A 56,702-nucleotide genomic window follows, 5' to 3' on the forward strand; every position below is an offset into this window, starting at 1 on the left:
CCTTAGCCGGTTGCACGGGCACCCGAAGAGATGTTAGAACCGTCTTAGCCGGTTCACGGAAGCTCGTAGCCGGTTCCCCGACGGCCTGGAGGTCTCATGCCCCGTCCAACCAGCGACGTGCACGCATTCGAAACCCACGCAACCGACGCTGACCTCGATGATCTGCGCGCGCGACTAGCCGCGGCGCGACTACCGGAGAAAGAGACGGTCTATCGCCCCGCGCCCGACCCTCGCCGATGGGACCAGGGCGTCCCGCTCGCCGACCTCACCGAGGTCGTGAACTACTGGCGCACCGAATACAACTGGCGGCCGTTCGAAGAGCGCCTCAACCGCATCGGCCAATTCCGCACGACCATTGACGATCTGGGAATCCACTTCCTGCACCGCCGATCCGCGCGCGCAGACGCCACTCCGCTGATCGTGACGCACGGCTGGCCGGACAGCATTGTTCGATTCCTCGATGTAGTAGACGAGCTGGCAAATCCGAAAAACGCAGGCGCGCCGGCGTTCCACGTCGTGGTCCCGTCGCTGCCGGGCTTCGGTTACAGCGACAAGCCGGCCACCACCGGGTGGGGAACCGAAAAGATCGCGGCCGCCTGGGTGGAACTTATGGGAAGGCTCGGCTACCGCGAGTTCGTCGCCCACGGCGGTGACTGGGGCGGCAATATCACCACAGTTCTCGGCGGCAGGTTCCCGGCGCACGTTCTCGGCATCCACTCGACGTTCGCCGAGGCGCCGCCTGGACTGACAACGGATGAGCTGACAGCGGCCGAGCGCACCTGGGCCGAGGAAACCCGCGACTTCTGGCGCCACCGCGCGGCGTACGCGAAACAGCAGGCCACCCGTCCGCAGACCATCGGCTACTCGCTCGTCGACTCACCGGTCGGGCTGCTCGCCTGGATCCTCGACAAGTTCGCCGAGTGGACAGATACCGAAGACAGCCCGTTCGACACGATTTCCATCGACCGCGTCCTCGACAACGTCACCCTGTACTGGCTGACCCGAACCGGCGCGTCCGCGGCCCGCATCTACTACGAAAGCCACAACTCGCTCGACCCCGACCTTCGGGTCGACGTCCCATCAGCGCTCACCATGTATCCCCGCGACATCGAGAAGTGCCCGCGCCCTTGGGCACAGGAGCGATACCGGCAGATCGTCCGATGGAGGACGCCCGAAACCGGCGGACATTTCCCATCGCTGGAGGTACCCGATTATTTCGTCGAGGACCTGCAAGAAGGTCTCGCGGCAGTGCTGGCCGCCGCTCGGTGAACGCCGCTGGGTACCGGGACGCGGAATCAGTCCGAAGCCGCACGGCAAATCTTCATCATCGGCGTGGCCGGATAGCTTGGTCGAATGGGTGTCGACCAACACGACCAGCCCCGCACCGCCGCAGCGCTGCGCGCACGACTACGACATGTGTATTGGATCGGCGGTGGCAGCGGTGCAGGCTAATCGACAGTCGCCCGTAATCTTGCGGCCCGGCACGGCTTGGCGGTGTATTCCACCGATGACGCGATGCGCGACCACGCCGCGCGCATCGATGACTTGCTCTGTTCCTCCGCCGAAACCCCGGTCATCGCTGAGGGATTCCGCTTGTTGCCACAACTGGTCGCCCCTCTGCTCACCGAGCACAACCGCGGCGTGTGGTTGCTTCCGACACCGGCGTTCCGCCGAGCAGCGTTCGACAGCCGCGGCTGGGAGATCCCGGGCAAGACCAGTAATCCGGACCGTGCCGCCCGAAACCTGCTCGAACGCGATCGGTTGTTCACCAACCGCCTTCGGGAAGAGAACACACGCTTGGGACTTCCCGTGATCGACGTCGACACCATGACCGAGCACGATCTGACCAACCGAGTGGGCCGGGCACTCGGACTCTGAGTTGCGGAACGCACCTGCACCAGGGCCGCACCGCATGACCCGCTACGGGCATTTTCGAAAGTCGGGCAACTGTCCAGTTCAGCTTGTGTGAGACCGGCGCTTTCTACAGCGGAATTGCTGTGAACAGCCGGAACGTTTATCCATACCACCGAGACGCGATACTCTTTGCCCCTCTTCGACTTCCGCGAGCAAATGCGTGGATCGATCTGTGCCCCGCGCGAATTGCGGTGTACAGTTCAACTACTTTTCCTGAGTCCCGAAGCGCGGCTCACTGCCTCTGGGTGCCGTCTCTGGAGTGATATATGCCGTTGAGTAGCGATAAGTCCGATGTGCGTTCGGCGCGAAAGCGTTCTGATTACGGGCCGAATGCCGCCGCGCCGAGCCTCGGTGGCAGCTCGGGCAAGCCGCCGGATCTGATGGGTCAGTGGGTGAAGTCGGTGACGTCCGGTCGGGCGACCGCCCAGCGGTTGGGCGGCGAATTCCCGACCGTGTCCGCGGAAGTGATCGACGCCGCTGTCGCTCGGGCGCGCGCCGAACTGCATCCGCTCCTGGCCGACTCGCTGACCGAAATGACCGAACTTCTTGCGCGCGAACGCATCCGGCGCATCGAACGGACCACGAACAGCCGGCCGAGATGAAAAAGCCGCGCCCGAAAAATGGCGCGGCGAATTCGACGGGCGGGCTCGGCAGGGAGGAACCAGTCCCCCACGGCCGAGCCCGACTCGGCGATTCCGGTGGACTTACATGCTCGCCTTCTTGTAGGCGTCCACCACCTCGGCCGAAATCCGCCCGCGGCTCGACACGTCAATACCCTTCTGGCGTGCCCATTCACGGATGACACCCGTCTGCTCCCGGCCGGCCGTCGGCCGCGACCCGTTGCTCGTGCCTCGCGGCGCACGTCCGACCTTGCGGGCGGTCGACGTCCACTCCGCGAACAGACCGCGGAGTTGCTTGGCGTTGACTGCCGACAGATCCATCTCGTACGCCACGCCATCCAAGGTGAAGTGCACTGTTTCTTCGGCCTGGGACTTGCCGTCGTAGTCGTCGACCAGTGTCACAACGACCTTGCGTGCCATGGAGTTTCCCCTTCGTAGAATGCTGGAATGTGTAGAAGCGACAATCGTAGACCCACGCAACAACATGTGGTCGCTGCGGTTCCGCGTCGTCGCTGTACAGATCGGCACAACCGAACCCGATGGGAAATATCTGTGGCTGACACCGACGCCGTTCGCAGGCATGATCCCGCCGTACGCGGCTTCGCCAGCGACAACCACGCCGGGATTCACCCCGAGGTACTCGCGGCGCTGACCCTGGCCAACGGCGGCCATCAAATCGCCTACGGCGGCGACGAGTACACCGCCCACCTTCAGGAAATTTTCGCCGGGCACTTCGGTGAGCGAGCCACGGCCTACCCGGTATTCAACGGCTCCGGCGCCAACGTCGTTGCGCTGCAAGCGCTGCTGCCGCGCTGGGGTGCGGTGATCGCGGCGGAGTCCGCGCACATCAACGTGGACGAGTGCGGCGCGCCGGAGAAGCTTGCCGGAATCAAGATCCACACCGTCGCCACCCCCGACGGCAAGCTGACACCCGAACTGATCGACCGGCAGGCCCACGGGTGGGGCGACGAGCATCGAGCCCAGCCGTCGGCCGTGTCCGTCACCCAGAGCACCGAGTCCGGCACCGTGTACACCGCCGATGAACTTCGCGCGATCTGCGAACACGCCCACGAACGGGACATGCTGGTCCATGTCGACGGTGCCCGGCTGGCCAACGCGGCCGCCTCGCTCGGCGTGCCGTTGCGCGCGATCACCACGGATGTGGGGGTAGACGTGCTGTCGTTCGGCGGTACGAAAAATGGTCTGCTGCTCGGTGAGTGCGTCGTGGTGCTCAACTCGGAGGCCGTCCGGGATATCCGCTATCTGCGCAAGATGTCGCTGCAATTGGCGTCGAAGATGCGTTTCGTCTCGGTGCAGTTCGAGGCGTTGCTCGGCGGCGATCTCTGGCTGCGCAGTGCCGCGCACGCCAATGCGATGGCCGAGCGCCTCGCGGCCGCGGTCGACGGTATCGACGGTGTGCGGATCGTGCGCCCGGTGCAAGCCAACGCGGTCTTCGCGATTCTTCCTCGCGAAGTGACCGAGCGACTGCAGAAGCGTTATCGCTTCTATCTGTGGGACGAACGCACCGGCGAGGTCCGTTGGATGTGCGCCTTCGACACCACCCCCGACGATGTCGATAATTTCGCCGAGGCGATCGCCGACGAGATGAGCCGGGTGTGAGTTAACCGCGAACATCCGCGGGGGTTGCGCGGCGCATCGAGCGGCCTGTTCGCCGCAGCAGCAACGTATCCCCCGCGAACGCGCCGGGACCGATCATCGCGATGAGGAAGAACGACCAGCAGAACAGCACAGCGGTTTCGCCGCCGTTCTGAATCGGCAGAATCGCGCTCTCCTTCAGATGCACGAGCAGAAATGCGTAAGCCATCGCGCCCGAACAGAGCAACGCGGCGATGCGGGTGCCGATACCCAGCGCCACCAGCCCACCCGCCCCGACCTCGATCACCGCGGCCCACCAACTCGGCCAGCTCCCGACCGTCGCGAGATGACCGCCGTGCGGCGCCACCGGCCACGCATACAGCTTGGAGAGCCCGTGCGCGACGAACGAAAGCCCCACGAGAATCCGAAACAAACCCAGCACAATCGCACCGCGACTACCGGGGCCGGCCCCAGCATTCGCATCGGTAGCCAACAGATGCATGACACAACCTCGAATCCGGAACGCGGATGATCGCCAAGTGCCACCCGTATCTGTCACTACGATCCGCAGCGATGAATCGTTCAGCAACTGGGATCCGTCGCACCGCTATCCCCAGTTCGTGCGCTAGCGGTCGATGAGCTGACATCAGATGCCGAGTGTTTCCGCGGATCGACCGAAAAGCGGTTGTCGCGGTCCCACGCGGACCGCGACAACCGCCGCGAAGTCAGCCTCGCTGGGGAACAGCTTGGTACACGAGCACGGTATTTCCGTCCCCCACCATGACTCCCATGACGCCCCGCGACTGTGCGGTATCGGCGACGAAGCCGGAGAAACCGCCCGGCAGCGGGCCGCGACGGACCGATGCGTCGGACTCCTCCGACTCGAGGTCGACGTCGAGCGTGACGTAAATGGCGTTGCCCAGCAACGGATCCAGCAGCTGCGGGAGCGGGCTGTTGGACAAGGCTGCGGTGTCGGATTGGTTGAGATCCACGCCCATGATGCCCAATTCCGGATCATAGAACGGTTCGAGTGCCGCTGCCGGCCCGGCAGCGGCACCGATCCCGAGCACGGCTAAGCCGAGTGTTGCGACAGCGGTACGAATACGCATCGTCAAGAACTCCAGTTGCTTTCTGCGCCAACCGAAATGGTGCTGGCCCCAGTCGCGTCACAGATCGACGCAACGGATAGAACATAGCAACGCGTACGGCCGAATCGGGTTCCTACACAACACCTCCACAACAGCTACACATTCGCCGACCGACCGCCTGCTCAGCGACCCGAGGGGGTAGGTGTCAACCGCACAGCACGAGTTGGGTAAAGGCGTGCAGGGCTTCGTCGATGGGGTGCGGCTGGGGCTGCTGCGAGGCGTCGATTCGGTTCCAGCGCTGCATGTTTACCACGAGGGACAGCTGCCGTTTGCCGTCGGCACTGGTCATGGACAACGCGCCACCGCCCCAGACTGAGCCGTCGTGACCCCAGTAGATGCCGCGACCGGGCACTGTCGTCTTGTGCAGGCCGAGACCGTAGTCGATTGTCTTCCCCTCGAACGAGATGACCGGGACGGTGCGTTGCATCTGCGCCAGCGACGCGGGGCTGACGATTTCACCGGCCAGCAGTAGTCCGAAGAAGCGGTTCAGGTCCGCGACGGTAGAGATCAGCGAAGCCGACGGGCCCACCCAGGACATGTCGAAGACGCTGTAATCGACTGGTGGGTCGATCATTCCGAACCACGCCTCGTAGTGCAGCGAATGCGGTCCGCTGACATATGGTCCGGTCGGCAGTTCGGTGTCCCGCAGCCCGGCGCGGTCGATGACGTTGGCGGTGATGCATTTCTCGGCCGAGGTGCCGGTGATCAACTCCAGAAGTTGGCATAGGAGAAGGTAATTGGTGTTCGAGTACACGCCCGGCGTGCCACCGGGAGTTCCGACAGCAGGTGCCGAGACGCCCAGCTGGATCAGGTCGGTCGGGTGAAACTTGGTGAACCGGTTGTCATCCAGGCTCTTCGGTGTCGTCTTCGCCACAACAGGGAAGCCTGCGAGGGATGGGTAGGCATATGGGAGGTATTCGGCGAGACCGCTGGTGTGGTTGATCAACATCCGGACCGTGATCGCCGCACCGCGTTCGCCGGGAACCAACTGCGGCAGGTAGTGGCTGATCGGTGTGTCGAGCGCTATTTCGCCGTTGTCGACCTGCTGCAGCACAGCAGCGGCGGTGAACGTCTTGGTGACGCTGCCGACGCGGTGCCGCATGTCGGCCGTGACGGGGCGGCCGGTGGTGATATCCGCGACTCCGGCTGCGCCACGCCAGATTTCGCTGTCGTCGCGCACCTCGGCGAAGAGTCCGGGCATGCCCGCACGATGCACTGCCGTCAAGGCGGCCTGTAGCTGTGCGGGATCTAGGGTGTCGGTCACGATAGGTGTCCTCTCGCTGTCGATAGGGTGACGGCTCGAGTCGCGGCTTGCTCGCCGGCGCACCCGAGGTGAACACCACTATCGACCGGCAGGTCACCCGCGGTATTGGAAAAATTTTCCCCAGGCTTGGTACCGGTGCTGGGCGATGGTGGGCAGATAGTGCGTCTTCAGCACCCCCGGTGTGCGGTCGGCGAATATCGATATGTCTCGGCACAGATGGGCCTGATCGGCGTATCCGCAGTCCGCCGCGACGTCGCCCGCCGGTCGGCCCGCCAGCAGACCGTCGACCGCGTGCCGGAATCGAACCAGCATCGCCGCCCGCTTGGGTGTCAGGCCGATCTGCGACTCGAACCGCGCCCACAGCCGCTTATTGCTCCAGCCGACGGATTCGGCGAGCGCACCGATCTTCACCTGGCCATGCGCGGAGAGTATGCGGTGCCAACCGGTGAGCACCTCGGGATCTGGCGCTCGCGTCGGCCTATCACACTGTGCCAGAAACGATTTCGTCAACGCGAACCGCTCGTCCCAGGCGCGGGCGGACGCGAGTTGCTCGCGCAGTCGCCAGGCCCGCGGCCCCCACAGATCCTCCAGGGCGACAGCGCCCCGACCCAGATCAGTTGGGGCAATACCCAACAGCGAGTACGCCTGGATCGGCGACAAGCGAACCTCGATGCATTGCGCCTTCTGGCTACGGATGTGCATGGGTTCGATGGGAAGCCCGGCAACGAAACCGTCGAGTGACCGCCGCCCGTGAGCGTCGTCGACGAGCAGCTCGTGGTCCCCGAATCCGATCACCACCGTGACCGCCGCCGTCCCGGCAACCCGAAGATCCAACCCGGTGCCCGCCGCGTCGCGATAGCCGATCATCGCGGCACCCCGCGGCACAGCCTCGGCGGGACCGGCGAAGTCCCAGCTCAGTTCAGGCTCACGGCCGAAGTCCACAGCTCTCACCCGTCCAGGCTACGGCTTCTGCCCTTCGTCCTGGCTGCGGTCACGCCTGGCCCGAACAGCCGATGACGCCGCCGGCAAATAAGTGGGAACGCTGCACTATCCCGGATAGCTTGTGGTTCATGTTGGTTCGCGAATATACACCCGACGACTGGCCACAGGTCTGGCCCATCATTCGGGAAATCGTCAGGGCCGGTGAGACGTTCGCCTACGACCCAGCGATGACCGAGGAGCAGGCGCGCGAAATCTGGACAGTGGGTCCGCCCGCAATCTGCGTCGTTGCCGTGACCGATGCGGGCGTGGTGGGTACTGCCAACGCGTATGCCAATCGGCCGGGCCCGGGTGCACATGTGTCATCCGCCAGCTTCATGGTCGCCCACGATGCCCGCGGCAAGGGCGCCGGAACGGCGTTGTGCCGGTACGTTATGGACTGGGCGAAAGAGCGCGGCTTCGCCGGCATGCAGTTCAACGCCGTAGCGGAATCCAATCACCGGGCCGTCGATCTCTACCAGCGTCTCGGGTTCGACATCGTGGGCACCGTACCCGGAGCGTTTCGCCATCCGACCCTCGGCCGGGTCGGTCTCCATGTCATGTACTGCGAGTTCTGACTCCGCGATTGCCGCGCACCCCGGCCGACCACACGTTCAGAAGACGAACCCGCGCAACACCAGGAAACGCATACCGCCGACTGCCGCCATGACGACGATCACCGCGCCTGACTGTGCGACCTCGCCGAGGCCGGGGGCCCAGAACTCCAGACCCGCCAAGGCCGCCGTGCTGATCAGCAGGCCGATCAGGGCCAACCCGCCGCCTTCCCACTGCGCGCTGAACCAGTCGACCCGGCCGGCCGCATGGAAGGTGAGTCGGCGATGCAGTTCGTTCGCAATCACCGTGCTGACCATCGAGCCAGCGACATTGGCGACCAGCGGGCCGAACCCGTTCATAGCCAGGAACAGCAGAACGTACGCGATGTTGCTGGCGCCGCCGACCAAGGCGAAGCGGATCAGCTGAGCGAAGACATGGTCACTGCGCAGCACGCGGGAGAATCGGTCGAGCCATTCCCTGCGAAGCACCGAGTAGGAACCCGCGCCGATGCCGTCGAGGATCGCAGTGTTCTCGTATGCATTCCGAAACCCGGAAGCCGCAATAGCTGTGCTGTTCACTCGACCACTGTCGCCAGCCCGGCTGACACTGACCTGACGCCGGACTGACATACCGTCTGACACGGCATAAGGCCTGGTCGAACCAGGCAAGGGCCGTCGAACAACCAGCCCTCTGACAGCTATTCGGGCGCGGGCCTACCCATCGACCGCGCTGACACCCTGGGTCCAGCTAGCCACAAAATAACCTGCCCCACCAGGCTCCGGACCAGCCAGCAGCTCTGCCTGGAATCGCCGTCCAGCAGCCGCGCCGGGCAGGACCGGCCAGGGCCGTCACGTTCAGCTCATTCGACTACCGGCGGGGGTTGGCCTGAAGCGCCTGGTCGAACAGGTAGGGGTCGTGGGCGTTGACGAGGATCAGGTCAGGTTCCGCGGCGGTCCAGAGTTGGGTCAGGTGTTGGTGGTTGGAGCGGACTTTGGGCCAATCGAATGCCATCATTCGCTCCATCGCGGTCAGGGCTTTGGGTGCGGAGTTGGTGCCGTCGAGTTGGCCGCGGTGGTAGAAGGCGTCTCCGGCGTGCAGCACCCAGCGGTCGCCGGCGTCGACGGCGATCGCGGCGTGGCCGCGGCTGTGGCCGGGGAGGCTGATCAGCACGATGCCGGCGGCGATGCCGGTGAGTTCTTTGGCGGCGTCGAATCCGCGCCACGATTCGCTTGCGGCGGGGTCGTGTTCGACTAGCCGGGGTCCGTAGGTGCGGTGTGGGGCGAGATAGCGCTGTTTTTCGATCAGGGTCGCGGGGTGCTGGGATACGAGCGCTTCGGCTCGTGTCAGATGCACTTGGGCCCAGGGGAAGTCGGCCAGGCCGCCGACGTGGTCAGCGTCGAAGTGGGTGAGCACGATGTGGCGAACGTCGTGCGGGTCGAACCCCATGCGCTGGATCTGGTTGATCGCGGCCTCATTCGGGTCGAAGATCGGCCGGACGAAGAAGCGGGCAGGACCGAAGCGCAGGCCCGGCGCTTGGGCGTCGTGCAGGCCGAGGCCCGAATCCACCAGGACGAGACCGTGTTCGGTTTCGACGAGCAGGACATGGCAGACGAGTCCGCCGGGGGTGGCGACAGGTCGCATGGTGCCGCAGTTGAGGTGATGGACTTTCATCGCGATCAGTCCGACAGGGCGGCGCGTGCTGTGTTGACCAGCAACGGGTTCGGATTGCTCGACATCGCGAGCAACCCACGCAGCGCGCGCACGACCAACGGCCAGTTGCGGGGGTCGCGCAGGTTCACTCCGCCGATGAGTTGTTTGAGCATCGACAGCGCGTCGAAGTAGATGCGCTCGACGATCAGGTTCTCGTTCTCGTCGAAGATGAAGTAGGCCGTCATCCTGGTGCGGTGGGTGGCGCCGGTGGGTGGGATGCCACCTAGCGGGCCGGAATGGGTTCCGAGAAGCCAGAATTCGACGATCACGGCGTCGGCGCTGTGCCGTAGCGCAATGATCTCGTGGTCCTGATCAGGGAAGGCGACGCGGGTGTCGTGGTAGTAGCCGCGCACCTCGGCGTCGCCGTCGTGCACGGTGAGCGTGGGAATGATCTCGTAGTGCGGGTGCGGGAAGGTGGCCAGCACGTCGTCCCACTGCTGGCGCACCTCGTCGTGGAAGTGGTCGAGGACGAGCTTTTCGCGGGCGCGCAGCACCTCGCGCGACGGGACGGCGAAACGGTCGATCATGGCGAACTCCTGAGCGATCAGTGATGCGTGCGGTGGCTGCGATTCCCCCGCCCCGACGCACCATTCCCACGCCGTGGGAATATCAGGTAGATTAAACCCACAGCGTGGAAATAATCAAGAGGTGGTGAGCAATGACCGGTACGGTCCCGACCCGCACGGATCCGCCGCGCCGAGGGCGTCCGCCGAAAGCACAGGCACAGTTGTCGCGCGCCGCGATCCGAGACGCGGCGCTCGAAGTGATCGACACCGAGGGCATCGGCGCGTTGGCAATGCGCTCGGTCAGTCGCGTCCTCGGCGTGGACGCCAAAAGCCTCTACCACCATGTAGCGGGCAAGGACGATCTACTCGACGCCGTCGCCGAGCATGTACTGCAGCAACTCCGGATTCCCCCGCCGACAGGCTCTATCGACACGGACCTACGGACACTGGCTCACGAATTCCGCCGCGTCACCCTCGCCCACCCGGAGGCCGCGACCCTCGTCCTGACCCGCCAACTCTCATCGATGGCCGGACTGGCACCGATCGAAGCGCTGCTCACGGTATTACGCAGCGCCGGAAGCACTCCCGAGGAAGCCGTCCACCTGCTACGCACGCTACTGGCCACCTTGATCGGCACGTTGCTGCGCGAGGTGTCCGCCGGACCGCTCTTCGGCACCAGCGACCCCGACGAAATCGCCCGACGCCAGCACACCCTCGAAAACTCCGGACTGCCCCAAGTCGCCTCCGCCGCACCACATCTGGCGCGATACGACCGCGATCGCGAGTTCGACTACACGCTCGATCTCATCATCGACCTCGTCAACGCTCGGCTAGGTCCCGGAAAGTAGCCCAGGGCTGGCGCCTCCATCCCACAAGCGAGACCCTGGCCGCGCAGGAAGCGGCACCGGATCAATCAGGGAGGTGCTCGCAACCTTCGCGTGTGCAGTAGAGGCTACTGACCGGGTGTTCCTGCCCGTCTGCGAACAGTGAGACATCGACACGGTGGACGCCACCTTCGGTCTTGACGAAGAAGCGGTACGCGATGGGCTCGGTGCGGCCGGGTTTCACGGTGGTGCAGCCTCCGCCGGCGCCGAGTTCGCCTGCACTGCCCGAGTAGCAGATCTTGCTGACGTTGCCGGCTGCCTTGAACCGGCCTGAGGCGTAGGCGGAATAGCCTGAGCCCCAGTAGATGTCGCCTTCGGCGTGAGCGCCGCCATGGGACAGCTCCCAGTGGGTCACCCGGTTCGCCGATGAGGGCTCCGCCTGCGGTTCGGCTGTTGCCGTGATGCCGGCAGCAGCCACCGACATCATGGCCGCCGCGGCTAGGACTATCGACAACTTGTGCATGCTGAGTCCCTCATTCCATCGAACCTGAACCGCCAGGGTATGAGCTCTCAAATAGCCTGTCCCCCAATAGCACTGATGTCACGACAATATTGCCGACCGCCGATCACGCATCCCCGGTTACCAACTGGGGAACTGCACGGTGCGTGCCATCCGGTGGTGGCTGTCTGCGTGGGCGTCGACTGCGGCAGACTGTCCGCCATGGTTGATGATCAAGGCGGTTGGGGCGACGTCGGTTTGCGGTCTTGGACCGATCTGGAGCTGATACGAGCCCAGCTGGCAGCGGGCGCCGACCCCGACTTTCGACTGCGATTCCACGGCAGACCGCTGGATATGGCCGCCGAGTACGGTTCTGCGGAAGTAGTGACGGAGTTGGCGGCCCGAGTCAGCGACGTCGACGCCATGCTGGCCGGCCGAACTGCTTTGTGGCGGGCGGTTTTCGGCGACCGGCCCGATAATGCCCGCGCTTTGGTGGCGGCAGGCGCCGATCCGGCCCGACCGATGATGGCGGGCTGGTCCCCGGGAAGATTGAGCCTCGCCGGCCCAGATCCACTGATTGCCGACGCATTGTCCGCCTCGGAACAAGCGGCGGTCGATGAAGGTCGCCGCCTGACCACGGCACTCGGCGAACTCTGGCTCGAGGGATTGAGCCTCGCCTGCATCGCGGACATCGACGCAGCCGAGGCGATCCGTCGCTTGGATGCCGAGGTCGTGCCGGCGGACTCGGTGACCGAGGACGACATGTGGACCTATCCCCTGGCCAACCACACCGAGCTGACGCTGTGGGCGACCGACGTCCCCGGCGGCTGCGTGATCGTCCAGCCCTGGGCATACGGCGCCTCGATGCCCGGCGTCTCGACCCGCCTGACCCCGGGCACCAAGTGCTACGCGATGTACGCGAACCCCAAGAGCGGCAACCAAGGCAGTACCGCCCACAACGGGGAGATCATCGGCTGGGACCTGCACCCCGCAGGCGGCCCGGACGAGCACGACTCAGCCGAGGAAATCCTCGCCTCGTACCTGTATCAGCGCAATCCCATCGCGTACTGCTGCGCGTACGCCGGTCTACGCCCCACCGACTCCCGCGCGTTCGAGGGACCGCCCGACATTTGGCTGCGCCTCCCGGATGGCGACTACTGGCACTGACGGTCGCGGCTCGCACCGTCACCCGGCAACAGCGCCGCGACGCCGGAACAGCGAATCAGGCCCGACGCCCCTTCCCACGCCCGGGACCGCCCGCTCAATTACCGGCGACTGAAGCGTTCCACCAGCCGAGCGTAGCTATCGTGCCCGTGACCTGCCTCGAGCGCCTCGACGACGAGGTTTCGGGTGTAGGTCGGCAGGTCGATATCGATTCCGCGCGTTCGGCTTTCGGCGATCAAATCCTCGAGCGAGGGCAGATGATGCTGGAGTGCGCCGTAAGGCGTGGCGAACTCCGCGCGATCGATCTCGTTGGCGAGCATCGGGAACAGGGTTGGCAGCGCCGACAGAGACGGCTCCGCCAACTGGCTGAAGTCGCCGATCCGCAGACCTGCGTTGCCGAGAAGCGCTGCGGCGTGCAGGAATCCGTTGAGCAGACCCCACATGATGTCGTGGACAGCCATCCCGTAGAGCACGGCAACACCGGGGTCGGCGGAGACGTGGGTGGCGCGACCGCCGAGGACCTGGAGCAACGCTTCGTATCGGTCGAACACCGGACGAGGACCGCCGTAGAACACCACCGCATCCGGTGAGCCGATGGCCGGCGCGATGGTCATGATCTGGCCGTGCAGGTAATCCGCGCCGAGCTCGGTCACCAATTGCCCAGTGGCCCTGGACTCTTCAGACGTGCCGTCGGTCAGATCGACCACGGCTCGCCCCACCGACGCCGCCCCGGCCGCACGCAGCAGCTCCGCCGCCACCGCGCCACCCTTGACATTGACGATCACCACCTCGGCCGCGGCGACGGCCACCTCCGGCGTCGCGGCCCATCGCGCCCCCTTGGCCACCAGCGGATGAGCTTTGCTTTCCGACCGGTTCCAGACGGTGACCGAATGACCGGCCGCCATCAGGGCAGCGGCAAGCGCCGACCCCATCTCACCCAACCCCAGTACCGCGACCGACAGTGCTTCTGCGTTCTCATGTTCACTCACGAAACGGACACTAGAAGCTCAACCTCTCTTCAGGTCAAGCCCAGAAATCGTGTCGTCGGCCCGGTCGGTGTCGTGCAGGCCTTCGCCGAGGCCACCGGACGCGGGTTTGAGGTCGTTGAACAGCAACTTCTTTACCGGTTGCGGGAGCTGGTGGCGCCCCGCCCGACGGCCGGGCAAGCCCGGCTTGCTCAGGAGTCCGACCGGGCGGTGCTGGACGATTTCACCAAGGTGTTTGCGGACGAGGACACCTCGGCGCCGTTCGACGAGGTCGGTGAGCGGCTGTCCTACCAGGGCATCTGGTTGTGGGAGGTCGACGGACAGCCCGTGTCGGTCGCCTCCCTCTCGCGCAGCGTTGCCGGGATCGTGCGGGTCGGCCTGGTGGCCACCCCACCGGAGCATCGCGGGCACGGCTACGCGGCGGCGGTGACGCACCACGTGTCGCAGGTCGCGTTGGACACCGGAAATCACGAGATTCTGCTGTTCACCGACAAGTCGAATCCCACGAGCAACGGCATCTACCAGCGGTTGGGCTACGAGGTCGTCGAAGAGCAGATCCAAATGCGGCTCGGCGCAACCTATTAGGACGGTGTCGGCTGACAGGCGGTGAACCGCATCGGGCTGCGGTGGACATCCGATCTCACCCCACAGTCCGATCTCATGTCATACCAGGGGATTACGAGTAACGAGGCGCGAGCGGATAGTTTCGGGGTATCGAAAGCGGCGCTCTGCCATCGATCGGCCAGCAGGGTCGGCGAAAAAGGGGTGGCGTCGCCGAATCACCTCTCAGGAAGATCTATGACGACACCTGCCTTGGTCCCCGAGTCATCGTCCCGGTCAGCACACCGCGGTGACTACGCCCGTCTGTTGCGTCGGATCTCCGAAGCGGGGCTGATGGATCGACGACCCGTCTACTACGCCGTTCGGCTCAGTCTTGTGGGGGTCGCGTTCGTCGCCGGCTGGGTGGCGTTCGTCCAGATCGGCGATTCGTGGTGGACGCTGCTGGTGGCGGGGTTCATGGCGGTGGCGTTCGCACAGGTCGCGCTGGTCATGCATGATGTCGCGCACCGCCAGGTCTTTCGGCTGCGGAAGCCTACGGAGCTGGTGGGACGACTCGTCGGCAACGCGGGCATCGGTCTGGGTTACGGCTGGTGGCAGGACAAGCACACGCGCCATCACGCCAACCCGAACCACGAGGAGCTCGACCCCGATGTCGCGCCCGACATTCTGGTCTGGTCACAGAAGCAGGCGACAGCCAGCCGCGGTCTGCCGCGTCTCATCGGAAGGGCGCAGGCGTACCTGTTCTTTCCGCTCTTGTTGCTGGAGGGCCTGAACCTCCATGTGGCCGGTGTGCGTGCGCTCAAAGATCGTTCGGTCAAACACCGCGGCTGGGAGGGCGCGCTGCTGTTCGGCCACTTCGCCGTCTACCTGACCGCACTGTTCGCGGTGCTGCCCGCCGACAAAGCCCTGGCCTTCTTCGCGGTGCACCAAGGTCTTTTCGGCCTGTACATGGGCTGCATCTTCGCCCCGAACCACAAGGGCATGCCGACCCTGACCGGCGACGACCGCCCCGACTACCTCCGCCGCCAGGTGCTGACCTCCCGCAACGTGCGGGGTGGCGCGCTGACCGACTTCGCCTTGGGCGGGCTCAACTATCAGATCGAGCACCATCTGTTCCCGAGCATGCCGACCCCGAACCTGCGGCACGCCCGGTTGATCGTCCTCGACTACTGCAATGAAATCGGCGTGCCCTACCACGAAACGGGTCTGATCGCCTCGTACCGCGAGGCGCTGCGGCACATGCACCACGTCGGTGCCCCGTTGCGCTCGCCGGATCGGCATTCGGATGCCGAAGTGCCACAACACAATCGCTGAAGCACAAGCTGAGCCTTACGAAAGCTGGTTCCGCAACGTGCGTCACCGATCAGGTACGAGCTCCGCGATGAGTTCCGCCACCCGCCAACGGATTTCGTCACGGATCGGCCGGACGGCGTCGATGCCTTTGCCCGCCGGGTCGTCGAGTTTCCAGTCGCGATAGTCGACGCCGGGAAAATATGGGCAGGCGTCGCCGCAGCCCATGGTGATGACCACGGTGGACGCTTCGACGGTGTCCGGGTCGAGGATCTTCGGTGCCTGGTCGGTGATATCGATCCCGACCTCGCGCATGGCCTCGACCGCAGCGGGATTGAGGCTGTCGCCGGGCGCGGACCCGGCCGAGCGGACCTCGATCGCGTCACCGGCGAGGTGGGACAGAAAGCCTTGGGCCATCTGGGAACGTCCGGCGTTGTGCACGCAGACGAACAGCACACTGGGCACGGTCATGATCGGGTCACCTGTTCGGTCTCGGTATGCAGATCCGGGGATGCAGTGGGGCGGAAGCGCTTTCGTAGAGCGAGGGAGACATAGACCAGGCCGACGAGGACGGGCACCTCGATGAGCGGGCCGACGACCCCGGCCAGGGCTTGACCCGAGGAGGCGCCGTAGGTGGCGATGGCGACGGCGATGGCGAGTTCGAAGTTGTTGCCCGCGGCGGTGAATGCGAGCGTGGTGGTGCGGGCGTAGCCCAGGCCCATCAGTGCGCCGAGGGCGTAGCCGCCGCCCCACATGAGCGCGAAGTAGGCCAGCAGCGGGACCGCGATGCGGACGACGTCGAAGGGCTGGGAGGTGATCTGCTTTCCCTGCAGGGCGAACAGGATCACGATGGTGAACAGCAGGCCGTAGAGCGCCCACGGTCCGATCGCGGGCAGCAGGGTCGATTCGTACCAGGCGCGCCCCTTGGCTTTCTCGCCGAAGCGGCGGGTCAGGTAGCCGGCCAGCAGCGGGATGCCGAGGAAGATCAGCACCGATTTAGCGATCTGCCACGGCGAAGTGTCGATATGGGTTTGCTCGAGACCGAGCCAGCCCGGCAGCACCGACAGGTAGAACCAGCCGAGCACCGCGAACATCACCACCTGGAACAGGGAGTTCACCGCGACCAGCACGGCGGCGGCTTCGCGGTCACCGCAGGCCAGGTCGTTCCAGATGATCACCATCGCGATGCAGCGAGCCAGCCCGACGATGATCAGGCCGGTGCGATATTCCGGCAGATCCGGCAGCAGCAGCCAGGCCAGGGCGAACATCAGCGCGGGCCCGACGACCCAGTTCAGGATCAGCGATCCCGCGAGCATGCGCCGGTCGCCGGTGACACTGTCGAGGCGGTCGTAGCGCACCTTGGCCAGCACCGGATACATCATCACCAGCAACCCGAGGGCGATCGGCAGCGAGATCCCATCGATCTCGACCGCCGACAGCGCGTCACCGAGCCCCGGGATCAGCCGGCCCAGCAACAGTCCGGCCACCATGGCCGCACCGATCCAGACCGGCAGGAACCGGTCCAGCGTGGACAGCTTGCCGACGACGGGCGGATGGTCGGTCGTGGCGCTCACGCGGTAACCGCCAGACCGGCCTCGGCCGCCAACACATCCGAAAGACGTTGCAGTGCTTCGGGAACCGTCCGGTAGTAGACCCACGACGCGCGGCGTTCGCTGGTCAGCAATCCCGCCTCGCGCAGCACCTTCAGGTGATGGGAGATCGTCGGCTGGGTCACGTCGATACCTTCGGACACCTCGCACACGCAGGCCTCACCGCCGGCCCGGGCCGCGACCGCGGACAACACCCGCAACCGCACCGGATCGGCCAGCGCCTTGAACTGCGCGGCCAGCTCTACGGCGGACGCAGCGGTCAATGGCTGGCGAGCGAGCGGCGTGGCCGCGCATCCGGGCGCGGCCAACGGCAGCGCGGGTCCCTGATTCGACATGCATCGATATTGACGGATATCGAATCAGGAACGCAAGCGAACTTCCGGTGAACTCGCCCACTGCAGCGCTACAAATCCCGGTCAGCCGCAGCAGCTCGCACCCGACGCGACGGCCTTACCCTTGGCCTCGGTACCGCAGCAGGCCCCCTCGGCAGCGGCCTCCTCGGCCGTGCCGCAGCACACCGCCGTCGCCTCGGCGTCCGTGGTAGCGAGTTCGGGTGCGGTGCCGAACGTTTCGCTGTCGGACAGCACCGTGTACACCTCCCACCGCTCGGCATCCGGGGCGGCGACCCACACCTTGTCCTGGGTGGCGAAACAACACGTCGTGGCGATCTGCTCCTCGGTGAACAGCCCGGCCTGCGACAGTCGGGCGATCTCCCCGTGCACCTGCTCGGAGGATTCGACCTCCACCCCGAGGTGGTTGAGACTGCCGCCCGAACCCGGGTTCTCGATGAGCACCAGTTTCAGCGGCGGCTCGGCGACAGCGAAGTTCGCATACCCCGGCTTGCGCTTGGCCGGCTCGGTATTGAACAGCGTGGAGTAGAAAGTGATCGCCTGGTCGAGGTCATCGACGTTGAGTGCGAGCTGGATACGGGACATGGCAGCAACCTCCAGGTTGTGAGACATATGTCGAAGAAGTGATACGACCGAGTCTGCACCACCTTTTCGACATATGTCAATAAGGTGGGTAGAGTTGTCGACATGCCCAAGGCGCTGCCCGTGATCGACATGTCCGCCCCGGTGTGCTGCGCACCCGTCGCCGCAGGACCGGTCGACGACGCCGCGGCCCTGGAGGTCGCGCTCCGATTGAAAGCCATCGCCGACCCGGTCCGCGTGAAGCTCATGTCACTGCTGCTCACTTCCCCGCACAGCGAGGAGAACACCGGCGACCTCGCCGACACCGTCGGGCTTGCCGAGTCCACCATCAGCCACCACCTCACCCAGCTGCGCAATGCCGGACTGATCGCCTCCGAGCGCCGCGGCATGAACACCTACCACCGCGCGCGCCGGGACGCCCTCTCCGCGTTATGCCTGGTGCTCGATCCGAACTGCTGCCCCTAACCGCGCGCGGAGATCTGCTGCACGCCCCAGCTGTTGCCGTCCGGATCCTCGAAGAAGACGAAACCGACGTTGTCGAGCGGATCCGGTGTGGGCGAGGGGTTTTCGCCGAGCACCTGGATATCGCTGACCGCGACACCGCGCGCCACGAGTTCCTGGTGCGCCTGCTTGATGTCGGGCACAACGAGCTGAAGACCCTTGACGGAGCCGGGTTCCATCTTCGGGACCGCGCCTTCGCCGATGACGATGGAGCAGCCGGAGCCCGGTGGTGTGAGCTGCACGATGCGCATGCCGTCGCCGACCTTCGTGTCGTGGTCGACGGCGAATCCCAGTCGCTCGCTGTAGAAGTCCTTCGCCCGATCGATATCCGATACCGGGACGATGACAACCTCGAGGGTCCAGTTCATGGCGCTTCCTTCCGAAGGGGTACAGACCTCAGCGGTAGAGACGGCCCGACGCCGCGGAATTCATCGTCCGGCCCGGTTCTGTTACCTTCTCCCGCCGGCACTCGTCATAGGGGTGTCGACCGAATACGCACGGTCGGCGGACCGACGAAACTGGAGAACAAGATGCTGACCAACATTATGTACGTGACGATCAACGTCACCGATCAGGACCGCGCACTGGAGTTCTACACCGCGGGACTCGGCCTGGAGAAGCGGATCGATTTCCCTGGACCCGAGGGGCGTTTCCTCACCGTGGGGGTTCCCGAGAGCCCGGTGCAGATCATTCTGTGGCGGCAAGCGGCGGGTTCCGGGCAGCCGGTCAACGGGGGTCAGCCCGGCACCGTGGTTCTCGAATCCGACGATCTGCGAAAGGATTTCGAGATCCTGCGCGAGCGCGGCGTCACCTTCACCCAGCCCGAACCGGAGGACTACCCGTTCGGGATCCGGATCGAGGCGACGGATCCGGACGGCAACCGGATCTCGCTCCGCCAACCGCCGAAGCCGTGACCGCCCACCCCTCCGGCCCGATAGCCGAAGCGTTCGAAGCCCAGCGCGATCGGCTGCGCGCCGTCGCGTACCGCGTGCTGGGCTCGCACGCCGACGCCGAGGACGTGGTGCAGGAGGCCTGGATGCGCCTCGTCCGCCAGGACGCGGCGTCCATCGGCAACCTGGCAGGCTGGCTGACCACCGTGGTCGGCCGAATCAGCCTGGACCTCTTACGCTCCCGCCAGGCCCACCCCGAAACCCATTATGGACAGGAGTTTTCGGACTTCGTGGTGACGCCCGACGACCGCCCGGCGCCGGACGAGCAAGTGGCGCTGGCCGATTCGGTCGGCCTCGCCCTGCTCGTGGTGCTCGATTCGCTCACCCCGAGCGAACGCCTTGCGTTCGTCCTGCACGACATGTTCGCGGTGCCGTTCCACGAAATCGGCCACATCCTGGGCAAATCCGCCGACGCCAGCAAGATGATCGCCAGCCGGGCCCGCCGCAAGGTCCAGTCCACCGACCGGCCGGCGGGCCCGGGCCGCGAACATCAGGAGGTCGTCCGAGCGTTCCGGGCCGCCGCCCTCGGCGGCGACTTCGAAGCGCTGCTGCGCGTCCTGGATCCGGATGTGCGGCTGACCGTCGACACCGCCGACGGCGTGGTCGTCAGACTCGGCGCCACCGAGGTCGCCGCCGGCGCCCGCATGTTCTCCGGCGAGGTCGCCCGCTACCGACCGGTGCTTTTGAACGGCGTACCCGGACAGATGTCCTGGCGCCCCGACGGAACTCCGCTCTCCGTCATCGCCTTCACGGTCGTCGGAGCCCGGATCACCGCCATCCACATCGTCATCGACCCGGCCAAACTCGCCTCGATCCATTTGCCGGATCCAGCCTGAGGCGGGTGTCGGCCCGGACACACCCGATGCTGTGCGGTAGCGGGGACCGCATAGAATGGGTGGTGCGGCGGTGGGGCTCGCCGCTCCGGGCACTCGATCCGGAACAACCGCGGCATCGCCGGCCAACAGTCCCTACCCCATCACTCCGCTTCCGGGCGGCTTTGGAGTAGGAGACAGCTGTGCGCATCGAACCGCCGCCGACCCTTTCGGTCGAATCCGACATCGAACTGCGCGATATCGGCCAGCGGCGCGAAGCCGGGGAAAGGCACGGCGCGATTCTCGCCGTAATCGCCATCGGCGGCGCGCTCGGAAGTTTGGGCCGTTACGGCCTGACCCTGGCCTGGCCCACGCCGCCGGGCGGGTTCCCGTGGGCGGTGTTCACCATCAATGTCGTGGGCAGTTTCCTGCTCGGTGTGCTGATGGTGGTGGTCACCGAGATTCGCCCGGGGCACCCGTTGGTCCGCCCGTTTCTCGGTGTCGGCGTGCTCGGTGGATTCACCACCTTCTCCACCTACACCAACGACATTCACGGGCTGCTCGACCTGCACGCGGTCATCGTCGCCGTCGCCTATCTGGTCGCTACGCTGGTGGTAGCGCTGACCGCCACCGCTCTCGCGGTCACGCTCACCCGCGTGGCAGCCCGCTTCGCCCGGGTTTCGCGCTGACCAACGCATCCGGTCGGCCATCGAGGAGAATTCGGCCCGCACCGCTTGGCCCTCGCTCCTTCGGTTCCCCGCTACGGCATGTTTACTGCCCATTTGCTTCCGGCCGAAAATATCGCAGGTGGTTATAGCAATCGGACATTCGAGAGGACTGCTGTGCCCGAGGTAGGTCCAGGTTTTCCAAGGCGGCGATTCATCGGCGGGGCGCTCGGAGCGGCAGCGTTGAGCGGCGGACTGCAGGGCTTGCCGCCCGGCATGGCCGAGTCGTTCGCGGCGCCGAGCAGCAAAGGGTCGCTGAACGACGTCGAGCATGTGGTGATCCTGATGCAGGAGAACCGTTCGTTCGACCACTATTTCGGCACGATGCGCGGGGTGCGCGGGCTGGGCGACGCGACCGCCGTGGTCAAAGCGGACGGCCGCACCGTCTACTTCCAACCGGATCCGGGCCGCTCCGACGGCGGCTACCTGCTGCCTTTCCACGTGGACACCGCGGTGGTCGACGGCCAGGACCTCGGCGACCTGCCGCACGGCTGGGGCGATCAGCACCGCGCGGTCCGCGGCGGCTGGAGCGACGGCTGGACCGCGGCGAAGGGTGAGATGGCCATGGGCTATTTCACCGAGGCCGACATTCCGTTCCACCGTGCCCTGGCCGACGCGTTCACCGTGTGCGACCACTACTTCTGTTCCGTCCTCGGGCCCACCACACCCAACCGGCTCTATCAGTGGACCGGAACCATCGATCCGGCAGGACAGAACGGCGGGCCCGCGATCAGCAATCCGGCCAACTACAAGCCGGTCTATCGCTGGACCACGTACCCGGAACGCCTGTCAGACAAGGGAATCAGCTGGCAGGTCTACGCCAACGACGAGGTGGGTGACGACTCCGGCGGCCACCCCTTCGTCGGCGACTACGGTGACAACCCGCTCTGGCTGTTCAACGCCTACCACGATCCGAAGAAGACCGAACTCGCCGCGCGCGCAAAGGTATTCGGCGAACAGAACTGGAAGCCCGACTCTGGGCAGGGCAAGAAGGTCGACCACGTCCTGGCGGACTTCATCGCCGACTGTTCCGGCGGACGCCTGCCCCAGGTCTCCTGGGTCGTCGCACCTTACGGATACTCCGAACACCCGGCGGCCCGCCCCGCCGACGGTGCCGCCTACACCCAGGCCGTGCTGAAAGCGTTGTGGGCCAACCAGAAACTGTGGAACTCGACCGCCCTGCTCATCAACTTCGATGAGAACGACGGCTTCTTCGACCACGTCCCCCCGCCGATGGCACCGCCGGGCACCCCCGGCGAATACGTCAACGGCCAGCCCATCGGCCTCGGACCCCGCGTGCCGATGCTGGTGATCTCGCCGTGGAGCCGCGGCGGCTGGGTGAATTCGCAAGTGTACGACCATACTTCGGTGATCCGCTTCCTGGAGAAGTGGACCGGCGTCGACGAACCCAACATCTCCGCATGGCGCCGCTCCATCTGCGGCGACCTCACCGGCTGCTTCGATTTCGGCAAGACCGACACCACGGTGCCGATGCTGCCCGACGCCAATGCCCTTCGGGCGCAAGCCGATGCGACGCAGAGCAAACTGCCGAAGCCCGCGCCGCCCGCAGCGGGTAGCCAGCGCCCGCCGGAGCAGGAATCGGGCACGAGACCTGCCCGGCCCCTACCTTATGCAGCCGTCGCGTACGGAACACTCACCGCCAGTGGCGCACTGACCACGACCTTCCGCAACACCGGATCGGCCGACCTCCAATTGGCGGCGTACCGGGCCGATGGTCGCACCGACGGCCCGTGGCGCTACGACGTGAAATCGGGGGCCACGGTCACCGACACCTGGAGCGTCCAGAGCTACCCCGACAAGAAGTACGGCATCGCGATCCACGGACCGAATCGTTTTCTCTGGCGGATGAACGGCACCTCGACGTCACCGCTGGAGGTGACCGCCGCCTACTCCACCGACAACAAACTGCAACTGTCGATGACGAACAAGGGCACGGCACCGGCCGTGGTCACGGTCAAGGCGAACAGCTACCGCACCGACGGACCGTGGACCTTCAAGATCGCGCCCGGAAAAACCACCACCGACACCTGGAACGCGCTCAAGTACGGCAACGGCTGGTACGACCTCTCGCTGACCGTGGACATCGACCCGGCCTACCAGCGCCACTTCCGCGGGCACATCGAGAGCGGGCAGCCCAGCGTCACCGGCTGAGCGGCCGCGCGGTCAGCGGCGATGCGCCGCGTCGTACCACTGATATGGAACAGACCAGTCCCAGTACTCCGCCGTAGGCCGGTGCACGGGGTTCTCCTGCGCCCATTCGGTATAGCAGCGGGCCGATCCACCGGCGCACGCGCCGCACAGGACCAGGCCACGCAGCACATGGCGCCACAGCAGGCGGAGTGAGATGCGTCGCCGCATTGCGACCTCCTCGGCGGGGAAGCGGTTCCGAGCAGAGGCTCTGCCTCAGGTCCGCCGACGATACCGCCGCGTCGGCCGGCGCGGACGAGAATCGCGGGACCCCTCCGGGAAACGCGCGCCGACAACGCAAAAGCCCCGCACCCAAGGGGTGCGGGGCTCTTTCAAGCTGCGCCGATCAGATGGCGCGGACGTCCTGGGCCTGCGGCCCCTTCTGTCCCTGTCCGACCTCGAACTCCACGCGCTGTCCTTCTTCAAGGGACTTGAATCCCGAGCCGGACACGGCGGAGTAATGGACGAACACGTCAGCGCCGCCACCGTCTTGTGCGATAAAGCCGAAGCCCTTTTCGCTGTTGAACCACTTCACACTGCCTTGAGCCATTGTGTTACTTCATCTTTTCTGTAGATGAGCCAAACGAATCAGGTCGATAAGCTTGATCTCACTGGACTACCATGTCATGGATCGGCCGGAAAGCCTACGAAATAGACCCGGATGTGAGCTAACCGACACTGATCGGGTGCGCGAGGGCTGCCCGTGCGGCCACGTAGACCACGCGATCGATGTCGGTATCGCCCAGTGGCCCAAGGCATTTTGACCGCGCGGGCCCAAGGCATTTCGACCGCGGGCAGGCCGACTCCGCGGCCGTGAGCGGCGAATCGTGCTGTCCTCTCAGCATTTTCACAGGCTGCGGACGAACCGGGCTGTCGGCGGGCACGCCTACAGTGCGCCCGTCGTTCGCGCTTCGTCCCGTTCCGCAGCGGCGCTCGGATCAACGGTCGCGCACACACCTCTGACGCTCGATTCTGCTCCGCCTGTGCGCGTCCACCGCTGATACACCACGAGCCCGCGTCCGCCATGGGCGCCGCCCACCAGGCGGAATGTCACAGCCCGTTCGTTTTGCCGGAGATATGACAGCTTCTTGCTCATTCGGATGCAGAGTGGTCCGAAAATCTTGACGCGCACGTCCAGCGCGCGATGCACTGTGTGACGCAAGATTGGGCGGGGGAATGCTAGCCGATCGAGGTCGACCACGTTCCCACGTTGCCGTGCGGACCGGCCCTCACCTATTTCAGCAGGGCGATCGGCGCGACACGCTGGAGGCACAGGTGAGTCGAATGCATTCCACACAACATCCGAATTGCCCGACCGGGTCCGCACTGCCGCCCGGGGTCGCGCTGCACCGTCCCGAACGCCTCGGCTCGAATGGCAACGCCCGCTTATCGATCGGTGATCGTGAGACGTGGCGGATCGCGCAAGCGATCGCCGTGCTCGACGAGTCGGCCACTCCCACACGCGTCGCCGCACTGCTCGAGGCCGACGAATCCGCCGTCCGGTCCGTCCTCGGCCGCCTGACCGCCGCAGGCCTGATCGACGCCACGACAACCCGGTTCCATCAGTCCGAATTCCGCGAACGCGTGCTCCGGCACACCGCGGTCGACGCCCGCAAGAGACTGTCCCATCGGGCTGCCGGACTGCTGCACCTCGACGACGAATCCCCGCGCACGGTAGCCGGACTCCTGCTCGCCGCCGGCTATGCGCGGTACCCCTGGGCGCCTGCGGTGCTGGTCTCCGCCGCGGATGACGCGATGGTGCAGAACCAGATCTATCGCGCGGTCCAATGCTTGACACTCGCCTATCGCGTCAGCCTGCATGCCGCCGATCGCGCGGACATCTCCGCTCGCATGTTGTCGATCGAGTGGCAGGTCAAACCCTCCCCTACGACCCGGAGCTATCTGCGGACCACCGTTGCCGCCCGAGCCGGACTGCTCGATGAGCGCATGCTGCGCTTCCTGGTCCGCTACGCGCTGTGGCACGGGCAGGTCGATGACGCGCAGGTCGCGCTCGAAGCACTCGAACGCTCGGCGTCCACCGACGCGAACCCCGACGAGGTGGCCTTCTTCTATGCCTGGCTGGCCTATACCCATCCGGACGTGGCGACCCGCGGCCCGCGCGAGGTCGAACCCGCCGGGGACACCGGTGCCGCCGCCTCGGCCGACCGGCAGGCCGCAACGGTGCTGTCCGCGATCACCGCCCGAGAACCCGTCGGCCGCATCGCGATTGCCGCTCAGGAGCTGTTGACCGAGCATCGGTTGAACCCCGCGACCGTCGAACCGCTCGCTACCGCAATCGACGGACTGGTGCACGCCGAACGGCTCGACCTCGCACAGACCTGGTGTGATGTCTTGCTGGCCGAGGCGAATGCGCGCTCAGCACCCACCTGGCAGTCGGTGTTCGCGGGATTGCGCGCCGAGGTGTCGCTGCGCCGCGGCGACCTGACGGCGGCCGAGCACTACGCCCAGCGCGCGTTGAATCAGGTGGCCGCCAAGAATCTCGGCACCTGGGTCGGGAGTCCCGTTGGCACGTTGATCCGCGCGCTGACCGCAGCCGGGCGGTATCGCGAGGCACAAACGCAGCTCGATCGCGCCGTGCCACTGCCGATGTTCGCGTCCCGATTCGGACTGCGCTACCTCCATGCCCGCGGCCATCTCCATCTGGCGACACACCGGTTCCATGACGCCATCGAGGACTTCCGCACCTGCGGTGAACTCATGCAGCGCTGGCAGATCGACCTGCCCGTCGTGGTGCCGTGGCGAAACGATCTGGCGCAAGCGTATTCGGCGATGGGCGACACGGACAACGCCCGTACCTACGCGCGGTTGCACATCAGCCATTTGGGGCGGGCCGACGCCCACCGGACCGGCGGTGTTTCGTTGCGTCTGCTAGCGGCGACCGGCACGCAACAGGACAGACTCGTCCTCCTGCACGAGTCGGAAGCGATCGCCCGGGTACACGACGATCAGCTCGAGATCGCGCTTGTACTAGGGGATCTGGCCGACGCCTACCGGCGCATGGGCCAGCCGGATCGTGCGCGCGCCCTGCACCGCAATGCCGACCGCCTGGCCCGCCGGTGTGGCGTGAAACCGTTGTCCGGCAATGCCACAACCGAGGAACCGCCCGTTTCTGTTCGATCGCCGGCGGAGATCCGGTCCGCACTGAGCCCGGCCGAGCTGCGGGTGGCCACCCTCGCGGCGGACGGCGAACGCAACCGGGACATCGCCGACCAGCTCGGCATCACGACGAGCACCGTCGAACAGCACCTCACCCGAGTATTCCGAAAGTTGCACGTGGGCAGTCGATCCGAGTTGCGGTTCGCGATGCGCACGGATGATCTCCTCAGCTGAGGCACGCGGGTTGCCGCGCGTCGCGGTAGTGCGGGCGTTGATCATGGACCCGCCGCTGGTACTGGCCGACGAGCCGACCGGCAACCTGGACTCCAAGACCGGTGACGCGATCCTGGCGCTGCTCAGCACCATTGCGCACGAGGAGACCCGCGCGGTCGTCATGGTCACGCACAACACCGACGCGGCCGCGTCGACCGACCGGGTGATCACGCTGCGCGACGGCAAGCTCGGTTCGGACGAGCCGATCTACCGGACCCAGGTGTCCGAATGATCGCCGCCGCAGCCACCCTCCTGAGCCTCCTAGGCTCCATCCCCCAGCCGTCCGCGCCGCCCGCCTCGACATCGTCGAAGCACTGGCCGTCGACTGAAATCGCAGCCGACCTGCATATTGATCTCGGCAGGGCATCATGGCTCGAAGGCGATTCCAGGGGGCGCGCATCCGAGCGGCCATCCGCTAGCGCGAGTGAGGGCTATGACCGACTACGGCAATCTTCCGACTCAGCCGTTGCCGCTCGGGACGAGTTCACGGCCGCGGGCTGTGCGGGAAGCGCCCCGGCTCAGAGGGGTCCAACCTCGGGCGGACACCTCGGGAAGCGGGCTGGCGCGCGCGAGCCGGTACGTCGCGATTGCCGGAGTGGTCAGCCGAGTGACCGGGTTTGCCCGGACGATCGTGCTGGCGGCGTTGCTCGGCACTGCGGCGGTCGGCGATGCCTATACCGGGGCGAACAATCTGCCAAACATGGTCTACGAACTGCTGCTCGGCAGCGTGTTCGCCAGCGCCGTCGTGCCGCTGCTCACGCGGGCACGGCGCCACGGGCGCAAGCACTCTCGGGAGTTCACCCAGCGCGTGCTGGTGGCGGCGGTGCTGGGGCTCGGCGCGGTCACCGTCGTCACGGTGCTGTGTGCCCCACTGATCGTGCGAGTTTTCGTGGGCGATTCGGATCAACGAGAGCTCACCACCTGGTTCGCTTATCTGCTGCTGCCGGAGATCTTCTTCTATGGCGTAACGGTTTTGCTTACGGCCGTGCTCAATGTGCGGGACAGCTTCGCCGCGGCCGCATGGGCGCCGGTGGTCAACAACGTCATCGTGTTGCTGACGTGCGGGATCTTCGCGCTGCTCCCCGGACCGGTCACATTGACACCTGCCTCGATGACCACCGCGCAGGTGCTGACGATCGGGATCGGCACCACCTCGGGGATTGTCGGGCAGGCCGTGTGGGTGATGTTCGCGTTGCACCGCAACGGGTTCGAATGGAAGTGGCGGGTTCGGCCGATCCCGTACACCTGGCGTCCGGTACGCACCGGCGCGCCCGTGCTGGGCTGGATTCTGGTCTACGCCGCGATCAGTCAGATCGGGGTCGCGGTCACGATGCGGGTCGCCTTCTCCCACGGTGGAGTGTCCATCTACACCTATGCGGATCTGCTGTTCCAGGTTCCGTACGGCATCCTCGCGGCCTCGCTGTTGACGGTGCTGATGCCGCGTATCTCCCGGTCGGCCGCTGCAGGTGATCGAGCTGCCGTGATCGCTGACCTCGGGCGTGGCGCACGGTATCTGACCGTCGCGCTCGTCCCGATGAGCATGGCCATGGGTCTGCTCGGCCCGGTGCTCGCCGCCGTCGTGTTCACCGGCCGCGTCGACGCGCAAGCCGCCGGATTGATCGGCACGGCGATCGCGTCTTCCGCGTTCGGCTTGGCGCCGTTCGCGCTGGTAATGCTGCAGATGCGAGTCTTCTACGCACACAACAACACCCGCACGCCGACTCTCATCAACGTGGCGATGGTGGTCACCAAGGTCGCCGTGGTTGCCTGCTCGGTCACCGTCCTTTCCGGCGGTGCCGTGGTGGTCATGCTCAGCGTCGCGAGCTCGCTGTCGTATGTGGTCGGCGCGATCACGGGACATGTCCTGCTCCGCCGCCGCTACGGCCTCCTCGGATTTTCGACTGTGGCAGTGACATTCACACGCGTCATCTGGGCCACCGCCACCGCAGGCTGGTCATGCGTGGCGATCATGGCGATCACCCGCCACACCGTGCCTGACCCCCTCGTCGAGCATCTCGTCACACTCGCGGCGGGTACGTCGGTCGGCTTGGTGGTATTCCTGCTTGCCGCCAAAGCGATCGGGATACCCGAGGTACGCAACGCTCGCACCCTGCTGGCCGCGTAGGTCCGATGCTTCTGAGATCCGCACTCTCTCTTGGGATCCGCACTGGCAGTGGAGCCCCGCAAGCAGTGCGGATCCCGAGAAAGAGTGCGGCTGTTCTGCGGGAGGGCCGGGCTTAGTGGGTGGTTTGGAATGGGTCAGGGGACTTTGTTTCGGCGGTCAACGCGGTTGAGGTTGGTTGGGGGCGTAGGACGTTGGCGGTGGTTGCGGCTAGGACGCAGAAGGCTACGGGGAGAAGGAGGATGATGTTGAGGGGTGCTAGATGGGTCAGGGGGCCGATGATGGCGGGGCCGGCTAGGACGCCTAGGTAGCCTAGGCCTGCGACTCGGGCTACGTTGGCGCCTGCGGCGGTTCGATCGGCATGGCCTGCGGCGCTGAAGAGTTGGGGGACGCAGCCGGAGAGGCCGGCGCCGAAGATGGTCCAGCCGAGCAGGGCCAGGGGGATCCAGGGGGACAGGGCGGCGGCCAGGAGGCCGAGGGCGGCCAGGGCTGAGCCGTAGCGTAGGACGGCGACGGGGCCGAAGCGGGTGGCGATGCGGTCGGCGAGGAGTCTGCCGACGGTCATGGCGGTGGCGAAGGCGCCGTAGGCCAAGGCGGCGGTGGCGGCGGGTGCTGCGAGAACGTCGCGGAGGTGCAGGGCGCTCCAGTCGTTGGCCACTCCCTCGCACAGCATCAGTAGGAGGGCGAGACCTGCGAGGAACCAGATGCGTCGGGGTGTCGTCCGCCGCTCCCCTGTCGCGGAAACCTCGGCGGCGGAAGGTGTTTCGGTGCGGAGCAAGGCTGGCGCGGCCGCTGCGGCACCGACCAGGCCGACCAATGCAGCGAGTCCTAGGGCGGTCGCGGGACTCCAACCCCAGCTGAGCGTGCTGGCACCGACCAGTGCTGCCAGTACCCCGCCCAGTGAATAGGTGGCGTGGAACGCGGACATGACGGATCGCTGGTATTCGTGTTCGACCTGGACGGCGTGCGCGTTCATGGCGACGTCCAAGCAGCCGTTGCCGAAACCGAGAGCGAGCAGCGCGGCCCCTAAGGTCCAAGCGTTCGTCGACAAGCCAGGCAGAACAACCGCGGCCGCGCACAATGCCGCGCTGACCGGGACGACGATGCGGGCGCCGAAGCGATCGGCGAGCGGACCCACCAGCCGCATGCCTGCGAAAGCTCCCGCACCGAGCAGCAGCAACAACCAGCCGAGCGTCGCGTGCCCGATCCCGACCCGCTGCTCGACGGCGGGAATGTGGACGACCCAGATCCCGATCAGGAAGCCGTTCAACGCGAAGTAGGCGAACGTGGCCAGTCGAGCGGCCCGCAACGATCTCTGCATAGTTTCGAACATAACGCACAGATTTGATGTTCGAAAGATTGATTTTCCACCACGATCAGTGTTCTATAGCAGATGTGGCGAGCGTAGACCGACTGAAGCAGATCACCGAGGCCGTGCGCGAAGCAGGCCAACTCGGGGTGGCCGAACTAGCAGAACGCACCGGCGCTTCGGAGATGACCATCCGCCGCGACCTGGAGACGTTGGCGAGCCAGGGCATCCTCGAGCGCTATCGCGGCGGCGCGCGCACCTTGCTGCTGCGCGGCGACGAACCGCCCTTCGCCATGCGCGTGCACGAGGGCTTGGAACTCAAGCAGCGCATTGCCGCCGAGGTCGCCGGCCTAATCGCCGACAGCGAATCGGTCGTTCTCGACAGCGGCACCACCTGCCTCGAAGTCGCCCGCGCACTGGCACACCGGCGCCTGACCGTGCTGCCACTCTCGTTGCACGCGGTGCACGCCCTCACCGACGCACCCCAACTGACACTGCTGGTACCCGGCGGCAAGCCACGCCCCGGCGAGCTGGCATTGACCGGCCCGCTCACCCTGGCGGCGCTGGCCGCCTTGCGATTCGACACCGCGATCCTCGGCTGCTGCGGATTGACCGCGGCCGACGGACTCACCGCCTACGACCTGGACGACGCCGCCGTCAAGCGCACCGCGATCGCCTCGTCCCGCCGGGTCATCGCGGTGGCGGAAGGTGCGAAACTTTCGCGCACCGCCCTCGCCTTCGTCGCACCGGCCGCGGCCTTGCACGCCGTCGTCACCGATCACACCGCCGCGCCCGAGGACACCGACGCGCTGGCCGCCGCGGGCGTCACCGTGCGGCGAGTGTGAACAGCCTCAGACGATTTCGAGATCGTAGGTGACCTCGACCCAGAAACCACCGGGCTCGTACTCGCCGCCGAGCGTGAGGATGTAGTCGCCGCGGCGCAGATCGTCCAGCCGGCACCAGAGGCCCCAGGCGTTCGCCCGGTAGCGGCCCGCCGGACCGAACGGCGCGTCGGGCACCGCGTCGACCAGGAACGGGCTGCGGTTGGCGACTTCGCGCAGCGGCAGGGAGACGCCGTTCAGCTCGGCGTGCCCGCTCGCCGTGGGTATCACCGGAACCCGCCGCGCGAACAGCGATGACTTCTGCAGGATATTGAAGGCGGGGAAGAAGATCGGCCGACCGAACGGCACCGAGCACTTCCTGCTGACCTTGCCGCCGAATGTGCCTGCGAGAAACCAGACGTCCGCGGGCTGTTGCTCGCCCGCGAACTCTCCGGTCTCGTCGCTGACCGGATTTCGGTCGGCGGGTATCGCCATGGCCCACTGCCACCATCGAGCCGCGAACTCGATGTCCCTACGCTGCATAGCCACCCACCTTGATCAACAAGCCTTGAACGATGGTCAGGATAGCCAGGTGCCCCGTTTGGGCCCGAGGCCGCCGGGTAGGCGGGGGCCATGACTGTGAGAACGACACATCGCGCCACCAGGCCGCGTGCGGAGCGGGGCACAGCATCACTCGAATCACTGCTCAGCGCGGTCGTCACCGCCGCCGTACTGATCATCAACTCGGTCGGGGCGACCGCGACCGCCAGTCTCGGCATCATCTCGGCGCTGGTCCTGATGCTATGAACCGGTAGGTTGCCGCGTCCGCGTGAGCGGCGCGTGTTCACGCGGGCGCATGACCACGTTCACACCGTGTTTACGATGTCCGAATGCTTATTCACGACGCGCCGGGAAGTTCGCCCCCACCCGCCGAGCAAGCGGGCGCCGCGCGGCTCCCGGAACGTCGCGTTCGACCGTCGACCATCTGGTGCGGCATTGCCGCCGCGGTGCTCGTGCTCGTGGCGGGTGAGCTCATCGCCGCGCACATCAATGCGCTCGGTCCGCTGACGAGTCTGTTCCGCGATTACGTGGGCAGGCCGAAGTCGGCGACCACCTCGTGGGCGGGGTTCCTGCTGGCGCTCGTCGGCGTCACGGCCCGCGTGCGGGTGACCGCGCTGGCCGCGGCGATCGCCATCGACGTGGTGTTCGTGGCGATCCGGGCCGTCGAGGGCAGGCTGTTCACCGTCGGCAACGGTCCGACCATCGTGCTCACCGCCCTCGCGGTGATCGCGGCGGTGCGTTGGTCCGGCGAGCGACGTCGAACGGCGTTGCGCGCCATCACTTTCGGTGCCTTGCTGATCCTCGCGACCAAGATCGGCGAGATATGGCTGGACATCACCGCGTGGGCCTGCCCGCGGGTGCTCGATCCCTACGCGCAGCTGGCCGACCACGCGCTCGGCAATCCCTCCTGGTTCGTCGGGCACGTGCTCGACATCGCGGGACCGGTGCCGCTGAGTGTGGTGCGCTGGGTGTATTTCGAGCTTCCGGTCGCGGCCATCGTCGTCGCCGTCTGGCAGCTGCGCAATGTGACCACCGGCGAGTGGCCGCGGCACCATCTGGTGCGAACCTTCTTGGCGCTCGGCCTGATCGGCCCGCTCTTCTACGTGATCTTCCCGATCGTCGGGCCGATTCTCGCCTTCGGGCCGCAGGGCAACGGCCTGGAGATCGCCGACGTCTGGCCGGATATCGTTCCGCCGCTGCCGTTTTCGGTAGGGCCGATGCCGTTCGACGGCATCACCCCGCGCAACTGCATGCCGTCGCTGCACACCGCGTGGGCACTGTCGCTGTTTATCCACTCGCGCCGTGGCCCACGGTGGTTGCGTTATGGCGGCGCCTTCTGGCTGGTCTGCACGCTCATCGCGACCCTCGGGCTCGGCGCCCACTACGGCGTCGACCTCATCGCGGGCGCCGCATTGTGTCTCACCGTCGAATCCGTCCTGCGCGACCCCGATCGAGGATGGGACCACTACCGAATCCGTGTGGTCGCCTTGGGTATCGCCACCTTCGCCGCCACCCTTCTCGCCACCCGTTACCTGGCCCCCACTATGGCCGCCCATCCCCTCCTCGCCGGATTCGGCTTGCTCGCCATGCTCGCCGCGCTGTCCGCCACCTTCTACGCCACCTGGTTCGCGCCGACCCGGCCGGGGAAAGCGCAAGCGCCGGAAGGCGAATCCGCTGCGGTCGAAAGTTCGGTGGTGCGCTGAGCTGAATGAGCGATGGGCTCCGCTGTGGTAAAGCCTGCGGTGGAGCCCGTCGCGTATTCATCAGACCTTCTTGTGGATCCGATTCGAGACTGATCGGCGCGCTAGCGTATTCCTGCCGATGCTGCTCGACACCGGGCTGAAGCCGCAGCATGTGCAGCTGGATCCGAATCGGCCGAGTTTCGTGAACATCCCGGTGCGGGGAAACCCCGGCTGGTGAATTGAACACGCTGGTATGCGGGCACGCATCGACGGTGGCGGCATTCGTCCGCACCGGATTGCCCGCTGACGCCCCGCCCGGGTTCTGGTGCCCGATGTTCTGAGGGCTTGTCCGGGTGCAGGCGTGCACGTTCACTTGTCGTGGATTGTGTCGAGTCGAGACGAGTGATCGTGAGACCTGTGCGCCGCTGGTCGGTGCGCCGCCTATGCCCACGGTTGCGGGGTTGGAGGTGCTGTGGCCGGGCAGCGTGGGACGACTTTGCTGGGGATACTGGGCGATCGGGCGGCGGAAACGCCTGATCGGACGGCTTATACGTATCTGTCCGACGGCGGTGACGCGCAGACGCTCACCTATCGCGAGGTGTACACCGCGGCGGCGGATCTCGCGACGAAGGTGCAGGCGGTCGGTGCGCCGGGAGACCGGGTGCTGGTTGTTTCGGTATTCGGGCCACAATTTCTGACGTCGTTCTTTGCTTGCATATTGGCGGGGCGAATTCCGGTTCCGGTCGCGAATCATCAACCCGGCGCTGTTTTCTCGGATATGTCGGCGTTCGCGGCGTTGGCGCTGGATTGTGCGCCGTCGGCGATCCTGGCACCGCGCGCGGTACTGGATCAGTTGCGCGCGGCGAGCGCGGAGTACCCGCCGCTGGCCCGGCTGGTCTGGCTCAGCAGCGACGAACTGTCGGGCCACATCCTGGAGCAGGCGCAAGCACCGGCTCCCGATGAAATCGCCCTCCTGCAATACACATCCGGTTCGACGCGCGCCCCACGCGGGGTCATGGTGAGCCACGCGAACCTGACACACAATCTCGCCCTGATCGAGGACGCGTTCGGGCATACCCCGGAGAGCAAGGGCGTCATCTGGTTGCCCGCGCACCACGACATGGGGCTCATCGGTGGGCTGTTGGAGCCGCTCTACGCGGGCTTCCCGGTGGTACTGATGTCGCCGGAAGCCTTCATCCGCGACCCGCTCACCTGGTTGCGTGCCATCTCCGAGCACGGCGGGACCACCAGCGGCGGGCCCAATGTCTGCTACGACTACAGCGTTCGGCGGGTATCTCCCGACGACGTCGCGACGCTGGATCTGAGCCGGTGGGAGGTCGCGTTCGTCGCCGCCGAACCGATCAATCCCCGTGCTCTGCAACGCTTCGCCGACCATTTCGCACCGGCCGGATTCCGGCCGGAGAGCCTGCTGCCCGGGTACGGTTTGGCCGAGTCGACCCTGTTCGTCAGCGTGACCCCGCGAGGTGCGGGGGTGCGGTCGACGCAGCTCGCCGGGCGCGATGTGGTCAGCTGCGGGGTGGTCTCGGGTGGCAGCGCGATCATCGCCGATCTGGACGGGCACACCCGCCTCGAACCCGGTGAAATCGGCGAGATCTGGCTGGCCGGGCCGAGCGTCGCCGGCGGGTACTGGGGCAAGCCGGCGGAGACCGAGGAGGCGTTCCACGCCCAGCTGCCCGGCGATCCGGTCACCTATCTGCGCACCGGGGATCTCGGGTTCCTGCACGGTGACGAGCTTTTCGTGACCGGGCGGGTGAAGGAGCTGATCATCATCCGGGGGCGCAATATCGCGCCACAGGACGTCGAATGGTCTATCGAGACACAGCATCCGGCACTGCGCCGTGGGCGGTGCGCGGCGGTCGGGATCGACGTCGACGGTGATGAAGCGCTCGCGGTGCTGCTGGAGGTCGACGCGGGCAAGCTCGATATGAGCCTCGCAGAGCTGGAAACCTCTATCCGGCATACGATCTCGCAGGCCTATGGTCTTGACACCCATCGCGTCGTCTTCCTCTCGCCCGGCGAGTTGCCGAGAACAACCAGCGGCAAGGTGCAGCGGCTGAAAGCCAAAGAGATGTTCCTCGGTGAACCCGAAAACGTTGCGGCAGAGTCTTCTTCTGTGCTCGACCAACTCACCCGGTGGATGGCGAACCAAATGGGTGTCGAGCCTGCGGCATTGGAGGCCGAGAAGCCGATGACCGCGCTGGGGCTGGATTCGGTGAAGGCCAGCGAGTTCGGCAGTTATGTCGAGCGTGAGTTCGGCTATCCGGTCTCAGCGGAGCGGTTGTTCGAGGGGCTGACCTTGGCCGGCCTGGCGGCTGAGCTCGTCGGCGAGGTTTCGGGTGAGGGGCCGATGCCCGAACCTTATAGTCGCGCACGGATATCCAGCGCTCCGGTCGAATTCAGTCTGTTCTTCTTCGCCAGCGATGCGGACCCGGACAACGCGAACCGATACGGTCTGTTCCTCGACTGCGCTTCCTTCGCCGACGAGCACGACTTCCGTGCGGTGTGGTTGCCGGAGCGGCACTTCCACCGGTTCGGTGGGCTGTTCCCCAACCCAGCGGTGCTGGGCGGGGTGCTTGCGCGGACCACGAAGCGGATTCGGATCCGCGCGGGCAGTGTCGTACTGCCGCTGCACGATCCGGTGCGCGTCGCCGAGGACTGGTCCGTGGTCGACAATCTCTCCGGTGGTCGCGTCGACATCGCGTTCGCCACCGGGTGGAATCCCGACGACTTCGTCTTGGCCGCAGCGGATTACCCGGACCGCGAGCAGGTGATGCTGTCCGGTGCGGACAAGGTCCGGCGGCTGTGGCGGCGTGAAGCGCTCACCCTGCCCAATGGCAAGGGCGAGCAGATCGAGGTTCGGACCTTCCCGCCGCCCATCCAGCCCGAATTGCCGCTGTGGATCACCTGCAGCGGCGGGATCGGCCGCTTCGAGCAGGCCGGAGAGCTCGGCGCCAATGTGCTCACCGCGCTGCTGTTCCAGGATGTCGACGAGTTGCGCACCAAGATCGAGGCCTATCGCAAAGCCCGTGCGGCGCATGGGCACGATCCGCAGGCCGGCCATGTCACCCTGATGCTGCACACCTTCCTGGACCCCGACGAGCAGACAGCCAGGCAGGTGGTCGAACAGCCGTTCAAGGACTACCTTCGCGACTCGGTCGACCTGTGGCGGCGCGGCGCGGAACCGTTGAACAATCTGAGCGAGGCCGAGCAGGATCGCGTGCTCGACTATGCGTTTGCCCGGTACTTCCACACCAGCGCTCTGCTGGGCACACCGGACCGTGCTGCCGAACTGATCGACGAACTGGCCGCGGCAGGGGTGAACGAGATCGCCTGCCTGGTCGATTTCGGAGTCGACCAGGCGCAGGTGCTCGGCGGGCTGCGTCATCTCGCCGAGTTGCGAAAGCGGTGGTCCGCCAGCACAACTCAGCCCACCACCCCGAAGCGTTCCGGTGCCATGCCGATCCGGCCCACCACGCCGAACCAGCCTGACGCCACAGCGATCCAGTCCCCCATGGCGCTGAGCCAGCCCGGTCACACGCCGAACCAACTGGCCCCCATGCCGAACCTGCGCGGCCACACGCCAATCCAGCCCCACCACGCGACCACACCACCCAGCCCGACGCAGCAGCAAGACCTCGGCGAGTCCATCCGCAACCGGCACGCCTTGGCCCACCGCAACAGCGGCGGCGTCCTCGCCAAGGCCCGCGATTTCGACCTCGCGCGCCGATTGCGCGAGGCCGACCTGTTGCCGTTCTATCCGGACCTGAGCGACTCCGACGGCGCCACCTCCCGCTACGAAGGCCGTGAGCTGATCATGCTCGGCTCCAACAACTATCTCGGCCTCACGGCGGACCCACGGGTCAGGCAGGCAACCGCGAACGCGGCACTCCAGGACGGCCCGAGTGTCACCGGTTCCCGCCTGATGAACGGGTCGACCCCGGCGCACGGTGCCCTCGAACGCAAGCTCGCCAGCTTCCTCGGCCGCCCGGACGCACTGCTGTTCACCACCGGCTATCAGGCCAATCTCGGCTTCCTGTCGGCCTTCATGGGCGCGGGCACCGTGCTGGTGGTCGACGAGGAATGCCACGCCTCCATCTACGACGGCGCCGCCATCGGCGGGTGCAGGCTGATCCAGTTCCGGCACAACGACATCGCCGACCTCGACCGCAGGCTCCGCACCGAGCTGGGCGGACTCCCCGCCATGGTCATGGTCGACGGCGTGTACTCGATGTCTGGTGACATCGCCCGCCTCGCCGAGATTCGCGACGTCTGCGACCGCCACAACGTACCCCTGGCCGTCGACGACGCCCACGGCCTCGGCATGATCGGACTGACCGGTCGCGGCGTCGAGGAGGAACTAGGCCTCCCCGGCACCGCCGACATCCTCACCGGCACTTTCTCCAAAAGCCTCGCCTCCGTAGGCGGCTGGCTGGCCGGCCCGCACGACCTGATGGACTGGGTGCGCTATTACGGCCGCTCCCAACTTTTCTCGGCCTCCATACCGCCCCCCGCGGTCGCCGCCGCAGCCGCCGCCCTCGACATCCTCGAAGCCGAACCAACCCGCATGACGAAACTCCGCGAACTCTCCGCACACTGGCGAAAAGGCCTGTCCGAGTTGGGCTTCGACACGGGCACCTCACGCACCACGATCGTCCCGGTATTCATCGGCGACGAACTCCAATGCCTCCTCTTCGCCAAACACCTACTCGACGACGGCATCTACGCCAACTGCGTCCTCGCCCCCGCAGTCCCCGCCAACCGCGCCATGATCCGCACCACCGTCACCGCCGTCCACGAACCCCACCACCTCGACCGCGCCCTCGCGATCTTCGCCAAGGTCGGCCGCGAACTGGGCATTATCGGCGATTAGCTGCGGCCGAGCGGACTCTTACAGCGCGGCGAGTTCGGTGACGAGGTCGTCTAGGCCGAGGGAGCCTTGGGACAAGGCGACCATGTGCCAGGCTTTCAGGTCGAAGGTTTCGCCGCGGGCTTCGGCGGCGGCTGCGGCGGCGGCGCGGCCGCGGAGCCAGGCGCGTTCGCCGAGTTTGTAGCCGATGGCTTGGCCTGGCCAGCCGAGGTAGCGGGTGAATTCGCTGTCGAGGTAGTCGTCGGTTTGTCCGAAGTAGCGGCCGAAGAATTCTCTGGCGTTGCCGGGTTCCATCGGCTCGCCGGGGCGGTAGGGGGAGTCGGGTGGGTAGGCGAGGCCGACGTGCAGGCCGATGTCGAGGATTACGCGGAGGACGCGCAGCATTTGCACGTTGAGGTAGCCGAGGCGGTGGCCGGAGTCGGTGAGGTAGCCGAGTTCGTCCATCAGGCGCTCTGCGTACAGGGCCCAGCCTTCCGAATTGGCACTCACGTTGCCGACGGTGACCTGATAGACCGAGAGTTGGTCGGCTACGTAGATCCATTGCGCGAGTTGGAGGTGGTGGCCGGGGACGCCCTCGTGGTACCAGGTGGAGACCAGGCTCCAGACCGGGATTCGGGTGCGGCCGAGCGTGGGTAGCCAGGTGCGGCCCGGGCGGGTGAAGTCGAGGGAGGGCTCGGTGTAGTACGGCGCGGCCGCACTGCCTGGCGGCGCGATCATCGACTCGACCCGCAGCAATGGTTCGGCGAGGTCGAAGTGGGTGCCTTGTAGATCGTTGATGGCTTTGTCGATCAGATCCTGGAGGAAGCGGCGGGCGTTCTCCGCACCGTCGAGCGCCTGACCTTCCTCCTCCAGCCAGTGCATGGCTTCCATCGGAGTCGAGCCAGGCAGCACCTTGTCCGCCTCGGCCCGCATCTGGGCGTCGACCTCGTGGAATTGCTCCCACGCCCAGTGGTAGGCCTCGTCGAGGTCGAGATCGGCGCCGTTCCAATAGCGGGCCCAACGCTTATAGCGCTCCCGGCCCACCGTGTCCGGAACGCCGACGGCCTTGGGGCCGTAGACATCTCGCAGCCAGTCACGCAGTTCCGACACCGCGGCCGTGGCTTCGACTGCGGCCGAAGCCAATTCGGCGCGTACCGATTCCGGGGCCGCGCCGACGAATTCGCCGAACCAGCCCCCCGGCTCGTCCCCCACCCACTCGCCCAATTGCTGCACCACGGTGCTGACCTGCCGAGGTGCGGCTTGCAGACCGCGATCGATGCCTTCGCTCAGGGTGGACCGATACTGGCCCACCGCGGTCGGCACGCGGCGCAGTCGGCGGCCGACGGCCTGCCACTGCGCCTCGGTGTCGGTCGGCAGCAGGGTGAACAATTCGCGCAGCTCGTGCACCGGCGATGCCAGGTTGCGGATCGCACGGAAATGTTCGCCTGCGTCGTGCACCGCCAGCTCAGCCGTCAGACGCTCGCGCAGCAGCTTGGCACAGCGCCGTTCGACCGCGTCGGTAAAGCCGCCGGATGGCTCGGCGGCGTCGAGCTCGGCCAGAGTGGTGCGGGCGAGTGCGGCGGTCGCGTCGAGACCGGCCGGGGAAAGATCGGGGAGACGATCGTCTTCGGGGTGACGCCCCAGGCGAGCCGCGACCAGCGGATTGTGCTGAGCCAGGGCGTCGACATACGCGTCCGCGATGCCGCGCGCGGTACGCCTGGGAGTCGAATCGATTGTGTTCTCGTCCATTTCATCGACTCTGCTCGAAACAGGCGCTCATGACAAGGTCAACCGCGACCGTAGAGCACTCGGGCCAGTGCGGCCAGCAGGCGATTGTCCAGCGGGCGACGCGTGAACGTCGTCGTCCGCACCGGGCTCGAAAACCGCTGACGAGTAATGGCTTTGGCAGCGGTCCACTCGCGCAACCCGTCCGGACCGTGGATGCGGCCGAAACCCGAGTTCCCCACACCGCCGTACGGGAGCGCGGGCACACCGGCATAGGCGACCACCGAGTTCACCGACGTCATCCCGGACCGCATGCGCCGGGCGATGTCCATGCCGCGGGCACGCGCGAATACCGCACCGCCGAGGCCGAATCCGGTGGCGTTGGTCTTGGCCAGCGCCTCGTCCATGTCGGCGACCTCGGTGACGACCAGCACCGGCCCGAAGGTCTCCGCCTGGACGACCAGAGCGTCTTCCGGCACATCCACCAACACGGTCGGCTGAATGTAGCGCTCACCGATCCCGTCGAGTCCGCCGACCAGCGCACGGCCACCGCGCTCCACGGCGTCGGCGATGTGCTGCCGGACGACCTCCACCTGTTCTGGCATGGTGATCGGCCCGATCGGTTGTCCCGCACCGGCTTTCAGATTACCGGCAATCGCAACAACCTTGTCTACGAACGCTTCGTAAACCCGCTCGTGGACATACGCTCGCTCCACCGAGATACACACCTGCCCGGCATTGCTCATCGCGCCCCACACCGCGGCGTCGGCCGCCGCTGCCAGATCGGCATCCGCGTCGACTAACAGCGCGTCCGAAGCACCGGCGTCGACCAGCACGGGAGTGAGCGTTTCGGCGCAGGCGGCCAGCACTTTTCGCGCGGTGGGCAACGACCCGGTGAAACTGATCTTGTCGACACCGGACCGGCACAGCGCCTCCCCGGTCGCGTCGGCGCCGGTCACCGTCTGGAACAGCCGATCGTCCCCGGCGACGCGACCGAAACTCTCGGCCAGCCACTCCCCGATCCCCGGCGTGTACTCACTGTGCTTGAGCACCACGGTATTTCCGCCGGCGAGCGCGTAGGCGGCCGTCCCGACCGGACCGAAGACGGGAAAGTCCCACGGCCCCAGGATGCCGATCACCCCGAGCGGCCGATACTCCAGCCAGGCCGCCTGATTCACCATGAACGGCCCGGACGCCACGCGCCGCGGGCCGAGCACCTTGCGCGCGTGCTTGGCGGCCCAGTCGATGTGCTGGACCGCGACGATCACCTCGATCGTCGCGTCCGCCCGCGATTTTCCGTTCTCCGCGTGCACGAGATCTTCCAGCTCGGCGCGACGCCGGAGCAGCGCCGACCGCCACGCGGTCAGTACCCGCCTGCGCTCGTCGAACCCGGCGTCGGCCCACGACGCCTGCGCCGCGCGGGCCCGCCGGACCGCCGCACCGACCTCGGCGGCGGAGTGGACCGGATAGGTGCCGATCACCGCGCCGCCGGCCGGATCGAACGACGTGAAGCGCTCCCCGACCGCGGCGGTGAAACCCTCGACCGCCACCTCGGACTGTCTCTCGATCACTCTCGCAGTGTTATCGACCGCTCGGTTGTGCGAAAGACGTCAGTCGAGGGGGCTCAGCCGCAGACCGCACCGTAGGACGCCGACCCGACCAGCTTCGAATACTTGGCGAGCACGCCGCGGGTGTAGCGGGGCGGCAACGGAGCCCAGCCCTCGCCACGGCGCGCGAGCTCGTCGGCCTCGACGAGCAGGTCCAGTGTGCCCGCGCCGACATCGAGCCGGATCTGATCGCCGTCGCGCACGAACGCGATCGGACCGCCGTCCACCGCCTCCGGTGCCACGTGTCCGACGCACAGTCCGGTGGTGCCACCGGAGAACCGCCCATCGGTGAGCAGCAGCACGTCCTTGCCGAGACCGGCGCCCTTGATCGCCGCGGTGATCGCCAGCATCTCGCGCATGCCCGGACCGCCCTTGGGACCCTCGTAGCGGATGACCACCACATCGCCCGCCGCGATGGTGCCGTCCTCGAGCGCGTCCATCGCCGCCCGCTCACGGTCGAAAACCCTTGCGGTGCCGGTGAATACATCGGAGTCGAAGCCCGCCGACTTGACCACGGCGCCGCCGGGCGCGAGCGAGCCTTCGAGAATGGTGATGCCACCGGTCGGGTGGATCGGCGAGGTCATCGCGCGCACCACCTTGCCGTCGGGGTCCGGCGGTGCGATCTCGGCGAGGTTCTCCGCGACCGTCCGCCCGGTCACGGTCAGGCAATCCCCGTGCAGCAGACCGGCATCGAGCAGTGCCTTCATCATCACCGGCACGCCGCCGACCCGGTCCACGTCCGTCATCACATGCTGGCCGAAGGGTTTCACGTCAGCGAGGTGCGGCACGCGACGGCCGATGCGCGCGAAATCCGCCAGTTTCAGGTCGACGTTCGCCTCGTGCGCGATCGCGAGCAGGTGCAGCACGGCATTGGTGGAACCACCGAACGCCATCACCACGGCGATGGCGTTCTCGAACGCCTCCATGGTCAGGATGTCGGAGGTCGTGATGCCGCGCCGCAGCAGTTCGACCACCGCTTCACCGCTGCGCCTGGCGTAGCCGTCGCGGCGGCGGTCGGTCGCGGGCGGTGCCGCGCTGCCCGGCAGCGACATGCCGAGCGCCTCGGCCGCACTGGCCATGGTGTTGGCGGTGTACATACCGCCGCAGGCGCCTTCGCCGGGACAGATGGCCCGCTCGATGGCGTCCACGTCCTCGCGGCTCATCAGCCCGCGCGAGCAGGCGCCGACCGCCTCGAACGCGTCGATGATGGTCACCTCGCGCTCGGTGCCGTCGGACATCTTCGCGATGCCGGGCAGGATCGAACCGGCGTAGAGGAACACACTCGCCAGGTCCAGCCGGGCGGCCGCCATCAGCATGCCCGGCAGCGATTTGTCGCAGCCCGCGAGCAGCACGGAACCGTCGAGCCGCTCGGCTTGCATCACCGTCTCGACGCTGTCCGCGATCACCTCACGCGACACCAGCGAGAAGTGCATCCCCTCGTGGCCCATGGAGATGCCGTCGGAGACGGAGATGGTGCCGAACTGCATCGGATAGCCGCCGCCGGCGAACACACCGTCCTTGGAGGCTCGGGCGAGCCGATCCAGCGACAGATTGCACGGGGTGATCTCGTTCCACGAGGACGCCACCCCGATCTGCGGCTTCTCCCAGTCGTCGTCGCCCATCCCGACCGCGCGCAACATGCCGCGAGCAGCGGTTTTCTCGAGGCCGTCGGTGACGTCGCGGCTACGTGGCTTGATATCGGGGGCGTTCGGATCAGTGGACACGATCCCCCATCATCCTCTCCCGCTTCGCAACCTCACCACCCCACGCCCGAAACCGCACACCCCGCGACGTGCACACCCGTTCTAGCGGGCGGGATTGTCTTCCGCGTGTGCTCGCTGATCGGCGGCGAGGGCTTCGGCGAGGGCCTGGCGGTCGAGCTTGCCGCGGGGCGTGCGCGGCAGGCTGTGCAGTGTCAGCAACTGGACCGGGATGCTGGGGCTGGGCAGGGTGGCACGCAGGTGCCGCCAGATCTCCTCGGTGGTCGGGGCGTCGGCGTCCACCACGATCGCTGCGGCGGGGGCCTCGCCCATGCGGGCGTCGGGAATGCCGATGCAGGCGGCTTCGGCGACACCCGGCAGCGCGGTGAGTGCGGCTTCGATCGCGGCCGGTTCCACGTTCAGACCCGCTCGGATCAGCATTTCGCTCGCCCGGCCGAACAGGCGCAGCCGATTGTCGACGACCGTGCCTCGGTCGCCCACCGTCATCCATCCGTCGACAGGACCGCCGGTCACGCCGTGCTCGGTCAGGTAACCGTCGAACAGCATGTCGCTGCGGACGAATACCAGGCCGTCCCGGATGTCGGCTTCGACGCCGTCGAACAGTTCGCCCGCCGATTTCTCGTCGGTGTCGCCGAGTCCCCGGTCGAAGGACACGAAGCTCAGCTCGGAGGCGCCGTAGAAATGCACGAGGGACGCGTTGGGCAGGATCTCTTGCAGCGCTTGCCTTCCCGTGCGCGGCCACCGGGCCGCCGAGGACAGCACCTCGCGGACGCTGCCGATCGGGCCGGTCCCCGACCGCACCACGTCCCAGGCGATCGTCGGCACCGAATAGATATGTGTCGCACCGTCGTTCAGCGACTGCATGACCGGTCGCAAGTCCACCGTCGCCCCTCGGGTGAGGGCATGCAGAGTGCCGTACAGGAAGTGCGTGTGATCGAGCACGCCGGGAGCTGAGACAAGATCGCCGTTGCCGATGTCGAAGGTGGCGTCGGAGCGATCGAGGGTGGTGGCCCATGATCGTTGATTGCGCACGAACAGTTTTGGCGCACCGGTGGTGCCGGAGGTGATGCCGACGAGCAGCTCGGTGTCGGGTCGAGCCCGACCAGGCACTCCCGCCGATTCCAGCGTGGCAGCGGTCTGGATCTCCCCGTCGAACCCCATCTTCCGCAGCCGACGGTGCTGCGACGTCGACGCGACGACCGCACCGGGTTTCGCGAGCTCGAGCACCGCGGTCAGCTGGTCCGCCAGCAGATGCCGGTGCAGCAGCACGATACTGACACCCGCGTACGCGGCGGCCGTCACGGCGACCAGCGATTCCACATCCGAAGTCGGCAGCACCGCAACACGATTCATGCCGTCGAGTCCCGCCGCCGTCCGGGTCACCCGGGACCAGAACTCCTCATAATCGACGCTCTCACGAGCGGATATCACGGCTGACGAGGCCGGATACTCGGCGGCGCACCGGGCTATACGCTCGGCCAGCAGTTCACTCATCGTCCACTCCTCGCGCGGCGAGCGCGTCACCCATCGCGTCCGCGGTGCGCAACGCCCGCACCAGCACCGGCGTCACCAAGGCCGTCATCGACCATTGCAGCCCACGGGCCCGCCGTGCCTCGCCCACCTCGTGCACGATGCCGGCCAGCAAGGGCACACACCGAATGGCAAGCGCGAGTAGCAGACCGACCCGCTCCGGGTCGACCCCGATCCGGCGCAGCGGCCCGAGCGCCCGCGTCACGGTGTCGAGCAGGTCGGTCACCCGGGTGGTGAGCGTGACCAGCGCCGCGAGCGCCACCGAGATCAACAGCACGCCGCACACGACGACGGCCCGAGCGGGCGAGGTGATCAGCACCTGGAACACCGCGATGATCAACAACATCCACACCATCGGCCGCAGTTGCGCCACCGCCACGCCGAACGGAATACGCGCCAGCGCGAACAACCCGGCGACCACCACCCCGACCATGCCGACCTGAATCGGGCTGCGCACCAACACCGTTGCCGCCACGATCGACACGATCAGCAGCAACAGCTTCACCCCGGCGGGCAACCGGTGCAGCAGCGAGTCACCGGGCCGGTACAGCCCGATCATTCGACCAGTTCCCGGTAGGCGGGGACGGCGGCGGCCGGCGTTCCGTCGAAGGCCACGAGACCGTCATCGATCACGATGACCCGCTCGAAACTGTCCAGCAGCGCCAGCTGGTGCGTCACGACGATCACCTGCTGGTCCATCGCATCCAGCGCGTCGGCGACCACCCTGGCATTGCGCAGGTCGAGCAGGGTCGTCGGCTCGTCCGCGATGATCACCTCGGGCCTGCGGATGAGCACCGCGCCGATGGCGAGCAGCTGCTTCTGCCCACCGGACAGCAGATGCGAGGGGTGGTCGCCGTGCTCGTGCAGGCCGAACCGGACCAGCATCTCCTCGACGCGCGCGGCGATCTCCTGCTTGCTCGAACCCGTTCGGCGCAGCGAGAAAGCGAGGTCTTCCGCGACGGTCGGCATCACGATCTGGGTGTCCGGGTCGGTGAACACGAACCCGACCTTGCGCCGCACCTGCGCGCCCTTGCGTGCCGCGTCGACACCGTCCACGGTGACGGTCCCCGACGCCGGGGCGAGCAACCCGTTGATCATGCGCGCCAGCGTCGATTTGCCGGAGCCGTTGGCACCGATGATGCCGACCCGACGCTCGGTGATCCGAAGGTCGATGCCGCGCAGCACCTTTCGCTCGCCGAAGTGATGACTCACCGACGAGAAGACGATCTCACTCATGACTCCGCCTCGGTGACCCGTGGTTCGCTCACGACACCCGCTCCACCAGCATGGCGATCCCCTGCCCACCACCGATGGCGCACGCCGCGAGCCCCAGCGCGGGCCCGCCTTCGCACAACATCTGACTTGCCAACCGCACCAACAAGATAGCCCCCGACGCGCCCCACGGATGCCCCATCGCGATGGCACCGCCCTGCGGGCAGATCCTCGATTCGTCCAATCCCAGTTCGTCCGACACCGCCAACACCACCGTGGCGAAAGCCTCGGTGATCTCGATGATCCCGAGCTCGCTCACATCGACCCCGGTGCGCCGCAGCAGCTTCCGTATCGCGGGCACCGGCCCGAGACCGGGGTACGCGGGATCGGATCCGGCCACCGCCGACCCGACTATCCGCAGCGCGGGCAGTCCCGCGGCCAGCGCTTCGCTGGTCACCGCCAGCACCGCCGCACCGTCGGAGATGCCACACGAGTTACCCGCCGTCGCCGTCCCCTCGGCGCCGAAACTGGGTCGCAACCGCGCGAGCCGAGCCTCGGTGAGCCCCGCTCGAATCCGTTCGTCGCGGCGCACCTCGCCGACCGGCACGATCTCCGCCGAGAAGTCGGTCGCCGCCGCGAGGCTGTGCGAACGCACCGCATAGGCGTCCTGCCGCTCCCGGCTGATGCCGCGCACGCGCGCGAGATCGTCGGCGGCCACCCCCATGTCGGGATCCGGAAAACCTTGTGGCGCAAAGGGAGCCCGGGTGTAGCGCACGGGCTCGGCATCCGCGACCGGCGGCCAGAACCGCCACGGCGCGGTGCTCGCCGACTCGACGCCGCCCGCGAGAATCAGCTCGTCGGCCCCGCTGCGCACCCGCAATGCCGCCTGCATCACCGCGTCGAGACCGGACCCGCATTGCCGATCCACCGTGACGCCCGGCACCTGCACACCGAGCCCCGCCCGCAACGCCGCGATCCGCGCCGGATTGCCGCCGGGCCCGAGGCAGTTGCCGAGGACGACATCGTCCACCTCGGCGTCCACGCCCGCCCCACGCAGCGTCGAGCAGACCTCGCGCAAAACCGGCGCCGCCAGGTCGGTGGTCGTCAGCTCGGCGAACCCGTGCCCGGCATTGCCGATCGGCGTCCGACGCGGCGCAACCAGAACGGGGACCGAATTCATGCCAGCAAGTCTTTCAGCTGACCTCTGGCCACTTTCCCGCTGGCCGTCCTCGGCAGCGTCGGCAGCGGCACCCAGCGCCGCGGCATGGCCTCCTTCATCAGCAGCCCGCGCGCCTGCGACCGCACCGCATCGATCGCGACACCGTCGAGTTGCACTGCGGCCGTGACGATCTCGCCGAGCACCGCGTGCGGCGAGCCGATCACCGCGACCGCGGCGACACCGTCGAGCGTCCCCAGGACGCGTTCGACATCCTCGGCGACGACCGTCGTGCCGCCGACATTGATCGCGGATTCGCCGCGGCCCCGGACCGTGAGCTCGCGATTCGGCCCGAGCTCGGCGAGGTCACCCACACTGAACCATTCGGGAGCGCCGAGCACGCGATACGGCGTCCGGACATAAAGCAGTCCGTCCCGGATATTGGCGTCGACGCCGTCGAGCAGGCGCAGCGGCTCGGGCACCCGCCGTGCCGCGACGAGCGAGACCTCCGCGGATCCGTAGTACTCGATGAGCTCCAGGCCGTCGGCCGCCGCGCGCGCACCGTCGTCCAGGGCGATGCCCGCCACGATCGCCGTTCGCAACCTCGGCGCCTTGCGCACCACGTCCCGAAGCACCGCGGGCACCGCGTGCACAACCGTGGCCCGCGACGGATCGTCGGTGACGCACGCGCCGCGCCACAGCGCGTGCAGCGCGCCGAACAGGTGCATCGTCGCGTGCAAGGGACCGGTGATGAGCACGCGGTCCGTGGCCTCAACACCCGTGATCGCGGTGAACGCGGGAAAACTGTCGAACCAGGACGCCGCGGTGCGGGCCAGCGGACGCGGGCGGCCGGTCGAACCCGATGTCGTCACCAACAGAAACGCCGAGGACGGAATATCTGAACGCTGTGGACGCGCCTCGGGATTCTCCACGAGCACCGGGACACCGCGCCGGGCCGCCGCGCAGATGCAGATCAACGCGTCCGGCACCGGCAGCGCCGACGCGTCGTAGACGGGGGCGCTGTCGCGTTCGATCCACTGCTCGATCGCAGCGTCGAGTTGGCCGTAAGTGTAAGTGCGGCCGTCGATTTCGAGGGCGGGCCGATCCCCGGCGCCGCCGAGTTCCGGACTACGCACGGATCAGGCCGGGGTACGCGCGATGCACACCCTTGGCGACGACCGTGGCGACGACAACCTTGGCGAGGTCGCCGGGGATGAACGCGAAGTTGGTGCTGATCGCGTGCGAGAAGTCCAGATCGGTGCGCAACAGCAGCCCGATGGTGCCGAAGAGGTAGATGACCAGGATCCCGCCGAACGCGTTGATCAGCAGACCGAGGACCAGCGGGTACTTCGGCAGGATCCGCGCGGTCAGCAGGCCGATGACCAGTGCCGCGGGCGCCCACCCGACGAGGTATCCGGCACTGGGCCCGGCCATCGCGGTCAGTCCGGTGCGGCCGCCCGAGAGCAGCGGCAGGCCGATCATCGTCAACGCGAGAAAGACCAGGACAGCGGCTGTTCCCTTGCGCGCGCCGAGCACCGCGCCGGCCAGGATCACGCCCAGCGTCTGCACCGTGATCGGCACACCGCTGAAGCCGACGGTGATGGCGCCGGGCAGGCCCATCGCCGCGATCAGCGCTGCGAATACGGCGATCTGTGCGATATCGCGCGCCGAAAAGGCGACCCTCGACCCCCGCGAGTTCTCGACTCCGGCCACGACGACTTCCTCCCACTACCAGCTTGAACGATGTTCAAGATAGCAGGCGCCGTTCGCGAGCTGCACGCGCGCAGGACGTCGGCGAGCGCGGTCAGTCGTGCGAGTGCGCCCTGGCCTGGATTCGCGCCTGCACCTCGGGGCGGCGCAGTGGCGGCACCGACTTCGGCGGCACCTTACGATCCGGCAGTTGCGCGAGCAGCCTGGCCGTGACCGCCGCGATGTCGGCGACGGCGGCATCGACCGCGGGCTGGGTCGCGGCCGAGATGCTGGACAGCCCGCCGACCTTGCGTACGTACTGCAGCGCGGCGGCCTGGATCTCCTCCGGCGTCGCCGCGGGCTCTAGTCCCCGCAGGGCAGTGATGTTTCGACACATACCTCGAGGCTAATCCGCCTGCGGTTGCCCGTCGCGCAGCAGGCCGCGTGCGGCCCGGCCGCCGGAAGATAGCTACTCATCGGATATTTGTCCGGGCTTTCCCGATCTGAGCCGAGCCGTTATCAACCGTTCGCCCAATCGAATTCGTGTCGTAACCATCCGAATAATAACGACTAATATTCGAATTTTCGCTGCGTCCAACAGGTTCCGCGACCTAAGATCGAGAGCGTCTGAAATGCACTGTCATATAGCAACATTCGCTCGAGTGACTGTCCGCACCCGGCCTATCGCCGCCTGCCGACCTGCTGTGCACAACCGTCGAATCTGAACGATCACCTATTCGGACTTTCATCGCCGACCGTCCTTGGTGACCATTTCGAGGTGAGGATCACATATGACAATCGAAACGCCAGTGTCTGCTTCCGCTGAGACCAATGGACGCAAGAGTCTCAGTACCACCGCCGCGCACCAGTTGGCGACCACCACCAAATCCGAACCCCAGATGCAGGGCATCACCTCCCGCTGGCTGACCAGAATGCTGCCGTGGACGCAGGTCAACGGTGGCGTCTACCGGGTGAACCGCCGACTGACCCACACCATCGGAAACGGCCGGATCGAGTTTTCGGTCGACGGCTCACAGGCCCGGGTGATCCCGATGGAGCTGCGGGAAATGGCGGCGCTGCGCGAGATCGACGACGAGGAAGTACTGCGCGCACTCGCGCGGCGATTCGAACAGCGCGAATTCGAACCGGGTGCGGTGGTAGCCGAATTCGGGTATCCGATGAATCAAGTGATACTGATCGTGCACGGCAAACTGGCCAAAATGGGTTCCGGCGAATACGGCGAGCCGACCATGCTCGGCACACTGGCCGGCGGCAACTATGTCGGCGAGCAGAGTTTCACCGACTCCTCGGCCATTTGGCCGGCCACCGTCAAGGCGATCACCAAGAGCATCGTGCTGGTCCTGCCGCGGCAGGCGCTGGACGAAGTGCTCGACCACGTACCCGCACTCCGCACGCAACTTTCCCAGGTTGCCGCCGCCGCCGCTCGACCACAGAACAAACAAGGCGAAGCGAATATCCAGATCACCTCGGGCCACGCGGGTGAACCCGAAATCGACGGCACCTTCGTGGACTACGACGTCCGTCCGCGCGAGTACGAGCTCAGCCTCGCGCAGAGCGTGCTGCGCGTGCACACCCGCGTCGCCGACCTGTTCAACGACCCGATGAACCAGACCCAGCAGCAGTTGCGGCTGACCATCGAGGCGCTCTACGAACGCCGCGAGGACGACCTCGTCAACAGCCCCGACTTCGGCCTGCTGCGCAATTGCGATCTGAAGCAGCGCATCTACTCCGAGTCCGGCCCGCCCACCCCGGACGACATGGACGAGCTGCTCAGCATGCGGCGCAGCACCAAACTCTTTCTCGCACACCCGAAAGCGATCGCCGCGTTCGGTCGCGAATGCAGCAAACGCGGCCTTTACCCGGACACCATCGATCTCGACGGCAACCGAGTACCCGCATGGCGCGGGGTGCCGATCTTCCCCTGCAGCAAGATCCCGGTCAGCACCAACCAGACCACCTCCATTCTGGCCATGCGCACCGGCGAAAAGGATCAGGGCGTCATCGGTCTGCACCAAACCGGGCTCCCCGACGAATTCGAGCCGAGCCTCAACGTCCGTTTCAAAGGCATCGACGATCAGTCGATCATTTCTTACCTGGTCAGTTGCTACTACTCGGCGGCGATCCTGGTGCCCGACGCGCTCGGCATTCTCGACAACGTTCTGGTCGCGCGCCAAGCGGACTGACCCGACGATCAGCGACCTCGAAGTCTTCGACGCCGCGGCGGCCGAATACGAGCAGCCGCGGCGTTCCCGGTCGTGCAGCCGAATCCGGCGTCCACGACACCGCTAGGGAAGGTGTATGTGCTGATGATCGAGAGCACCTCGGCGGCGACGAGCCGCCGGGCCACAGAGATTCTGTCCAACGTCCGCGAGCTATGCGATCCGCTACTGCGCGAGGCGATTTCATCATTACCCGAACCGCTGCGCCGGATGGGCGGCTACCACCTCGGCTGGTGGGACGCCGACGGCACCGCGACCCCGCAACCAGTAGGCAAGGCCTTGCGGCCCGCGTTGACCGTCTGCTCGGCCGTGGCATGCGGAGCCGGCCCACACACCGCGCTCGCCGCGGCGGCCGCAGTGGAGCTGGTGCACAATTTCACGCTCCTGCACGACGACATCATGGACGCCGACCAGGTCCGGCGCGGGAGGCCGGCCGTGTGGACGGTGTGGGGCATCCCCGACGCGATGCTGCTCGGCGACGCGCTGCACGCCCTCGCGGTGCGCGTGCTGGTGGACGGTCTGCCCGCACCGACGGCCACGGCGGCGGTCGCCAGGCTGGAAACGACGGTGATCGAGATGTGTCACGGCCAGCACGCGGATTGCCGGTTCCGCTCGGGCGGGCACGTCGATGTCGAGGAGTACGCGCGCATGGCCATGGGTAAGACCGGCGCGTTGATGGGCTGTGCGTGCGCGCTGGGGGCCCTGTGCGCGCAAGCGGAGCCGCCCACCGTCGCGGCGATGGACACGTTCGGGCGCGAACTCGGGATGGCCTTCCAGTTCGTCGACGACCTGATCGGGATCTGGGGTGACCCGAAGGTCACCGGCAAACCCGCGAGCGACCTTGCCCGCCACACCATGTCGCTGCCGGTGGTCTCGGCACTGGGCTCCGGCACCGAGGCCGCCGCCGAGCTGGCGACGATGTTCGGCCGCGATCCGGGCACCGCGGCGATGGACACCGCTCGGGCCGCGGCATTGGTCGAGTCGGCGGGCGGGCGGCAGTGCGCCCAGCAGCTCGCCGAGCGCCGGGTGCGCGCGGCGATCGCGGCGCTCGCCGATCCCGCCGCCGCCGCGGACCTGATGGTGCTGGCAGGCATGGTATCCCGCCGCAACCACTGAGCCGTGCGCGTCGATCGTAAGGAGATGACATGCAGCCCTTCGAACTTCCCGACTTCTACATGCCGTACCCGGCCCGGCTCAATCCGCACGTGGACATCGCCCGCGAGCACACCAGGGTGTGGGCCGAGACCATAGGTTTCTTCGAACCGCAAGAAGGACACCACATTTGGGACGAGACCGACCTGAAGCGGCACGACTACGGCCTGCTGTGCGCCTACACCCACCCGGACTGCGACAGCCAGGAGCTCTCGCTCATCACCGACTGGTACGTGTGGGTGTTCTATTTCGACGATCACTTCCTCGAGCTGTTCAAACGGACCAGGGACACCGAGGGCGCGCGAAAATATCTGGAGCGGCTGCGCGACTTCATGCCGCTGGCCGGCGCTCCGATGCCGGAGCCGACCAACCCGGTGGAGCGCGGCCTCGCCGATCTGTGGGTGCGCACCGTGCCCGCGATGGAGCTGGACTGGCGCGAGCGTTTCGTCGCGACAACCACTGCGCTGCTGGAGGAATCGCGGTGGGAGCTGGCCAATATCACCGAGGGCCGGATTGCGAATCCGATCGAGTACATCGAGATGCGCCGCAAGGTCGGCGGCGCACCGTGGTCGGCCAACCTGGTCGAACACGCGGTCGGCGCGGCCGTCCCGCCCCAACTGGCCGCGACCCGCCCGCTGGAGGTGTTGCGCGACACCTTCGCCGACGGCGTGCACCTGCGCAACGACATCTTCTCCTACGAGCGCGAGGTACGTCAGGAGGGCGAGAACGCCAACGGAATCCTGGTGGTGGAGCGGTTTTTCGGCTACGAGACCCAGCGCTCCGCCGACGTCGTCAACGACCTGCTGACCTCCCGTCTGCAACAGTTCGAGCACACCGCGCTGACCGAACTGCCGATGCTGTTCGCCGAGTACGCGGTCGAGCCGCAGGACCAGGCCGCAGTGGTCGCCTACGCGAAAGGCTTGCAGGACTGGCAATCCGGCGGTCACGAATGGCATATGCGGTCGAGCCGGTACATGAACAAGGGCGGCACGGTGGCCAGTGATCCCTTGTCGCGCCTGTTCAAACCCATCGGGCTCGGCAGCACCGCGGTGCATCTGTTCACCCCGACGGCTCTCGGGGCGAACCGCATCAAGAGCTGCACGCGACCGCGCTTCGAGGAGGTCGGACCGACAGCGTTGCCCGAGCTCTACCTGCCATACCAGCTCCAATTGAATCCACTCGTCGACGTGGCGCGCAAGAACCTGCTGCTGTGGGGTGCGCAGGTCGGCTTCCACGAGCCGGTGCCCGCGCTCGGCGGCCGCCCGCTGTGGCGACCGGTCGATCTCGCGGAGTTCGATTTCGCCCTGTGCTCAGCGGGTTTGGACCCCGACGCCACCCTCGCGGAGCTCGATCTGTCGGCCAACTGGCTGGCCTGGGGCACCTACATCGACGACTACTACCCGCAGGTGTTCGCGGCACGCAAGGACATGGTCGCGGCCAAGCTACAGGGCAAACGATTCGCGGCGTTCATGCCGCTCGATTCCGAGGCCACGCCGCCGGCCGCCAACGCGATGGAGCGCGCCCTCGCCGATCTGTGGCACCGGACGACCAGCGTCCTGGATGCCGAGCAGCGGCGCGAATTCCACCGTGCCGTCACGGCTTTCCTGGCGAGCTGCGAATGGGAGGTGGCCAACGACATCGCCAATCGCATTCCCGACCCGGTCGACTATGTCGAAATGCGCCGCCGCACTTTCGGTTCCGATCTCACCATGGCGCTGTCGCGGTTCTCGCACGGTCACCTGGTGCCGCCGGAGGTCTATCGCAGCCAGACGATCCTGGACCTGGAGCACACGGCGAGCGACTACGCCACGATGGTGAACGACCTGTTCTCGTATCACAAAGAGACACAGTACGAAGGGGACTTCCACAACGCGGTCCGCGTCATGCAGAACTTCTTCGACTGCGGGCCCGAGGACGGCGTCGCCATCGTCAACGACCTGCTGACCGCCCGAATGCAGCAGTTCGAACGCATCGTCGGCAGCGAATTGCCCGCTCTCTACGACGAATATGAGCTGGGGCAGGACGTGCGTGATTCGCTGGACCGGCGCGCGGTCGAACTCCAGGACTGGATGGCCGGAATCGTGCACTGGCACATCTCGTGTGGTCGCTACAAGGAGGCGCAGCTCGAGGAACGCTATCGTCGCGTGGACATCCCGGAGCCGCAGGCCACCGAGGTTCCGCCCCCCGAGCCCGCGACGCCCGCTCCGCCCTACCTGCGACCGACCGGCCTCGGCACCGGGGCCGTGCACATCGATGGGCTCGGTCGCATACCGGCCGACCCCGCACTGAGCACGGTGTCGCCGTGACCGCCGTGCGGGCGAGGACGATGCTGCTCGCCGCGCCACGCTCCTTCTGCGCGGGCGTGGAACGGGCGATCGACACTGTGGAACGATTGCTGGCCGCACCCGATCGACAGGGTCCGGTCTACGTGCGCAAGCAGATCGTGCACAACACCCACGTGGTCGCCGATCTGGCCGCGCGGGGAGCGGTATTCGTCGAGGAGCTCGACGAGGTGCCAGTGGGTGCGACGGTCGTCTTCTCCGCGCACGGCGTCTCCCCCGCGGTGCACGCGCAAGCGGCACAGCGCGGACTCACCGTGGTCGACGCCACCTGCCCGCTGGTCACCAAAGTGCATGCCGAGGCCCGGCGTTTCGCGGCGCGCGGCGACACCATCGTGCTCGTCGGGCACGCCGGACACGAGGAGGTCGAAGGCACCGCGGGCGAGGCGCCGGAGGTGACCGTGGTGGTCGACGGTCCGGCCGAGGCGGCCGCGCTCCAGGTCCCCGACGAGAGCCGGGTCGCGTATCTGACGCAGACCACGCTGTCGGTCGACGAGGCCGAGGAGACCATTGCGGTGCTGCGCCAACGCTTTCCCGCATTGCACGGCCCTGGCAGCGCCGATATCTGCTACGCCAGCACCAACCGGCAGGAGTCGGTCGAGGCGGTCGCCCGGCACAGCGACGTCGTGCTCGTCATCGGTTCGGACAACTCGTCCAATTCGCATCGACTGGTGGAAGTCGCTCAGCGCCAAGGTATTCCGGCCTATCTCATCGACGACGCGTCGGCCATCTCGCCCGACTGGATCGCCGGCGCGAACACCATCGGCCTGTCCGCGGGTGCCTCCGCGCCGGCCGTGCTGGTCGAAGCGGTCATCGAGGCGCTACGCACCTGGGGTCCGGTCACCGTTCGCGAACTCACCACGGCCGTCGAGGACATCACCTTCGCCCCGCCGCCCCACGTCAGGCACCTGTCATGACCGCCGCCGCCCGCACCGATCCGGAGGGTCGCGATGACCAGCAATGATCTCGGCCTGCCGACCATGCCCGCCCGCCATCGCACCCGCAGGCTGGACATCGGCGGCGTCCCGGTCGGTGGTGGCGCGCCGATCTCCGTGCAGACGATGACCACCACCCGCACCGCCGATATCGACGGCACGCTGCAACAGATCGCCGCGGTGACCGCCGCGGGCTGCGACATCGTCCGGGTCGCGGTGCCGACCCCGGAGGACGCGGCGGCGTTGCCCGCCCTCGTCGCCCGCTCCCCGCTGCCGATCATCGCCGACATCCACTTCCAGCCGCGCTACGTCTTCGCCGCGATCGACGCCGGTTGCGCGGCGGTGCGGGTGAATCCGGGCAACATCAAACAATTCGACGATCGCGTCGGCGACATCGCGAAAGCGGCAGCGGCAGCGGGCATTCCGATCCGGGTCGGGGTCAATGCGGGCTCGCTCGACCCACGGGTGCTCGCCAAGCACGGCTCCGTGACCGCGGCGGCCCTCGTCGAATCGGCGCTCTGGGAGGCCGCGCTGTTCGAGGAGCACGGGTTCACCGACCTCAAGATCGCGGTCAAGCATCACGACCCGCGCACCATGATCGCGGCCAATCGCCTACTCGCCCAACGCTGTGACTACCCGCTCCACCTCGGGGTCACCGAGGCGGGGCCGATGTTCCAGGGCACCGTCAAATCGGCGGTCGCCTTCGCGATTCTGCTCGGCGAGGGCATCGGCGACACCATCCGGGTGTCCATCTCGGCGCCGCCGGTCGATCAGGTCAAAGCGGGCTGCCACATTCTGCAGTCGCTCGGTCTGCGCCCGCGCAAGCTCGAGATCGTCTCCTGTCCCGGGTGTGGCCGCGTCCAGGTCGATATCCATCGGCTGGCCGGGCAGGTGGAGGCGGCGTTCGAGGGGTTCCCCCATCCGCTACGGGTGGCGGTGATGGGCTGCGTGGTCAACGGGCCCGGCGAGGCCCGCGAGGCCGATCTCGGCGTCTCCTCGGGCAACGGCAAGGGACAGATCTTCGTCCGGGGCAAGGTCATTCGCACCGTGCCCGAACATCTGATCGTGGAAACCCTGGTGGCCGAGGCGATCGCGCTCACCGAGGGCCGCGACGAAGCACCGGCGGAGGGGAACTCATGACCACTACACACGTCGAGCCCGCGACACCGGTGGACCTGGCGGCGATTCGGACTCGGGTGGACGGCGCGCTCGAATACTTCCTGCGGGACAAGGCAACCGCCACCGAACCGGCGCTGCCCGGCGAGCTCACCGATACCGTGCACGACTTCCT

At 66.8% G+C, this 56,702-nt stretch carries 55 protein-coding genes and 1 pseudogene (1 of these 56 only partly in view); 27 read left to right on the forward strand and 29 right to left on the reverse strand.

Annotated elements, in window-relative coordinates; genetic code table 11:
* The first annotated feature begins 96 nt into the window (after positions 1–96).
* The 3 genes from IBX18_RS29755 to IBX18_RS29765 all read left to right on the forward strand — a co-directional run bounded on the left by IBX18_RS29755 (position 97) and on the right by IBX18_RS29765 (position 2,516).
* Positions 97–1,269 carry an epoxide hydrolase family protein gene (locus IBX18_RS29755; protein ID WP_194836806.1) on the forward strand — a complete coding sequence of 391 codons (1,173 nt, stop codon included), beginning with the start codon at positions 97–99 and terminating at the stop codon, positions 1,267–1,269.
* 225 nt (positions 1,270–1,494) lie between these two features.
* Entirely contained in the window at positions 1,495–1,878 is a 384-nt protein-coding gene (locus IBX18_RS29760) for a hypothetical protein (protein ID WP_228541981.1), read from the forward strand.
* Positions 1,879–2,180: 302 nt separating this feature from the next.
* Positions 2,181–2,516: a hypothetical protein gene (locus IBX18_RS29765; RefSeq protein WP_194836807.1), complete on the forward strand. Its 336-nt coding sequence runs from the start codon at positions 2,181–2,183 to the stop codon at positions 2,514–2,516.
* Between the two features lie 102 nt (positions 2,517–2,618).
* Here IBX18_RS29765 and IBX18_RS29770 read toward each other — a convergent pair whose 3' ends face one another.
* Positions 2,619–2,954, reverse strand: a complete 336-nt coding sequence (locus IBX18_RS29770; RefSeq protein WP_107655543.1) for an Lsr2 family protein — start codon at positions 2,952–2,954, stop codon at positions 2,619–2,621.
* Between the two features lie 132 nt (positions 2,955–3,086).
* Between IBX18_RS29770 and IBX18_RS29775 the strand changes: the two genes are divergently transcribed.
* On the forward strand, positions 3,087–4,154 hold the full coding sequence (locus IBX18_RS29775; RefSeq protein ID WP_306796471.1) for a low specificity L-threonine aldolase: 1,068 nt from the start codon (positions 3,087–3,089) through the stop codon (positions 4,152–4,154).
* Position 4,155: 1 nt separating this feature from the next.
* On the opposite strand, the gene IBX18_RS29780 is transcribed toward IBX18_RS29775, so the two are convergent.
* The 4 genes from IBX18_RS29780 to IBX18_RS29795 all read right to left on the reverse strand — a co-directional run bounded on the left by IBX18_RS29780 (position 4,156) and on the right by IBX18_RS29795 (position 7,493).
* Positions 4,156–4,632, reverse strand: coding sequence for a DoxX family protein (locus IBX18_RS29780; protein WP_194836809.1), 477 nt, complete (start codon positions 4,630–4,632; stop codon positions 4,156–4,158).
* A gap of 223 nt (positions 4,633–4,855) precedes the next feature.
* Complete coding sequence (locus tag IBX18_RS29785) at positions 4,856–5,239, reverse strand: hypothetical protein (protein WP_194836810.1); 384 nt, start codon at positions 5,237–5,239, stop codon at positions 4,856–4,858.
* Positions 5,240–5,423: 184 nt separating this feature from the next.
* Positions 5,424–6,542 carry a serine hydrolase gene (locus IBX18_RS29790; protein ID WP_194836811.1) on the reverse strand — a complete coding sequence of 373 codons (1,119 nt, stop codon included), beginning with the start codon at positions 6,540–6,542 and terminating at the stop codon, positions 5,424–5,426.
* Positions 6,543–6,635: 93 nt separating this feature from the next.
* Positions 6,636–7,493 (reverse strand): helix-turn-helix domain-containing protein, encoded by an 858-nt coding sequence (locus IBX18_RS29795; RefSeq protein ID WP_306796472.1) that lies wholly within the window; start codon positions 7,491–7,493, stop codon positions 6,636–6,638.
* A gap of 119 nt (positions 7,494–7,612) precedes the next feature.
* Here IBX18_RS29795 and IBX18_RS29800 point away from each other — a divergent pair, with 119 nt between their 5' ends.
* The gene (locus IBX18_RS29800; RefSeq protein WP_194836812.1) at positions 7,613–8,098 is read left to right on the forward strand and encodes a GNAT family N-acetyltransferase; all 486 of its coding nucleotides are present in this window, start codon (positions 7,613–7,615) and stop codon (positions 8,096–8,098) included.
* Between the two features lie 36 nt (positions 8,099–8,134).
* Here the strand turns inward: IBX18_RS29800 and IBX18_RS29805 are convergent, their stop codons facing one another.
* From IBX18_RS29805 to IBX18_RS29815, 3 genes are all read right to left on the reverse strand, one after another.
* Entirely contained in the window at positions 8,135–8,584 is a 450-nt protein-coding gene (locus IBX18_RS29805; protein WP_373889241.1) for a GtrA family protein, read from the reverse strand.
* Positions 8,585–8,942: 358 nt separating this feature from the next.
* Positions 8,943–9,746 carry an MBL fold metallo-hydrolase gene (locus tag IBX18_RS29810; RefSeq protein ID WP_194836814.1) on the reverse strand — a complete coding sequence of 268 codons (804 nt, stop codon included), beginning with the start codon at positions 9,744–9,746 and terminating at the stop codon, positions 8,943–8,945.
* 5 nt (positions 9,747–9,751) lie between these two features.
* Entirely contained in the window at positions 9,752–10,312 is a 561-nt protein-coding gene (locus IBX18_RS29815; RefSeq protein ID WP_194836815.1) for an ester cyclase, read from the reverse strand.
* A 131-nt stretch (positions 10,313–10,443) separates the two neighbouring features.
* Here IBX18_RS29815 and IBX18_RS29820 point away from each other — a divergent pair, with 131 nt between their 5' ends.
* Entirely contained in the window at positions 10,444–11,139 is a 696-nt protein-coding gene (locus tag IBX18_RS29820) for a TetR/AcrR family transcriptional regulator (RefSeq protein WP_194836816.1), read from the forward strand.
* 61 nt (positions 11,140–11,200) lie between these two features.
* Here IBX18_RS29820 and IBX18_RS29825 read toward each other — a convergent pair whose 3' ends face one another.
* Positions 11,201–11,638, reverse strand: coding sequence for a hypothetical protein (locus IBX18_RS29825; protein ID WP_194836817.1), 438 nt, complete (start codon positions 11,636–11,638; stop codon positions 11,201–11,203).
* Positions 11,639–11,836: 198 nt separating this feature from the next.
* On the opposite strand from IBX18_RS29825, the gene IBX18_RS29830 reads away from it, so the two are divergent.
* Entirely contained in the window at positions 11,837–12,781 is a 945-nt protein-coding gene (locus tag IBX18_RS29830; RefSeq protein WP_194836818.1) for an ankyrin repeat domain-containing protein, read from the forward strand.
* A 98-nt stretch (positions 12,782–12,879) separates the two neighbouring features.
* Here IBX18_RS29830 and IBX18_RS29835 read toward each other — a convergent pair whose 3' ends face one another.
* Positions 12,880–13,767 carry an NAD(P)-binding domain-containing protein gene (locus IBX18_RS29835; RefSeq protein ID WP_194836819.1) on the reverse strand — a complete coding sequence of 296 codons (888 nt, stop codon included), beginning with the start codon at positions 13,765–13,767 and terminating at the stop codon, positions 12,880–12,882.
* A gap of 72 nt (positions 13,768–13,839) precedes the next feature.
* Between IBX18_RS29835 and IBX18_RS29840 the strand changes: the two genes are divergently transcribed.
* Both IBX18_RS29840 and IBX18_RS29845 read left to right on the forward strand, forming a co-directional pair.
* Complete coding sequence (locus IBX18_RS29840) at positions 13,840–14,349, forward strand: GNAT family N-acetyltransferase (RefSeq protein WP_194836820.1); 510 nt, start codon at positions 13,840–13,842, stop codon at positions 14,347–14,349.
* A gap of 213 nt (positions 14,350–14,562) precedes the next feature.
* Complete coding sequence (locus IBX18_RS29845; protein WP_194836821.1) at positions 14,563–15,639, forward strand: acyl-CoA desaturase; 1,077 nt, start codon at positions 14,563–14,565, stop codon at positions 15,637–15,639.
* A 42-nt stretch (positions 15,640–15,681) separates the two neighbouring features.
* On the opposite strand, the gene IBX18_RS29850 is transcribed toward IBX18_RS29845, so the two are convergent.
* From IBX18_RS29850 to IBX18_RS29865, 4 genes are all read right to left on the reverse strand, one after another.
* Positions 15,682–16,086, reverse strand: coding sequence for an arsenate reductase ArsC (locus IBX18_RS29850; protein WP_194836822.1), 405 nt, complete (start codon positions 16,084–16,086; stop codon positions 15,682–15,684).
* Positions 16,083–17,189, reverse strand: a complete 1,107-nt coding sequence (gene arsB, locus IBX18_RS29855) for an ACR3 family arsenite efflux transporter (RefSeq protein ID WP_194836823.1) — start codon at positions 17,187–17,189, stop codon at positions 16,083–16,085. The genes IBX18_RS29850 and arsB overlap by 4 nt, the downstream gene beginning before the upstream one ends.
* Positions 17,186–17,560: a helix-turn-helix transcriptional regulator gene (locus IBX18_RS29860; protein WP_194836824.1), complete on the reverse strand. Its 375-nt coding sequence runs from the start codon at positions 17,558–17,560 to the stop codon at positions 17,186–17,188. Before IBX18_RS29860 ends, arsB begins: the two co-directional genes overlap by 4 nt.
* Positions 17,561–17,641: 81 nt before the next feature.
* Positions 17,642–18,160: an ArsI/CadI family heavy metal resistance metalloenzyme gene (locus IBX18_RS29865; RefSeq protein WP_194836825.1), complete on the reverse strand. Its 519-nt coding sequence runs from the start codon at positions 18,158–18,160 to the stop codon at positions 17,642–17,644.
* Between the two features lie 102 nt (positions 18,161–18,262).
* Here IBX18_RS29865 and IBX18_RS29870 point away from each other — a divergent pair, with 102 nt between their 5' ends.
* On the forward strand, positions 18,263–18,622 hold the full coding sequence (locus tag IBX18_RS29870) for an Rv2640c family ArsR-like transcriptional regulator (RefSeq protein ID WP_194836826.1): 360 nt from the start codon (positions 18,263–18,265) through the stop codon (positions 18,620–18,622).
* On the opposite strand, the gene IBX18_RS29875 is transcribed toward IBX18_RS29870, so the two are convergent.
* Entirely contained in the window at positions 18,619–19,026 is a 408-nt protein-coding gene (locus IBX18_RS29875; protein ID WP_194836827.1) for a VOC family protein, read from the reverse strand. The two genes, IBX18_RS29870 and IBX18_RS29875, sit on opposite strands and share 4 nt — an antisense overlap.
* A gap of 162 nt (positions 19,027–19,188) precedes the next feature.
* Here IBX18_RS29875 and IBX18_RS29880 point away from each other — a divergent pair, with 162 nt between their 5' ends.
* From IBX18_RS29880 to IBX18_RS29895, 4 genes are all read left to right on the forward strand, one after another.
* The gene (locus IBX18_RS29880; protein WP_194836828.1) at positions 19,189–19,572 is read left to right on the forward strand and encodes a VOC family protein; all 384 of its coding nucleotides are present in this window, start codon (positions 19,189–19,191) and stop codon (positions 19,570–19,572) included.
* Positions 19,569–20,444: a sigma-70 family RNA polymerase sigma factor gene (locus IBX18_RS29885; RefSeq protein WP_194836829.1), complete on the forward strand. Its 876-nt coding sequence runs from the start codon at positions 19,569–19,571 to the stop codon at positions 20,442–20,444. Before IBX18_RS29880 ends, IBX18_RS29885 begins: the two co-directional genes overlap by 4 nt.
* Positions 20,445–20,623: 179 nt before the next feature.
* A complete protein-coding gene (locus IBX18_RS29890; RefSeq protein ID WP_306796473.1) occupies positions 20,624–21,109 on the forward strand; it encodes a CrcB family protein in 486 nt (161 codons plus the stop codon).
* 78 nt (positions 21,110–21,187) lie between these two features.
* Positions 21,188–23,317, forward strand: a complete 2,130-nt coding sequence (locus tag IBX18_RS29895; RefSeq protein ID WP_194836830.1) for a phosphocholine-specific phospholipase C — start codon at positions 21,188–21,190, stop codon at positions 23,315–23,317.
* A gap of 12 nt (positions 23,318–23,329) precedes the next feature.
* Here the strand turns inward: IBX18_RS29895 and IBX18_RS29900 are convergent, their stop codons facing one another.
* The gene (locus IBX18_RS29900; protein WP_194836831.1) at positions 23,330–23,524 is read right to left on the reverse strand and encodes a hypothetical protein; all 195 of its coding nucleotides are present in this window, start codon (positions 23,522–23,524) and stop codon (positions 23,330–23,332) included.
* A gap of 175 nt (positions 23,525–23,699) precedes the next feature.
* Entirely contained in the window at positions 23,700–23,903 is a 204-nt protein-coding gene (locus tag IBX18_RS29905) for a cold-shock protein (protein ID WP_107655522.1), read from the reverse strand.
* A 734-nt stretch (positions 23,904–24,637) separates the two neighbouring features.
* Between IBX18_RS29905 and IBX18_RS42850 the strand changes: the two genes are divergently transcribed.
* From IBX18_RS42850 to murJ, 3 genes and pseudogenes are all read left to right on the forward strand, one after another.
* Positions 24,638–26,704: a LuxR family transcriptional regulator gene (locus IBX18_RS42850; RefSeq protein ID WP_194836832.1), complete on the forward strand. Its 2,067-nt coding sequence runs from the start codon at positions 24,638–24,640 to the stop codon at positions 26,702–26,704.
* A gap of 13 nt (positions 26,705–26,717) precedes the next feature.
* Positions 26,718–26,975 (forward strand): annotated as a pseudogene (locus tag IBX18_RS42855) (bacitracin ABC transporter ATP-binding protein); the annotation flags it as partial.
* A 267-nt stretch (positions 26,976–27,242) separates the two neighbouring features.
* Positions 27,243–28,868 carry a murein biosynthesis integral membrane protein MurJ gene (gene murJ / locus IBX18_RS29920; protein WP_373889242.1) on the forward strand — a complete coding sequence of 542 codons (1,626 nt, stop codon included), beginning with the start codon at positions 27,243–27,245 and terminating at the stop codon, positions 28,866–28,868.
* A 112-nt stretch (positions 28,869–28,980) separates the two neighbouring features.
* Here the strand turns inward: murJ and IBX18_RS29925 are convergent, their stop codons facing one another.
* Positions 28,981–30,186: an MFS transporter gene (locus IBX18_RS29925; protein ID WP_194836834.1), complete on the reverse strand. Its 1,206-nt coding sequence runs from the start codon at positions 30,184–30,186 to the stop codon at positions 28,981–28,983.
* Between the two features lie 74 nt (positions 30,187–30,260).
* Here IBX18_RS29925 and IBX18_RS29930 point away from each other — a divergent pair, with 74 nt between their 5' ends.
* Positions 30,261–31,019, forward strand: coding sequence for a DeoR/GlpR family DNA-binding transcription regulator (locus IBX18_RS29930; RefSeq protein WP_194836835.1), 759 nt, complete (start codon positions 30,261–30,263; stop codon positions 31,017–31,019).
* Positions 31,020–31,025: 6 nt separating this feature from the next.
* Here IBX18_RS29930 and IBX18_RS29935 read toward each other — a convergent pair whose 3' ends face one another.
* On the reverse strand, positions 31,026–31,538 hold the full coding sequence (locus IBX18_RS29935; protein ID WP_194836836.1) for a hypothetical protein: 513 nt from the start codon (positions 31,536–31,538) through the stop codon (positions 31,026–31,028).
* A 90-nt stretch (positions 31,539–31,628) separates the two neighbouring features.
* Here IBX18_RS29935 and IBX18_RS29940 point away from each other — a divergent pair, with 90 nt between their 5' ends.
* The 3 genes from IBX18_RS29940 (at position 31,629) to IBX18_RS29950 (ending at position 38,129) form a co-directional block, all read left to right on the forward strand.
* A complete protein-coding gene (locus IBX18_RS29940) occupies positions 31,629–31,802 on the forward strand; it encodes a hypothetical protein (protein WP_194836837.1) in 174 nt (57 codons plus the stop codon).
* Between the two features lie 83 nt (positions 31,803–31,885).
* Positions 31,886–33,259 carry a phosphatase PAP2 family protein gene (locus tag IBX18_RS29945; protein ID WP_194836838.1) on the forward strand — a complete coding sequence of 458 codons (1,374 nt, stop codon included), beginning with the start codon at positions 31,886–31,888 and terminating at the stop codon, positions 33,257–33,259.
* A gap of 451 nt (positions 33,260–33,710) precedes the next feature.
* Positions 33,711–38,129 (forward strand): MupA/Atu3671 family FMN-dependent luciferase-like monooxygenase, encoded by a 4,419-nt coding sequence (locus IBX18_RS29950; RefSeq protein ID WP_194836839.1) that lies wholly within the window; start codon positions 33,711–33,713, stop codon positions 38,127–38,129.
* An 18-nt stretch (positions 38,130–38,147) separates the two neighbouring features.
* Here the strand turns inward: IBX18_RS29950 and IBX18_RS29955 are convergent, their stop codons facing one another.
* The 10 genes from IBX18_RS29955 to IBX18_RS30000 form a co-directional block, all read right to left on the reverse strand.
* On the reverse strand, positions 38,148–39,854 hold the full coding sequence (locus IBX18_RS29955) for a DUF885 domain-containing protein (protein ID WP_194836840.1): 1,707 nt from the start codon (positions 39,852–39,854) through the stop codon (positions 38,148–38,150).
* Positions 39,855–39,892: 38 nt separating this feature from the next.
* Positions 39,893–41,401 carry an aldehyde dehydrogenase family protein gene (locus IBX18_RS29960; protein WP_194836841.1) on the reverse strand — a complete coding sequence of 503 codons (1,509 nt, stop codon included), beginning with the start codon at positions 41,399–41,401 and terminating at the stop codon, positions 39,893–39,895.
* 53 nt (positions 41,402–41,454) lie between these two features.
* Positions 41,455–43,161 carry a dihydroxy-acid dehydratase gene (gene ilvD / locus IBX18_RS29965; protein ID WP_147130440.1) on the reverse strand — a complete coding sequence of 569 codons (1,707 nt, stop codon included), beginning with the start codon at positions 43,159–43,161 and terminating at the stop codon, positions 41,455–41,457.
* Positions 43,162–43,242: 81 nt separating this feature from the next.
* Positions 43,243–44,652 carry an AMP-binding protein gene (locus IBX18_RS29970; RefSeq protein WP_194836842.1) on the reverse strand — a complete coding sequence of 470 codons (1,410 nt, stop codon included), beginning with the start codon at positions 44,650–44,652 and terminating at the stop codon, positions 43,243–43,245.
* A complete protein-coding gene (locus IBX18_RS29975; protein ID WP_194836843.1) occupies positions 44,645–45,247 on the reverse strand; it encodes an energy-coupling factor transporter transmembrane protein EcfT in 603 nt (200 codons plus the stop codon). The genes IBX18_RS29970 and IBX18_RS29975 overlap by 8 nt, the downstream gene beginning before the upstream one ends.
* Positions 45,244–45,924, reverse strand: a complete 681-nt coding sequence (locus tag IBX18_RS29980; RefSeq protein WP_194836844.1) for an energy-coupling factor ABC transporter ATP-binding protein — start codon at positions 45,922–45,924, stop codon at positions 45,244–45,246. Before IBX18_RS29980 ends, IBX18_RS29975 begins: the two co-directional genes overlap by 4 nt.
* A gap of 28 nt (positions 45,925–45,952) precedes the next feature.
* Entirely contained in the window at positions 45,953–47,080 is a 1,128-nt protein-coding gene (locus IBX18_RS29985) for a thiolase family protein (protein WP_194836845.1), read from the reverse strand.
* Entirely contained in the window at positions 47,077–48,192 is a 1,116-nt protein-coding gene (locus IBX18_RS29990; protein WP_194836846.1) for a class I adenylate-forming enzyme family protein, read from the reverse strand. The genes IBX18_RS29985 and IBX18_RS29990 overlap by 4 nt, the downstream gene beginning before the upstream one ends.
* The gene (locus IBX18_RS29995; RefSeq protein WP_194836847.1) at positions 48,185–48,769 is read right to left on the reverse strand and encodes a biotin transporter BioY; all 585 of its coding nucleotides are present in this window, start codon (positions 48,767–48,769) and stop codon (positions 48,185–48,187) included. Before IBX18_RS29995 ends, IBX18_RS29990 begins: the two co-directional genes overlap by 8 nt.
* Positions 48,770–48,860: 91 nt before the next feature.
* The gene (locus IBX18_RS30000; RefSeq protein WP_107655509.1) at positions 48,861–49,142 is read right to left on the reverse strand and encodes a DUF2277 domain-containing protein; all 282 of its coding nucleotides are present in this window, start codon (positions 49,140–49,142) and stop codon (positions 48,861–48,863) included.
* A gap of 394 nt (positions 49,143–49,536) precedes the next feature.
* Here IBX18_RS30000 and IBX18_RS30005 point away from each other — a divergent pair, with 394 nt between their 5' ends.
* The 6 genes from IBX18_RS30005 to IBX18_RS30030 all read left to right on the forward strand — a co-directional run.
* Entirely contained in the window at positions 49,537–50,949 is a 1,413-nt protein-coding gene (locus IBX18_RS30005; protein ID WP_194836848.1) for a family 2B encapsulin nanocompartment shell protein, read from the forward strand.
* A gap of 123 nt (positions 50,950–51,072) precedes the next feature.
* Positions 51,073–52,101: a polyprenyl synthetase family protein gene (locus IBX18_RS30010; RefSeq protein ID WP_194836849.1), complete on the forward strand. Its 1,029-nt coding sequence runs from the start codon at positions 51,073–51,075 to the stop codon at positions 52,099–52,101.
* Between the two features lie 29 nt (positions 52,102–52,130).
* Entirely contained in the window at positions 52,131–54,443 is a 2,313-nt protein-coding gene (locus IBX18_RS30015) for a germacradienol/geosmin synthase (protein ID WP_194836850.1), read from the forward strand.
* A gap of 20 nt (positions 54,444–54,463) precedes the next feature.
* Positions 54,464–55,393 (forward strand): 4-hydroxy-3-methylbut-2-enyl diphosphate reductase, encoded by a 930-nt coding sequence (gene ispH, locus IBX18_RS30020; RefSeq protein ID WP_194836980.1) that lies wholly within the window; start codon positions 54,464–54,466, stop codon positions 55,391–55,393.
* Positions 55,394–55,426: 33 nt separating this feature from the next.
* Positions 55,427–56,551: a flavodoxin-dependent (E)-4-hydroxy-3-methylbut-2-enyl-diphosphate synthase gene (ispG, locus tag IBX18_RS30025; RefSeq protein WP_194836851.1), complete on the forward strand. Its 1,125-nt coding sequence runs from the start codon at positions 55,427–55,429 to the stop codon at positions 56,549–56,551.
* Positions 56,548–56,702 carry the start of a polyprenyl synthetase family protein gene (locus IBX18_RS30030; protein ID WP_194836852.1) on the forward strand. 922 nt of this gene lie beyond the right edge of the window, so the window shows 155 of its 1,077 coding nt (coding positions 1–155); it begins with the start codon at positions 56,548–56,550; its stop codon lies beyond the right edge, outside the window. Before ispG ends, IBX18_RS30030 begins: the two co-directional genes overlap by 4 nt.

Source organism: Nocardia sp. XZ_19_369, assembly GCF_015355715.1.
In the GTDB taxonomy this organism is placed as follows: domain Bacteria; phylum Actinomycetota; class Actinomycetes; order Mycobacteriales; family Mycobacteriaceae; genus Nocardia.

Bases quoted from the DNA above. Each gene is read 5' to 3' on its own strand.
- IBX18_RS29755 (WP_194836806.1), top strand. From the start codon at position 97: ATGCCCCGTCCAACCAGCGACGTGCACGCATTCGAAACCCACGCAACC.
- IBX18_RS29765 (WP_194836807.1), top strand. From the start codon at position 2,181: ATGCCGTTGAGTAGCGATAAGTCCGATGTGCGTTCGGCGCGAAAGCGT.
- IBX18_RS29770 (WP_107655543.1), bottom strand. From the start codon at position 2,954: ATGGCACGCAAGGTCGTTGTGACACTGGTCGACGACTACGACGGCAAG.
- IBX18_RS29780 (WP_194836809.1), bottom strand. From the start codon at position 4,632: ATGCATCTGTTGGCTACCGATGCGAATGCTGGGGCCGGCCCCGGTAGT.
- IBX18_RS29785 (WP_194836810.1), bottom strand. From the start codon at position 5,239: ATGCGTATTCGTACCGCTGTCGCAACACTCGGCTTAGCCGTGCTCGGG.
- IBX18_RS29800 (WP_194836812.1), top strand. From the start codon at position 7,613: ATGTTGGTTCGCGAATATACACCCGACGACTGGCCACAGGTCTGGCCC.
- IBX18_RS29810 (WP_194836814.1), bottom strand. From the start codon at position 9,746: ATGAAAGTCCATCACCTCAACTGCGGCACCATGCGACCTGTCGCCACC.
- IBX18_RS29815 (WP_194836815.1), bottom strand. From the start codon at position 10,312: ATGATCGACCGTTTCGCCGTCCCGTCGCGCGAGGTGCTGCGCGCCCGC.
- IBX18_RS29820 (WP_194836816.1), top strand. From the start codon at position 10,444: ATGACCGGTACGGTCCCGACCCGCACGGATCCGCCGCGCCGAGGGCGT.
- IBX18_RS29825 (WP_194836817.1), bottom strand. From the start codon at position 11,638: ATGCACAAGTTGTCGATAGTCCTAGCCGCGGCGGCCATGATGTCGGTG.
- IBX18_RS29830 (WP_194836818.1), top strand. From the start codon at position 11,837: ATGGTTGATGATCAAGGCGGTTGGGGCGACGTCGGTTTGCGGTCTTGG.
- IBX18_RS29845 (WP_194836821.1), top strand. From the start codon at position 14,563: ATGACGACACCTGCCTTGGTCCCCGAGTCATCGTCCCGGTCAGCACAC.
- IBX18_RS29850 (WP_194836822.1), bottom strand. From the start codon at position 16,086: ATGACCGTGCCCAGTGTGCTGTTCGTCTGCGTGCACAACGCCGGACGT.
- IBX18_RS29860 (WP_194836824.1), bottom strand. From the start codon at position 17,560: ATGTCGAATCAGGGACCCGCGCTGCCGTTGGCCGCGCCCGGATGCGCG.
- IBX18_RS29865 (WP_194836825.1), bottom strand. From the start codon at position 18,160: ATGTCCCGTATCCAGCTCGCACTCAACGTCGATGACCTCGACCAGGCG.
- IBX18_RS29870 (WP_194836826.1), top strand. From the start codon at position 18,263: ATGCCCAAGGCGCTGCCCGTGATCGACATGTCCGCCCCGGTGTGCTGC.
- IBX18_RS29875 (WP_194836827.1), bottom strand. From the start codon at position 19,026: ATGAACTGGACCCTCGAGGTTGTCATCGTCCCGGTATCGGATATCGAT.
- IBX18_RS29880 (WP_194836828.1), top strand. From the start codon at position 19,189: ATGCTGACCAACATTATGTACGTGACGATCAACGTCACCGATCAGGAC.
- IBX18_RS29895 (WP_194836830.1), top strand. From the start codon at position 21,188: ATGTTTACTGCCCATTTGCTTCCGGCCGAAAATATCGCAGGTGGTTAT.
- IBX18_RS29900 (WP_194836831.1), bottom strand. From the start codon at position 23,524: ATGCGGCGACGCATCTCACTCCGCCTGCTGTGGCGCCATGTGCTGCGT.
- IBX18_RS29905 (WP_107655522.1), bottom strand. From the start codon at position 23,903: ATGGCTCAAGGCAGTGTGAAGTGGTTCAACAGCGAAAAGGGCTTCGGC.
- IBX18_RS42850 (WP_194836832.1), top strand. From the start codon at position 24,638: ATGCATTCCACACAACATCCGAATTGCCCGACCGGGTCCGCACTGCCG.
- IBX18_RS29925 (WP_194836834.1), bottom strand. From the start codon at position 30,186: ATGCAGAGATCGTTGCGGGCCGCTCGACTGGCCACGTTCGCCTACTTC.
- IBX18_RS29935 (WP_194836836.1), bottom strand. From the start codon at position 31,538: ATGCAGCGTAGGGACATCGAGTTCGCGGCTCGATGGTGGCAGTGGGCC.
- IBX18_RS29940 (WP_194836837.1), top strand. From the start codon at position 31,629: ATGACTGTGAGAACGACACATCGCGCCACCAGGCCGCGTGCGGAGCGG.
- IBX18_RS29945 (WP_194836838.1), top strand. From the start codon at position 31,886: ATGCTTATTCACGACGCGCCGGGAAGTTCGCCCCCACCCGCCGAGCAA.
- IBX18_RS29955 (WP_194836840.1), bottom strand. From the start codon at position 39,854: ATGGACGAGAACACAATCGATTCGACTCCCAGGCGTACCGCGCGCGGC.
- IBX18_RS29970 (WP_194836842.1), bottom strand. From the start codon at position 44,652: ATGAGTGAACTGCTGGCCGAGCGTATAGCCCGGTGCGCCGCCGAGTAT.
- IBX18_RS29975 (WP_194836843.1), bottom strand. From the start codon at position 45,247: ATGATCGGGCTGTACCGGCCCGGTGACTCGCTGCTGCACCGGTTGCCC.
- IBX18_RS29980 (WP_194836844.1), bottom strand. From the start codon at position 45,924: ATGAGTGAGATCGTCTTCTCGTCGGTGAGTCATCACTTCGGCGAGCGA.
- IBX18_RS29985 (WP_194836845.1), bottom strand. From the start codon at position 47,080: ATGAATTCGGTCCCCGTTCTGGTTGCGCCGCGTCGGACGCCGATCGGC.
- IBX18_RS30000 (WP_107655509.1), bottom strand. From the start codon at position 49,142: ATGTGTCGAAACATCACTGCCCTGCGGGGACTAGAGCCCGCGGCGACG.
- IBX18_RS30005 (WP_194836848.1), top strand. From the start codon at position 49,537: ATGACAATCGAAACGCCAGTGTCTGCTTCCGCTGAGACCAATGGACGC.
- IBX18_RS30010 (WP_194836849.1), top strand. From the start codon at position 51,073: ATGATCGAGAGCACCTCGGCGGCGACGAGCCGCCGGGCCACAGAGATT.
- IBX18_RS30015 (WP_194836850.1), top strand. From the start codon at position 52,131: ATGCAGCCCTTCGAACTTCCCGACTTCTACATGCCGTACCCGGCCCGG.
- ispH (WP_194836980.1), top strand. From the start codon at position 54,464: ATGCTGCTCGCCGCGCCACGCTCCTTCTGCGCGGGCGTGGAACGGGCG.
- ispG (WP_194836851.1), top strand. From the start codon at position 55,427: ATGACCAGCAATGATCTCGGCCTGCCGACCATGCCCGCCCGCCATCGC.